53 protein-coding genes (1 of these 53 only partly in view) are annotated in these 56397 nt (G+C 72.9%); 35 read left to right on the forward strand and 18 right to left on the reverse strand.

From position 1 onward, the window contains the following. From Ade02nite_RS26660 to Ade02nite_RS26670, 3 genes are all read left to right on the forward strand, one after another. Positions 1 to 594, forward strand: a 594-nt coding sequence (locus Ade02nite_RS26660; protein ID WP_275409945.1) for a LexA family protein, incomplete at its 5' end; no start/stop codon positions are given. After that, complete coding sequence (locus Ade02nite_RS26665) at positions 594 to 1481, forward strand: PHP domain-containing protein (RefSeq protein WP_203769553.1); 888 nt, start codon at positions 594 to 596, stop codon at positions 1479 to 1481. The genes Ade02nite_RS26660 and Ade02nite_RS26665, both read left to right, overlap by 1 nt. Before the next feature lie 26 nt (positions 1482 to 1507). After that, positions 1508 to 2125 (forward strand): HAD family hydrolase, encoded by a 618-nt coding sequence (locus Ade02nite_RS26670; RefSeq protein WP_203769555.1) that lies wholly within the window; start codon positions 1508 to 1510, stop codon positions 2123 to 2125. Positions 2126 to 2127: 2 nt separating this feature from the next. Here the strand turns inward: Ade02nite_RS26670 and Ade02nite_RS26675 are convergent, their stop codons facing one another. Continuing rightward, on the reverse strand, positions 2128 to 3153 hold the full coding sequence (locus Ade02nite_RS26675; protein WP_203769557.1) for an LLM class flavin-dependent oxidoreductase: 1026 nt from the start codon (positions 3151 to 3153) through the stop codon (positions 2128 to 2130). A 101-nt stretch (positions 3154 to 3254) separates the two neighbouring features. On the opposite strand from Ade02nite_RS26675, the gene Ade02nite_RS26680 reads away from it, so the two are divergent. Next, a complete protein-coding gene (locus tag Ade02nite_RS26680) occupies positions 3255 to 3791 on the forward strand; it encodes a DUF4142 domain-containing protein (protein ID WP_203769559.1) in 537 nt (178 codons plus the stop codon). On the opposite strand, the gene Ade02nite_RS26685 is transcribed toward Ade02nite_RS26680, so the two are convergent. Together Ade02nite_RS26685 and Ade02nite_RS26690 are read right to left on the reverse strand one after the other, a co-directional pair. Further along, complete coding sequence (locus Ade02nite_RS26685) at positions 3782 to 5410, reverse strand: methyl-accepting chemotaxis protein (protein WP_203769561.1); 1629 nt, start codon at positions 5408 to 5410, stop codon at positions 3782 to 3784. The two genes, Ade02nite_RS26680 and Ade02nite_RS26685, sit on opposite strands and share 10 nt — an antisense overlap. An 11-nt stretch (positions 5411 to 5421) precedes the next feature. Then, complete coding sequence (locus Ade02nite_RS26690) at positions 5422 to 7065, reverse strand: methyl-accepting chemotaxis protein (RefSeq protein WP_203769563.1); 1644 nt, start codon at positions 7063 to 7065, stop codon at positions 5422 to 5424. A gap of 232 nt (positions 7066 to 7297) precedes the next feature. On the opposite strand from Ade02nite_RS26690, the gene glnII reads away from it, so the two are divergent. Next, positions 7298 to 8305, forward strand: a complete 1008-nt coding sequence (gene glnII, locus Ade02nite_RS26695; protein WP_203769565.1) for a glutamine synthetase — start codon at positions 7298 to 7300, stop codon at positions 8303 to 8305. A 57-nt stretch (positions 8306 to 8362) separates the two neighbouring features. Beyond that, positions 8363 to 9103, forward strand: a complete 741-nt coding sequence (locus tag Ade02nite_RS26700; RefSeq protein ID WP_203769567.1) for an N-formylglutamate amidohydrolase — start codon at positions 8363 to 8365, stop codon at positions 9101 to 9103. Positions 9104 to 9165: 62 nt separating this feature from the next. On the opposite strand, the gene Ade02nite_RS26705 is transcribed toward Ade02nite_RS26700, so the two are convergent. Together Ade02nite_RS26705 and Ade02nite_RS26710 are read right to left on the reverse strand one after the other, a co-directional pair. Then, positions 9166 to 9636, reverse strand: coding sequence for a molybdenum cofactor biosysynthesis protein (locus Ade02nite_RS26705; protein ID WP_203769569.1), 471 nt, complete (start codon positions 9634 to 9636; stop codon positions 9166 to 9168). A gap of 9 nt (positions 9637 to 9645) precedes the next feature. Then, positions 9646 to 10944, reverse strand: coding sequence for a neutral zinc metallopeptidase (locus tag Ade02nite_RS26710; RefSeq protein ID WP_203769572.1), 1299 nt, complete (start codon positions 10942 to 10944; stop codon positions 9646 to 9648). A 177-nt stretch (positions 10945 to 11121) separates the two neighbouring features. Here Ade02nite_RS26710 and Ade02nite_RS26715 point away from each other — a divergent pair, with 177 nt between their 5' ends. Next, positions 11122 to 11736, forward strand: a complete 615-nt coding sequence (locus tag Ade02nite_RS26715) for a formylglycine-generating enzyme family protein (RefSeq protein WP_203769691.1) — start codon at positions 11122 to 11124, stop codon at positions 11734 to 11736. A 4-nt stretch (positions 11737 to 11740) separates the two neighbouring features. On the opposite strand, the gene Ade02nite_RS26720 is transcribed toward Ade02nite_RS26715, so the two are convergent. Further along, positions 11741 to 13375 carry an ABC-F family ATP-binding cassette domain-containing protein gene (locus Ade02nite_RS26720; RefSeq protein WP_203769574.1) on the reverse strand — a complete coding sequence of 545 codons (1635 nt, stop codon included), beginning with the start codon at positions 13373 to 13375 and terminating at the stop codon, positions 11741 to 11743. Between the two features lie 187 nt (positions 13376 to 13562). Next, positions 13563 to 14363, reverse strand: coding sequence for a PhzF family phenazine biosynthesis protein (locus Ade02nite_RS26725; RefSeq protein WP_203769583.1), 801 nt, complete (start codon positions 14361 to 14363; stop codon positions 13563 to 13565). Positions 14364 to 14498: 135 nt separating this feature from the next. Between Ade02nite_RS26725 and Ade02nite_RS26730 the strand changes: the two genes are divergently transcribed. From Ade02nite_RS26730 to Ade02nite_RS26825, 20 genes are all read left to right on the forward strand, one after another. After that, on the forward strand, positions 14499 to 15923 hold the full coding sequence (locus Ade02nite_RS26730; protein ID WP_203769585.1) for a sigma 54-interacting transcriptional regulator: 1425 nt from the start codon (positions 14499 to 14501) through the stop codon (positions 15921 to 15923). A 1-nt stretch (position 15924) separates the two neighbouring features. Then, complete coding sequence (locus Ade02nite_RS26735) at positions 15925 to 17883, forward strand: vWA domain-containing protein (protein WP_203769586.1); 1959 nt, start codon at positions 15925 to 15927, stop codon at positions 17881 to 17883. Positions 17884 to 18169: 286 nt separating this feature from the next. Continuing rightward, positions 18170 to 18787, forward strand: coding sequence for a cardiolipin synthase ClsA (clsA, locus tag Ade02nite_RS26740; protein WP_203769587.1), 618 nt, complete (start codon positions 18170 to 18172; stop codon positions 18785 to 18787). After that, positions 18787 to 19725 carry a DUF881 domain-containing protein gene (locus tag Ade02nite_RS26745; RefSeq protein WP_203769588.1) on the forward strand — a complete coding sequence of 313 codons (939 nt, stop codon included), beginning with the start codon at positions 18787 to 18789 and terminating at the stop codon, positions 19723 to 19725. Before clsA ends, Ade02nite_RS26745 begins: the two co-directional genes overlap by 1 nt. Next, a complete protein-coding gene (locus tag Ade02nite_RS26750) occupies positions 19722 to 20054 on the forward strand; it encodes a small basic family protein (RefSeq protein ID WP_203769589.1) in 333 nt (110 codons plus the stop codon). Before Ade02nite_RS26745 ends, Ade02nite_RS26750 begins: the two co-directional genes overlap by 4 nt. Positions 20055 to 20065: 11 nt before the next feature. Next, positions 20066 to 21220: a DUF881 domain-containing protein gene (locus tag Ade02nite_RS49580; protein ID WP_239169071.1), complete on the forward strand. Its 1155-nt coding sequence runs from the start codon at positions 20066 to 20068 to the stop codon at positions 21218 to 21220. 44 nt (positions 21221 to 21264) lie between these two features. After that, entirely contained in the window at positions 21265 to 21645 is a 381-nt protein-coding gene (gcvH, locus tag Ade02nite_RS26760) for a glycine cleavage system protein GcvH (RefSeq protein ID WP_203769591.1), read from the forward strand. Between the two features lie 208 nt (positions 21646 to 21853). Further along, entirely contained in the window at positions 21854 to 22306 is a 453-nt protein-coding gene (gene odhI, locus Ade02nite_RS26765; protein WP_203769593.1) for an oxoglutarate dehydrogenase inhibitor Odhl, read from the forward strand. A gap of 68 nt (positions 22307 to 22374) precedes the next feature. Beyond that, positions 22375 to 23043: a transcriptional regulator FtsR gene (gene ftsR / locus Ade02nite_RS26770; RefSeq protein WP_203769595.1), complete on the forward strand. Its 669-nt coding sequence runs from the start codon at positions 22375 to 22377 to the stop codon at positions 23041 to 23043. 127 nt (positions 23044 to 23170) lie between these two features. Further along, positions 23171 to 23635: a bifunctional nuclease family protein gene (locus Ade02nite_RS26775; protein WP_203769597.1), complete on the forward strand. Its 465-nt coding sequence runs from the start codon at positions 23171 to 23173 to the stop codon at positions 23633 to 23635. A 149-nt stretch (positions 23636 to 23784) separates the two neighbouring features. Further along, positions 23785 to 24342 carry a MerR family transcriptional regulator gene (locus Ade02nite_RS26780; RefSeq protein WP_203769599.1) on the forward strand — a complete coding sequence of 186 codons (558 nt, stop codon included), beginning with the start codon at positions 23785 to 23787 and terminating at the stop codon, positions 24340 to 24342. Positions 24343 to 24400: 58 nt separating this feature from the next. Further along, positions 24401 to 24991, forward strand: coding sequence for a class I SAM-dependent methyltransferase (locus Ade02nite_RS26785; protein WP_203769601.1), 591 nt, complete (start codon positions 24401 to 24403; stop codon positions 24989 to 24991). Positions 24992 to 25024: 33 nt separating this feature from the next. Further along, the gene (locus Ade02nite_RS26790; RefSeq protein WP_203769603.1) at positions 25025 to 25807 is read left to right on the forward strand and encodes a transglutaminase domain-containing protein; all 783 of its coding nucleotides are present in this window, start codon (positions 25025 to 25027) and stop codon (positions 25805 to 25807) included. Positions 25808 to 25947: 140 nt separating this feature from the next. Continuing rightward, positions 25948 to 26157, forward strand: a complete 210-nt coding sequence (locus tag Ade02nite_RS26795) for a hypothetical protein (protein ID WP_203769604.1) — start codon at positions 25948 to 25950, stop codon at positions 26155 to 26157. A 78-nt stretch (positions 26158 to 26235) separates the two neighbouring features. Continuing rightward, positions 26236 to 26421: a hypothetical protein gene (locus Ade02nite_RS26800; RefSeq protein ID WP_203769606.1), complete on the forward strand. Its 186-nt coding sequence runs from the start codon at positions 26236 to 26238 to the stop codon at positions 26419 to 26421. Between the two features lie 7 nt (positions 26422 to 26428). Then, entirely contained in the window at positions 26429 to 28684 is a 2256-nt protein-coding gene (locus Ade02nite_RS26805) for an FxsB family cyclophane-forming radical SAM/SPASM peptide maturase (RefSeq protein WP_203769608.1), read from the forward strand. Positions 28685 to 28710: 26 nt separating this feature from the next. Then, positions 28711 to 29397: a TIR-like protein FxsC gene (locus Ade02nite_RS26810; RefSeq protein WP_203769610.1), complete on the forward strand. Its 687-nt coding sequence runs from the start codon at positions 28711 to 28713 to the stop codon at positions 29395 to 29397. Then, on the forward strand, positions 29394 to 30503 hold the full coding sequence (locus Ade02nite_RS26815; RefSeq protein WP_203769612.1) for a TIR domain-containing protein: 1110 nt from the start codon (positions 29394 to 29396) through the stop codon (positions 30501 to 30503). Before Ade02nite_RS26810 ends, Ade02nite_RS26815 begins: the two co-directional genes overlap by 4 nt. Further along, on the forward strand, positions 30496 to 34344 hold the full coding sequence (gene fxsT / locus Ade02nite_RS26820) for an FxSxx-COOH system tetratricopeptide repeat protein (protein WP_203769614.1): 3849 nt from the start codon (positions 30496 to 30498) through the stop codon (positions 34342 to 34344). Before Ade02nite_RS26815 ends, fxsT begins: the two co-directional genes overlap by 8 nt. Positions 34345 to 34499: 155 nt before the next feature. Beyond that, positions 34500 to 35009 (forward strand): hypothetical protein, encoded by a 510-nt coding sequence (locus Ade02nite_RS26825; RefSeq protein ID WP_203769616.1) that lies wholly within the window; start codon positions 34500 to 34502, stop codon positions 35007 to 35009. Here the strand turns inward: Ade02nite_RS26825 and Ade02nite_RS26830 are convergent. After that, complete coding sequence (locus tag Ade02nite_RS26830) at positions 35006 to 35731, reverse strand: TetR/AcrR family transcriptional regulator C-terminal domain-containing protein (protein WP_239169072.1); 726 nt, start codon at positions 35729 to 35731, stop codon at positions 35006 to 35008. The two genes, Ade02nite_RS26825 and Ade02nite_RS26830, sit on opposite strands and share 4 nt — an antisense overlap. Positions 35732 to 35761: 30 nt before the next feature. Between Ade02nite_RS26830 and Ade02nite_RS26835 the strand changes: the two genes are divergently transcribed. After that, positions 35762 to 36892 (forward strand): FAD-dependent oxidoreductase, encoded by a 1131-nt coding sequence (locus tag Ade02nite_RS26835; protein WP_203769620.1) that lies wholly within the window; start codon positions 35762 to 35764, stop codon positions 36890 to 36892. A gap of 671 nt (positions 36893 to 37563) precedes the next feature. Here the strand turns inward: Ade02nite_RS26835 and Ade02nite_RS26840 are convergent. The 7 genes from Ade02nite_RS26840 to Ade02nite_RS26870 all read right to left on the reverse strand — a co-directional run bounded on the left by Ade02nite_RS26840 (position 37564) and on the right by Ade02nite_RS26870 (position 47531). Beyond that, positions 37564 to 38844 (reverse strand): HNH endonuclease signature motif containing protein, encoded by a 1281-nt coding sequence (locus Ade02nite_RS26840; protein ID WP_203769622.1) that lies wholly within the window; start codon positions 38842 to 38844, stop codon positions 37564 to 37566. 115 nt (positions 38845 to 38959) lie between these two features. Further along, positions 38960 to 39655, reverse strand: a complete 696-nt coding sequence (locus Ade02nite_RS26845) for an SDR family NAD(P)-dependent oxidoreductase (protein ID WP_203769701.1) — start codon at positions 39653 to 39655, stop codon at positions 38960 to 38962. Positions 39656 to 39800: 145 nt separating this feature from the next. Continuing rightward, on the reverse strand, positions 39801 to 40691 hold the full coding sequence (locus Ade02nite_RS26850) for an alpha/beta fold hydrolase (RefSeq protein WP_203769624.1): 891 nt from the start codon (positions 40689 to 40691) through the stop codon (positions 39801 to 39803). A 129-nt stretch (positions 40692 to 40820) separates the two neighbouring features. Further along, positions 40821 to 41492 (reverse strand): response regulator, encoded by a 672-nt coding sequence (locus tag Ade02nite_RS26855; protein WP_203769626.1) that lies wholly within the window; start codon positions 41490 to 41492, stop codon positions 40821 to 40823. After that, entirely contained in the window at positions 41489 to 42841 is a 1353-nt protein-coding gene (locus Ade02nite_RS26860; protein WP_203769628.1) for a sensor histidine kinase, read from the reverse strand. Before Ade02nite_RS26860 ends, Ade02nite_RS26855 begins: the two co-directional genes overlap by 4 nt. Further along, positions 42841 to 45327, reverse strand: a complete 2487-nt coding sequence (locus Ade02nite_RS26865) for a DEAD/DEAH box helicase (RefSeq protein ID WP_203769631.1) — start codon at positions 45325 to 45327, stop codon at positions 42841 to 42843. Before Ade02nite_RS26865 ends, Ade02nite_RS26860 begins: the two co-directional genes overlap by 1 nt. A 23-nt stretch (positions 45328 to 45350) precedes the next feature. Next, complete coding sequence (locus tag Ade02nite_RS26870; protein WP_203769633.1) at positions 45351 to 47531, reverse strand: putative bifunctional diguanylate cyclase/phosphodiesterase; 2181 nt, start codon at positions 47529 to 47531, stop codon at positions 45351 to 45353. Positions 47532 to 47613: 82 nt separating this feature from the next. Between Ade02nite_RS26870 and Ade02nite_RS26875 the strand changes: the two genes are divergently transcribed. Both Ade02nite_RS26875 and Ade02nite_RS26880 read left to right on the forward strand, forming a co-directional pair. Further along, a complete protein-coding gene (locus tag Ade02nite_RS26875) occupies positions 47614 to 47799 on the forward strand; it encodes a hypothetical protein (protein ID WP_203769635.1) in 186 nt (61 codons plus the stop codon). Between the two features lies 1 nt (position 47800). After that, complete coding sequence (locus Ade02nite_RS26880) at positions 47801 to 48457, forward strand: nucleotidyltransferase domain-containing protein (protein ID WP_203769637.1); 657 nt, start codon at positions 47801 to 47803, stop codon at positions 48455 to 48457. Positions 48458 to 48729: 272 nt separating this feature from the next. Here the strand turns inward: Ade02nite_RS26880 and Ade02nite_RS26885 are convergent, their stop codons facing one another. Continuing rightward, complete coding sequence (locus tag Ade02nite_RS26885) at positions 48730 to 50079, reverse strand: sulfite oxidase (RefSeq protein ID WP_203769639.1); 1350 nt, start codon at positions 50077 to 50079, stop codon at positions 48730 to 48732. A gap of 47 nt (positions 50080 to 50126) precedes the next feature. On the opposite strand from Ade02nite_RS26885, the gene Ade02nite_RS26890 reads away from it, so the two are divergent. Next, on the forward strand, positions 50127 to 51272 hold the full coding sequence (locus Ade02nite_RS26890; RefSeq protein ID WP_203769642.1) for an LLM class flavin-dependent oxidoreductase: 1146 nt from the start codon (positions 50127 to 50129) through the stop codon (positions 51270 to 51272). A gap of 21 nt (positions 51273 to 51293) precedes the next feature. Here Ade02nite_RS26890 and Ade02nite_RS26895 read toward each other — a convergent pair whose 3' ends face one another. Then, on the reverse strand, positions 51294 to 53294 hold the full coding sequence (locus tag Ade02nite_RS26895; protein ID WP_203769644.1) for an MMPL family transporter: 2001 nt from the start codon (positions 53292 to 53294) through the stop codon (positions 51294 to 51296). A gap of 74 nt (positions 53295 to 53368) precedes the next feature. Between Ade02nite_RS26895 and Ade02nite_RS26900 the strand changes: the two genes are divergently transcribed. Next, positions 53369 to 53857 carry a MarR family winged helix-turn-helix transcriptional regulator gene (locus Ade02nite_RS26900; protein ID WP_239169073.1) on the forward strand — a complete coding sequence of 163 codons (489 nt, stop codon included), beginning with the start codon at positions 53369 to 53371 and terminating at the stop codon, positions 53855 to 53857. A gap of 40 nt (positions 53858 to 53897) precedes the next feature. Here the strand turns inward: Ade02nite_RS26900 and Ade02nite_RS26905 are convergent, their stop codons facing one another. Beyond that, positions 53898 to 54083 carry a hypothetical protein gene (locus Ade02nite_RS26905; RefSeq protein WP_203769646.1) on the reverse strand — a complete coding sequence of 62 codons (186 nt, stop codon included), beginning with the start codon at positions 54081 to 54083 and terminating at the stop codon, positions 53898 to 53900. Positions 54084 to 54230: 147 nt separating this feature from the next. On the opposite strand from Ade02nite_RS26905, the gene Ade02nite_RS26910 reads away from it, so the two are divergent. The 3 genes in view from Ade02nite_RS26910 to Ade02nite_RS26920 are tightly spaced (each overlapping or abutting the next) and all read left to right on the forward strand, a layout consistent with a single transcriptional unit that may run on beyond the window. Further along, positions 54231 to 54755: a PadR family transcriptional regulator gene (locus Ade02nite_RS26910; protein ID WP_203769648.1), complete on the forward strand. Its 525-nt coding sequence runs from the start codon at positions 54231 to 54233 to the stop codon at positions 54753 to 54755. Continuing rightward, entirely contained in the window at positions 54752 to 55429 is a 678-nt protein-coding gene (locus tag Ade02nite_RS26915; RefSeq protein ID WP_203769650.1) for an ABC transporter ATP-binding protein, read from the forward strand. The genes Ade02nite_RS26910 and Ade02nite_RS26915 overlap by 4 nt, the downstream gene beginning before the upstream one ends. Further along, positions 55426 to 56397 carry the 5' end (the start) of an FtsX-like permease family protein gene (locus tag Ade02nite_RS26920; RefSeq protein ID WP_203769652.1) on the forward strand. The gene runs 1221 nt beyond the window's last position, so 972 of the gene's 2193 nt are visible here — the first part of the coding sequence; the start codon lies at positions 55426 to 55428; the stop codon falls past the right edge of the window. Before Ade02nite_RS26915 ends, Ade02nite_RS26920 begins: the two co-directional genes overlap by 4 nt.

Genomic DNA, 56397 nt, shown 5'->3' on the forward strand with positions numbered 1-56397 from the left:
TCCCTGCCGACCACGCACACGGGCAACGCCAACCGCCGGCCGGCCCATCACACGGACGCGGCCGAGGGAACCCGGCCGACCCCACATCCGGGCGACGCCACGGGAGGCCGCTCGGCCCACGATCGAGCCGACCCGCGCCCCGCGACCGGTGATCCCGTTCGGAGCGGGAAGAGCCGGGTGGCCCGAAGACCCGAGGGCACCACGCAGGAGCGGCCGGCTCGGCTTCCGGGCGCGGGCGCGAAGAAGCCGTCGCGCGGCCTGCGGGCGTCGAGCCGGCGCGGGCGGGCCGTGCCGGCGTTCTCGGGCGGGCGGGCCGCGCCGGCGTTGGCCGGGGAGGACGGCGGCGAGTGGCTGGCGATGCCGCGGGCGGTGGTGGGCGAGGGTGTCCACTTCATGCTGCGGGTGCGGGACGACACGATGGCCGGTGCCGCCGTCCGGTCGGGAGATCTGGTGGTCGTGCGGCGGCAGCCGAGCGCCGAGGCCGGTGACATCGTCGCGGCGATGGTGGAGGGAGAGACAGTGGTGCGGATCGTGCAAGCGGGCGACGACGCCGTGGTCCTCGGCCGGGTGGTCGCGGTCCTGCGGCAGCTGTGATGACGCTACCGGCGGACAGCCATGTCCACAGCGAATGGTCGTGGGATGCGCCCCTCGGCGACATGGCGGCGACCTGCGAGCGCGCGGTGCGGCTCGGGCTGCCGGCGATCGCCTTCACCGAGCACCTCGACCACACGGTGTGGCAGATCGCGCTCGACGGGCCGTACGCCTCGGACCATCTCACCGCGACCGCCGGCCCGGACGGCGTGCTCACGCCGCCGCCGTTCGACGCCGCCGGCTATCTCGAGGCGATCGAGCGGTGCCGTGCCCGCTTCCCCGGTCTGCGGATCCTCAGTGGAGTGGAGATCGGCGAGCCGCACCACCATGCCGCCGCCTGCGCGCGCGTGCTCGCCGCCGGACGCTTCGAGCGGGTGCTCGGCTCGTTGCACACGCTGCCCGACCGCGGCGGCTACGCCGAGCCGTGGGGCATCTACCCTCACCGCGACCCGGCCGAGGTGATGCGCGAATACCTGGCCGCCGTCGCCACCATGGTCGCCACCGACGCGCCGTTCACGGTGCTCGCCCACATCGACTACGCCGTCCGCTCCTGGCCGGGCCGCCAAGGACCCGCGCCGTTCGAGCCCGGTGCGCCCGGAAACACGGCGGGCCACTTCGACCCTGCTGAGTTCGAGGAAGAGTTCCGCCATGCGCTGCGGGCGACCGCCGAGTCCGGCCGGGCGCTGGAGATCAATACGCGGATCCCGCTGCACGACACGATTCTGCGGTGGTGGCGCGAGGAGGGCGGCGACGCCGTCACCTTCGGCAGCGACGCCCACCTGCCCGAGCTGGTCGGCCACGGCTTCGCCGACGCGGCCCGGATGGCCGAGGCCCACGGCTTCCGGCCCGGACGCAACCCCTACGACCTGTGGGGCCGGGGCCCGAGGTGACCGCTGCGCCTTCGGAGGGTCCACGGGTGATCGACACGCTGCTGCTCGACGTCGACGGGGTTCTCCAGTTCCCGCGGCCGCGGTTCGTCGCGGACATCGAGCGGGACTACCGGTGGGCCGCCGGCTTTCTCGCGTTCCAGCGGGAGCTGCTGCGGGACCCGGCGGAGGCCCGGTCCCTCGTCGGCGACGGCGACCTGATGAGCGTCGTGGAGCGGTTGTTGCCACGGCACGTGAGCGGGTTGTCGGCGCGGGAGTTCCTCGATCGCTGGCTGGCCGAGAACATCGAGGTCAACCAGGATCTGCTCGACCTGCTTCCGGCGGTCGAGGTCGCGCAGATCTACCTGGCCACCAACCAGGAAGCGTTGCGCGGTCGGCGCGTCAAGCAGCTCTACGCGGGACGGCCGGGCGTGACCGGCGTCCTGATCTCGCACGAGCTCGGCCACCGGAAACCACACCGCACCTTCTTCGACGCCGTCCTGGCGCGCGTGGCCCGGCGCCCGCAGGAGTGCCTCTTCGTCGATGACAAGCCCGCCTATGTCGCCGGCGCGGCCGATGTCGGCATCACCGGCCTCCTTTATCGGGACAACGCGCGGTTCGTCGCGGCGCTCAAGTCCTACGGACTGCTGGGGCCGGGCCACGCCTGAGGTCAGCCCGCGGCGGTCCAGCCGAAGGCCGGGGCGATGTGCTTGGTGATGGTCTCCAGGATGCGGGCGTTGTAGGCGACCCCCAGCTGGTTCGGCACGGTGAACAGGACGGTGTCGGCCGCCTGGACGGCGGCGTCGGCGGCCAGTTCCCCGGCGATGCGGTCCGGCTCGCCGGCGTAGGTGCGGCCGAAGCGGGAGCGGACGCCCTCGAGCAGGCCGATCTGGTCCTGCTGGTCCTGGTTGCCGAAGTAGACGCGGTCGATCTCCTCGGTGATGGGCAGGACGCTGCGTGAGATCGACACGCGGGGCTCGCGGGTGTGGCCGGCTGCCTCCCACGCCTCGCGGTAGAGCCGGATCTGCTCGGCCTGGAGCTGGTCGAACGGCACGCCCGTGTCCTCCGACAGCAGGGTCGAGCTTTGCAGGTTGAGGCCGAGCTGGGCGGCCCACTGCGCGGTCGCCCGGGTGCCAGCGCCCCACCAGATGCGCTCGCGCAGGCCGGGGGACTGGGGCTGGACGGCCAGGCCGCCGCTGATGCCGCCGGTGCGGGCCGGGTCGGTGCGGGCCACCGCCTCGCCGGAGATGGCGGACAGGAAGAACTCGGTCTTCGAGCGGGCGAGATCCGCCGCGGTGGTGCCCTCGGGCGGGATGTAGCCGAACTCGTGGGCGCCGTTCAGCGCGGTCTCCGGGGATCCGCGGGAGACGCCCAGCTGGAGGCGGCCGCCGCTGATCAGGTCGGCCGCGGCGGCCTCCTCGGCCATGTAGAGCGGGTTCTCGTAGCGCATGTCGATGACGCCGGTGCCGATCTCGATGCGGGAGGTGCGGGCGCCGATCGCGGCCAGCAGCGGGAACGGGGACGCCAGCTGGCGCTCGAAGTGATGCACGCGGACGAACGCGCCGTTGACGCCGAGCTCCTCGGCGGCCTCGGCCAGTTCGATGGTCTGCAGCAGGGCGTCGGCGGCGGTGCGGGTCCGCGATCCGGCGGCGTCGCGCCAGTGCCCGAAGGACAGGAAACCGATCTTCTTGGTCACGCCCGGTGCCAACCTTGCGGGCCGTCTGGCTATTTCCGTACGCATGAAGCGCCGCGAAACGGGAATATCGGCGTGCTGTCTACACGCCCGAAAGGACCGAAATGTTCAGAACTTTGACCGCGCTGGCGGCCGTGGGTGCCCTGCTCGTACCCGCCCAGCCGGTGCACGCCGCACCGTCGTCGGCCGCGGTGGCGAGCCGCCCCAGCCTCCAGGATCAGGCCTTCCTGATCGCGGCCCACGAGTCGCACCTGTTCGAGATCGCCGGGGGCCGGATCGCCCAGCGGCGGGGCCTCACCCAGGCGGTGAACGCCCTGGGCTCCCGCTTCATCCGCGACCACACCGTGATGGACCGCGCCCTCACCGCCACCGCCGCCGAGCTGGGCGTCGCGCTGCCGAACCAGCCGAACGCCGCACAGCGTGCCCGGCTGGCCCAGTACGAGGAGTACGACGCGGACCGCTTCGACATCGTCTTCGTCCTCACCCAGCTGCTCGGCCACCAGGCCGCCGTCGCCGACGGCAAGCGCGAGGTCCGGGAGGGCTCCGACCCGCGCGTGATCAAACTCGCCCGCGACGCCGCGCCGACGATCACCGCGCACCACCACCAGCTGATCGCCGCGCGCCTGGCCCTTCAGCCCTGACGTACCGCCTTGATCTGGAACTGCTCGACGATCTCCTGAAGCTCGCGGGACATGGCCTCCAGGTGCTCCGCCGTCTGCTGGGCCTCGGCCACGCCCTCGGCGGTCACCTGGGCCGAGCCTGCGACGCCGGAGACACCCTCGGCGATCTCGCCGGAGCCGGTCGCGGCCTCGGTGATGTTGCGGCCCATCTCCGCGGTCGTCGCGGTCTGCTCCTCGACGGCCGCGGCGATGGTCGTCGAGTGCTCGTTCACCTCGCCGATGATCCCGGTGATCCGGTCGATCGCGCCGATCGCGGCGGTGGTGTCCTGCTGGATGGCCTGCACCCGGGCGGCGATCGACTCGGTCGCCTTCGCGGTCTCCTGTGCCAGGTCCTTGACCTCGGAGGCGACCACCGCGAAGCCCTTGCCCGCCTCGCCGGCGCGGGCCGCCTCGATGGTCGCGTTCAGCGCGAGCAGGTTGGTCTGCTCCGCGATCGAGGTGATCAGCTTGACCACCTCGCCGATCTCCGCGCTGGAGCGGCCGAGCTTGCCGATGGTCTCGCCGGCCTGACGGGCGCTGTCCACGCCGGTGGCCGCGACCCCGGCCGCCTGGCTGGCGCTGCCGGAGATCTCGCGGATGGCCGCGTTCATCTCCTCGGTGCCCGCGGCGACGGTCTGCACGCTGAGCGAGACCTCCTCGGCGGCCGAGGCGACCCGATCGGACTGGTCCGACGCGCCCGCCGCCGCCTCCGCGATGCGCCCGGAGGCGGCGGTGAGCTCGTGCGAGGCGCCGGCGAGCGTACGGCTGTGGTCGCTGATCCGGTTGAACGTGTCGAGCAGGACCTCCAGGGTCCGGTTCATCGCGCAGCCCATGGTGGCCAGCTCGTCGCGGCCGCCCTCCGGTGCCCGTACCGTCAGGTCCTTGCCCGCCACCGACCGCAGGGTGGCGACGGTGGCGCCGAGCGGCCGGGTGATGCTGCGGGTCACCACGAAGGCGAGCAGCGCGGCGAGGGCGAGCGCCAGGATGCCGGCCACGACCATGAAGGTGCGGGCGGTGTTCGCCGCGGCGGTCGCCTCCGCCTGCGCGTCGGCGGCCGCGGTGGTGGTCAGCGCCGTCAGTTCGTCGATCGCGGAGATGATCTCGTCCATCAGCTCCAGCGCTCTGCCCGACACCAGGTCGTTGGCCTGGTTCGCGGCGCTCGCCGTTCCCTGGCGGTAGAGCGCGATGACCTGCTCGTCGACCTCCATGAACTCGCCGAAGGCCTGCTCGGCCGCGGCCACGGCTCCCTGCTCGGGGTCGCTGAGATGGTCCGCCCGCAGCGTCGCCAGGTCCTCCTCGAAGGCCGCGGTGGACGCGAGGAAGTTCTTGCGCTGCCCGACGGTGTCCGACGTGGCGTTCTCGACCCCGCGCAGGGTGTCGAACGCGTATCCGGTCTGCCAGCCGTTGAAGTCGGCCGTGCGGAACTTCGCGGTCTGCGCGTCGGCGCGCATGTCCGCGGCCTCGGCGAGGGTCTCGGTCGCGTGCTCGGCGGAGTTCTGCCCCCACAGGCCGATCGCCAGCGCGATCACCATGCAGACGCAGACCCCGGTGAAGGCGGCGCCGAGCCGTACGCCGATCTTGATGTTGGCCAGCATGCCCATCGATGAGCCTCTCAGACGCGGAAGCGAGCAACCACCGAGCGGAGCTCGTCGGAAACGCGGGACAGCTCGGTCACCGACGCGTCGGCCTCGGTGAGCGCGCTGGTCTGTGCCTGCACCGCCTCGGCCACCACGTTGATGTTGCCCGCGATGGCGGAGCTGCCGCCTGCGGCGTCGCCGATGCTCCGGCTCATCTCGTTGGTGGTGGCCGTCTGCTCCTCGACCGCCGAGGCGATGGTGACCTGGTAGTCGTTGATCTCGGAGATGATCCGGGAGATCTCGCCGATCGCGTCGACCGCGCTGGAGGTGTCCTCCTGGATCGTCTCGACCCGGCGGGAGATGTCCTCGGTCGCCTTCGCGGTCTCCTGTGCCAGGTCCTTGACCTCGGTCGCCACCACGGCGAAGCCCTTGCCGGCCTCGCCGGCGCGGGCCGCCTCGATGGTGGCGTTGAGGGCCAGCAGGTTCGTCTGCTCGGCGATCTGGGTGATCACCTTGACCACGTTGCCGATCTCCTCGGACGAGGTGCCGAGCTTCGCGACGGTGTCGTTGGTGTTCTGCGCGACCCCGACCGCCCGGGAGGCGACCTGGGCGGCGTTGTTGGCGTTCTCGGCGATCTCGCGGATCGAGACGCCCATCTGCTCGCTGCCGGCGGCCACCGACTGCACGCTCGTCGACACGTCGCCGGCGCTGTCGGCCACGACGTTGGCCTGGTCGGCGGCGGCGCGGGCGCCCTCGGCCAGCCGGGTGCTGATGTCCGCGAGCCGCCGGGTGCCGTCGCCGAGCGTGGCCGCGCCGTGGTTGAGGGCGTCGACGGTGGTGCGCAGGCCGTCGCGGGCGCGGTTCACCGCGTACGCCATGGCGCCGAGCTCGTCGTGCGAGCGCACCTCGGCGGGGACCGTGAGGTCGCCCTCGGCCACCGCCTCCAGCGCGGACGAGACGGTCGCGAGCTGCGGCCGGATCAGGCGGATCACGCCGACGCAGACCAGGAAGGCGAGCACCAGGCCGATCGCCAGGCCGATCAGGGTCACGGTGCGGGCGCTCTTGTAGGCGGCCTCGCCGGCCGTCGCCATCGCGTCGGACTCGGCGTCCTCGGTCTCCTGGAGCTTGACGATGTCGTCGGACATCGTCTGCTCGATCTCGGCGAACGCCTTGAGGCTGTCCGCGGGGTCGGGCGTCTCGTACTGCGCGGGCAGGGCCACGCCGAACAGCGCGTAGTCGCGCAGGGCCCGGTAGTGGTCCATCGCCTCGGTGAACTCGGTGACCACGGCGGTGCGGGAGGCGGAGCCGGCGGTGATCGAGCTGTATTCGGTGAGGGCGTCGTCGACAGTGCCGTCGGCCGTCTCGATCGCCGTCCGGGCCGTGGTCCGGGCCGCGTCGGTGGTCGCGATCTCGTAGAGGACCATGCCGCGGAACATCTGCGCGATGCCGCCGCGGATGTTGGCGACCTGCTGGAGGCTGTCGACGTGCTGGGCCTTCATGAGCTTGAGGTCGTCACCGAGCGTGGCCATCCGGTTGATCGACACGATGGCCACGCCGACGGCGACGACGGCCATGCAGACGGCGGCGGCGATGGTCTTGGCGAGCAGGCTGCGGTCCGCGAAGAACGCGGTGAGCGGCTTGCGCTCGATCGTGGTCGCGAATCCGCCGCGGTCGCGCATCGCATCCCCCTTCAGGACCGGGACCGTAGGCCCAACGGTAGAACGAGGCTCACTAATAGGGGCGAACTTCGGCAAATCGCCTGCATCGGACGCCGAGCCGCGATACGCACCGTTATTACCGCACTGTTAACGCGGACGGTGTTGATCCTCTCACCGTCGGAACGCGCTCCTGGTCATCAACCGTCGGTAGCATCGCCCGTCGTTCCCCCCATGTTTCCAAGGAGAGCGACTGATGCCGTTCAAGGCTGAGTACATCTGGATCGACGGCACGGAGCCGACCGCCAAGCTCCGCTCCAAGACCAAGATCGTTGAGGACGGCGCCGAGCTGCCGATCTGGGGCTTCGACGGCTCCAGCACCAACCAGGCGCCCGGCGACAAGTCCGACTGCGTGCTCAAGCCCGTCTTCGTCTGCCCCGACCCGATCCGCGGCGGCGACAACAAGCTGGTCCTCTGCGAGGTCCTGCTGATCGACGGCACCGCGCACCCGACCAACACCCGCGCCGCCTGCGCCGAGGTCGCCGAGAAGTTCGCCGACCAGGAGCCGATCTTCGGCATCGAGCAGGAGTACACGTTCTTCCAGGACGGCCGCCCGCTCGGCTTCCCGCTCGGCGGCGGCTTCCCGGCCCCGCAGGGCGGCTACTACTGCGGCGTCGGCGCGGACGAGGTCTTCGGCCGCGACATCGTCGAGAAGCACATGGACCTGTGCCTGCAGGCGGGCCTGCACCTGTCCGGCATCAACGCCGAGGTCATGCCCGGCCAGTGGGAGTTCCAGATCGGCCCGGTCGCCGCGCCGCAGGTCGCCGACGAGCTGTGGGTGGCCCGCTGGCTGCTCTACCGCATCGCCGAGGACTTCGGCGTCAGCGCCACCCTCGACCCCAAGCCGGTCAAGGGCGACTGGAACGGCGCCGGCGCGCACACCAACTTCTCCACCAACGCCATGCGCTCCAACTACGACGCCATCATCACGGCGTGCGAGTCGCTGGGCAAGGACGGCAAGGTCGAGGAGCACATCGCCGGCTACGGCGCGGACATCCAGCACCGCCTCACCGGCATGCACGAGACCGCCCCGTGGAGCGAGTACAGCTACGGCGTCTCCGACCGCGGCGCCTCGGTGCGCATCCCGTGGCAGGTCGAGAAGGACGGCAAGGGCTACATCGAGGACCGTCGCCCGAACGCCAACTGCGACCCGTACGTCACCACCCGCCTGCTGATCAACACGATCTGCTCGGCGCTCGCCTGACGTAGCGTTGCGCCCGGGAGGCGGTGACGCTTCCCGGGCGTACGGGGGAGCAGGTAGTTGATCTTCGACATCCGCGGCGGTGACCCGGCGTCGCCGGTGGTGCTGCACGTGCCGCACGCGTCGCGCGAGCTGACGGCGGCGGCGCGCGCGTCGCTGCTGCTGGACGACGAGCAGCTCGCCGAGGAGCTCGACCACCTGACCGACCGGCACACGGACGTGATCGCCGCGCGGGCCGCGCAGCGAGCGCGCGTCACGCCGTGGGTGTTCCAGAACCGCTGGTCACGGCTGGTCGTCGATCCGGAGCGATTCCCCGACGAGCGCGAGGAGATGCGCGCGGTGGGCATGGGTGCGGTCTACACCCATGGGTACGCCGGGCGGCGCCTGCGCGACGACGATCCGGTGCGCGACGCTGCGCTCGTGCGGGAGCACTTCGAGCCGTACGCGGACGCCATGACCGCGCTCGCCGGCGAGCGGCTCGCCGCCGCGGGTCACGTGGTGATCGTGGACGTGCACTCGTACCCGGTCGCGGCGCTGCCCTATGAGCTGCACGGCAACGGCCCGAGGCCGCCGGTGTGCCTCGGTACCGACGCGTTCCACACTCCGCCGGGCCTGGTCGCCGCCGCAAAAGCCATGTTCCCCGAAACAGCGGTCAACAGCCCGTTCAGCGGCTGCTACGTCCCGCTCCAGTACTACGGCCGCGAGCCCGCCGTACAGGCGATCATGATCGAGATTCGGCGGGACGGCGACCCGCTCGCGACGGCCGACCGGCTCAGTGCTTTCGTGGACGCGATCAGCTGAGCGTCGCGGCGATCCCGGCCACGTGGCGAGCCGATCGTCGCGGCGGATCCGGCCCGCGGGGGTCAGTCGACCGTCGCGGTCACCTCGCCCACGCGCAGGATGCCGTCGTCGAGGGGCTCGCACCGGATGCCGCCCTTGCCGCGCAGCCCCTTCCACGCGCCCGGCCCCACGGTCACGTCCATCCACGCGCACGGGTGGGCCTTGCTGTGCACCCGCAACCGCACCGGCCCGTCCCCGGAGTCGAGCGTCAGCACCCGGCCGACCAGCTCGTCGACCGCCAGGCCGGCGACGAGCACGTTCCGTCGTACCGCCACCAGGCCCGCACCCGGCGGCAGGGACTCCTGGCTGATCAGCGTGACGCTCGCGTCCCGGTGCGGGGGCTTGTTGAAGTAGCGGTCGCCGACGATGCCGAGGCCCGCCCGGATTGTCACGGCCTCGGCCAGCTCCCCGGGCGGCGCGGGCGCCGGGCCGTCGGACGGCCGCCCCTCGAAACGGTGGACGGGCGACGCGAGCAGTTCCACGATCTGCGGCACCCGCGCAGTCTAGGCACGGCAGGCGGAGAGCCCTTCCAGCACTCCCGAGCGGTACGAGGCGATCCGGTCGAACGCGGTCGGCCCGCCCCCGTCGGACGCGCGGCCGAACGCCAGCAGCGCCGACACCGCCTCGTCCAGGTCGCCGGGGGACAGGCGCAGCGTGTCCTGGTCCTCGCGGGTGAGGATGTCGTTCGTCCACGAGCCGGCCAGGCAGTCGACGGCCAGCTGACCGGCCCGGTCGCGCGTCTCGGCGCCCCGCCGGTCCTGCGCCGCCCGCGCGAAGAGGTCGCCGAGCAGCATGCCCACGGCGTAGTCGCCGATCCGCTCGTGCAGCTGCGGGCCCAGCTCGGTGGTGTCGAACGCCGCGAAGTCGCCGTCCGCGCAGTAGAACGCCGCCCCGCCCGCCGACGCGTCCGGCCGCGAGCACGACGGCGGCGAGCCGGCCTCGAACGCCTGCACCGGCAGCCGCCGCCACTGCTCGCCGGTCAGCTGCGGATACGTGCGCGTCCAGTACTCCTGCGCGTCCGTCGCCAGCGCCTGGATCGCGTCGTCGTACGGCAGGTCCCCACCGCTCGCCGCCTCCTCACGCGTCGAGAACGGAACCTCGGTCACCGGCAGGTTGCTCGCCCGGTATTTGGCGCACTGGCCGACCCCGTCCTCCACGCCCTCCTGCAGGGCCCGGATCCGGTCGAACGCGTTGCCGTGCGCCCCCTCCGCGGCGGCCGGCGTCCCCGGCTGGTCGCGCAGCAGCAGCAACCCGGCGACGGTCGTGTCCAGCTGCTCGGCGGTCAGCTTCTTGAACGCCTGCGACCGGCCGGCGAGCACATCGGCCAGCCACGCCCCCGCGTAGCAGTCGGCCTGCTGCTCCAGCACCACGGTCCGCTGGTTGGCCGGCCCGATCCGCGCCTGGATCGCGTGCCCGTACTCGTGCGCCATCACCACACCGACGAGCGCCGGCCCGTAGTCGGCCTCCAGCGACGGGATGAGGGTCTGCGCGTCCCAGGCGATGAAGTCGTCACCGGGGCAGTAGAAGGCGTTCGGCTCGTAGCCCGCCTGCTGCCCGCCGCACGCCGGCGGCGGATCGTTCTCGGTGTACGGGTGGTAGCCGCCCCGCACGGGCTCGAACGCCTGCCCGTCCGCGACCTCCGGGAAATGCTCGCCCCAGAACCGCTCCACGTCCTTGAGCGCCCGCGTCACCGTCCCGGACGCGCGCCCCGTGTCCGGCTCGTCCTCCAGCGACGGGAACGAGCACGCGCCCAGCATCACCACGACCGCGACCGCGACGAGCCGCCATGCCTTCACTGACATCGATCCTCCCAGCCCGCCACCGGTATACCCCCGCCACGCGTTCCACTCACGCCACTTCAGATGTACGGGGTGGGCACAAGCGCCGATTACAGTGGGGCGGTGATCGTGAGCAGCGGCCTGGCCGGAAGCGGGCCTCGGGGCGCGCCGGACGGTCGTGCCGCTGGACGGCCGCCGGGGATGGTGCGGGCGGGGGCGGGCCGGGTCGTGCTGGCCGACCGGCGCACGCAGCGGCGGTGGCAGGTCGAGCTGGCGCCGTTCGAGATCGCGGCGCTGCCCGTGACCGAGGACGAGTACGGCGCGGTGGCGGGTTCGCGGCTGCCCGCGGCCGACGTGTCCTGGCTCGACGCGGTGCGCTTCTGCAACGAGCGCTCGGCACGGGAGGGGCTGGACCCCGCGTACCGCATCGAGGGTGAGGCCGTGTCCTGGGATCGGGCGTCGGGTGGCTATCGGCTGCCGACCGAGGCGGAATGGGAGTTCGCGTGCCGGGCGGGGACGGACGGGCCGCGGTACGGCGAGCTCGACGCCATCGCCTGGCACCGGGGCAACTCGGGCGGCCGCCCGCACGAGGTGGGCACCCGCGAGCCGAACGCGTGGGGCCTGCACGACATGCTCGGCAACGTCTGGAACTGGTGCTGGGACGTCTACGACCCCGAGGTGTACGGCGACTACCGGGTGCTGCGCGGCGGCGGCTGGTTCGACGAGCACTGGAGCTGCCGCGCCTCGGTGCGCCGCCGCAGCCACCCGTCGTTCCGCGTCGACGACGTCGGTCTCCGGCTGGCGCGCTCGATCTGACCCGTCAGCCGATCACCTTGCCGGCGGACACCTCCAGGTGCCGGGTGGTGCTGACCGCGTCGAGCATGCGGCGGTCGTGGGTGACGAGCAGGAGCGTTCCCCGGTACGAGCCGAGCGCCGACTCGAGCTGCTCGATGGCGGCCAGGTCGAGATGGTTGGTGGGCTCGTCGAGCACCAGCAGGTTGACGCCGCGCGCCTGCAGCAGCGCGAGGGCGGCCCGGGTCCGCTCGCCGGGCGACAGTGTCGCCGCGGGGCGCAGCACGTGCGCGGCGCGCAGGCCGAACTTCGCGAGCAGGGTGCGCACGTCGGCGTCGGAGAGCTCGGGGACGGCCGCGCCGAACGCCCGGGCGAGGGTCTCGTCGCCGAGGAACAGCCCGCGCGCCTGGTCGATCTCGCCGACCACCACGCCGGGGCCGAGGGCGGCGCTGCCCGAGTCGAGCGGCAGCCGCCCGAGCAGGGCCGCGAGCAGCGTCGACTTGCCGGAGCCGTTCGCGCCGGTGATGGCCACCCGGTCGGCCCAGTCGATCTGAAGGGTGACCGGCCCGAGCGTGAAGTCGCCCCGCCGCACCACCGCGTCGCGCATCGTCGCCACGACGGCACCGGCCCGCGGCGCCGCGGCGATCTCCATGCGGAGCTCCCACTCCTTGCGGGGCTCCTCGACCACCTCGAGCCGCTCGATGAGCCGCTCGGTCTGCCGCGCCTTGGCGGCCTGCTTCTCGCTCGCCTCGGCCCGGTACTTCTTGCCGATCTTGTCGTTGTCGGTGGCCTTGCGGCGCGCGTTCTTGACGCCCTTCTCCATCCAGGCCCGCTGGGTACGGGCCCGTTCGAGCAGGTCCTCCTTCTTGTCGGCGTATTCCTCGTACTGTTCGCGCGCGTGCTCGCGGGCCCGCTCACGCTCGTCGAGGTACGCCGCGTAGCCGCCGCCGTAGAGGCTGATCCGCTGCTGCGCCAGGTCGAGCTCGAGCACCTTGGTGACGGTCCGCGTCAGGAACTCGCGGTCGTGGCTGACCAGCACGGTCCCGGCCCGCAGCCCGCCGACGAACTCCTCGAGCCGGCGCAGCCCGTCCAGGTCGAGATCGTTGGTGGGCTCGTCGAGCAGGAAGATGTCGTAGCGGCTGAGCAGCAGCGAGGCCATGCCGGCCCGGGCGGCCTGCCCGCCGGAGAGCGCGGTCATCGGATGGTCGAGCGCCACGTCGAGCCCCAGCTCGGCGGCCACCTGCGCGGCACGCTCGTCGAGGTCGGCCCCGCCGAGGTCGAGCCACCGCTCCAGCGCGACCGCGTAGGCGTCGTCGGCCCCCGCACGCCCCTCGGTGAGATCCTCGGTGGCCGCGTCGAGCGCCCGCTGCGCGGGACCCACACCGGTGCGCCGGGCGAGAAAGTCCCGCACGGTCTCGCCGGCCCGCCGCTCCCGCTCCTGAGGCAGGTAGCCCACGTTGGCCGTCGGCGGGCTGAGCGACACGGTCCCGCTCTCCACCGGCAGGATCCCCGCGAGCGTCCGCAGCAGCGTCGTCTTGCCGGCCCCGTTGACCCCGACCAGCCCGATCACGTCCCCCGGCGCGACCACCAGGTCGAGCCCACTGAACAGCGTCCGGTCCCCGTGCCCCGCGGCGAGCTCGCGGGCAATCATCGTCGCACTCATCTCAGCGCCGATCCTATGCGCCCGCCGGCACCCGGCCACCGCCGCGCCGCCGCGCCGCCGCCCCCCGGCCGCCGCCGCGCCGCCGCGCCGCCGCCCGTCGCCCCCCGGCCGCCGCCGCGCCGCCGCCCGTCGCCCGCCCGGCCGCCGCCGCGCCGCCACCGCCCGGCCGCCTGCCCGGCCCCGCTCGTCAGGCTGTCATCGGCACCGCCTTGCCGCGGACGCGCACGCCGGGCACGCCGGAGCGCAGCTCGACGGTGATCCGGCTGGGCCGGCCCAGGTCGTCGCCCTGCCGGAGGTCGATGGTGGCGTCGTCCGGCACCAGGCCGAGGGCGCGCAGGTAGCCGCCCAGGGCCGCGGCGGCCGCGCCGGTGGCCGGGTCCTCGTAGACGCCGCCGACGGGGAACGGGTCGCGGACGTCGAAGCTGCCGTCGGCGGCCCGGTGGACGAGCTGCACGGTGGTCCAGCCGCGCGACTCCATCAGGGCCTTGAGGGCGGGGACGTCGTAGTCGAGGTCGGCCAGGCGCTCGCGGCTGCCCGCGGCGATGACCGGGTGGTGGGCGCCGGCGTAGGCGACCCGGGGCGGCAGCGCCGCGTCCAGGTCGGCGGGGCTCCAGCGCAGGGCGGCCAGCAGGGCCGTGAGGTCGTCCGCGGGCAGCTCGGCCACGGACGGGGCGACGCTGGTCAGGGTGGCGACGCCGTCGCTGACGCTGACCGGCACCTCGCCGGCGTTGGTCACGAAGACGTGGTGGCCGGGACCCAGCGCGACGGCCGTGGCGACCGTGGCGTGGCCGCAGAAGGGCACCTCGGCGAGCGGGCTGAAGTAGCGGATGCGGTCTCCGGTGACGAAGGCCGTCTCCGAATAGCCCACCTCGGCCGCTATGCGCAGCATGGCCTCGTCGTCGAGCCCGGCGGCGTCGAGCACGACACCGGCCGGGTTGCCGCCCTTCGGGTCGTCGCTGAAGGCCACCCATCGTTCGATTCGCGTCATGGGGCAAGCCTTGCGCCCGGGGCGTCGCGGGCACCAGCGCCAAAAGTAGGGGTGCGGCTGTGGCGGCCGTCACATGCGCGATTCCGGATCTTTCGTCACATCAACTTGTCACACCGCCGGAGTAGCGTCGTTGCCGTGACAGATGCACCAGTTGCGATCACGCCCGAGATTCCCTCCGACCTTCCGCGCACCCTGGGTGAGCTGCGGGCCTCCGGCCACGCCTACCGCAGCGTGAAGCAGGAGCTGCGCGACAACCTGCTCGAGCGGCTGCGCGCCGGCGCGCCGCGCTTCCCGGGCATCGTGGGCTATGACGACACGGTGCTGCCCGAGGTGGAGCGCGCCCTGCTCGCGGGGCACGACATGGTGCTGCTCGGCGAGCGCGGGCAGGGCAAGACCCGGCTCATCCGCGGCCTGATCGGCCTGCTCGACGAGTGGACGCCGGTGATCGCCGGCTCCGAGCTGCACGAGCACCCCTACCATCCGCTGACGCCCGCCTCGCGGCGGCTGGCCGGCGAGACCGGTGACCTGCTGCCGATCTCCTGGCTGCACCGCTCCGAGCGATACGGCGAAAAGCTGGCCACCCCCGACACGAGCGTCGGCGACCTGATCGGCGACGTCGATCCGATCAAGGTGGCCGAGGGCCGCGCCCTGGGCGACCCCGAGACGATCCACTTCGGTCTCGTGCCGCGCACCAACCGCGGCATCTTCGCGGTCAACGAGCTGCCCGACCTGGCCGAGCGCATCCAGGTGTCGCTGCTCAACGTGCTCGAGGAGCGCGACATCCAGGTCCGCGGCTACCAGTTGCGGCTGCCGCTCGACCTGCTGCTCGTGGCCTCCGCCAACCCGGAGGACTACACCAACCGCGGCCGCATCATCACGCCGCTCAAGGACCGGTTCGGCGCCGAGATCCGCACGCACTACCCGGTCGACCTGACGCTCGAGACCGAGCTGATCCGGCAGGAGGCGGCGCTGGTCGCGTCCGTGCCCGACCACCTGATCGACGTGCTCGCGCGCTACACGCGGGCGGTCCGCGAGTCGCCGGCCGTCGACGCCCGGTCGGGCATCTCGGCGCGGTTCGCGATCGCGGCGGCCGAGACGGTGGCGGCGTCCGCGCTGCGCCGGGCCGGCCTGCGCGGCGAGGCCGAGGCGGTCGCGCGCATCGGCGACACGCCGTCGGTGACGTCGACGCTGCGCGGCAAGGTCGAGTTCGAGAGCGGTGAGGAGGGCCGCGAGACCGAGGTGCTGGCCCACCTGCTGCGGGTGGCGACGGCCGAGACGTTCCGCGACCGGCTGGGCGGGCTCGACCTGTCCGGCTTCACGTCGCTGGTCGCCGAGGGCGCGATCATCGAGACCGGCGACCTGGTCAGCGCCGACGAGCTGCTCGGCCAGATCGGCCCGGTGCCGGGGCTGGCCAAGGTGCTCGACCGGCTCGGGCTCGGCGACGCGCCGTCGCCGGGGCAGGCCGCCTCGGGCATCGAGTTCGTCCTCGAGGGCCTGCACCTCACCCGCCGGCTGGCCAAGGAGCTCACCGACGACGGCCGCACCCTCTACGGGAGCTGACATGGCGGGCAACAGATTTCGCTACGGGGCGTGGCGCGACGGGCCTGATCCGCTCGCGCCGCCCTACGACGTGCGCGCGGCCGTCGACGAGGTGGGCGAGCGGGTGCTCGCCGGCGACAGCCTGCGCGACGTGCTCCGCGACCTGATCCGCCGCGGGCCACGGTCCGGGCGGGGGCTCGACGAGCTGCGCGACCGGGCCCGGCGCCTGCGCCGCGACGCGCTGCGCCGGGGCAACCTCGACGGTGCCGTCACCCGGGCGCAGCAGCTGCTCGACCAGGCGCTCGCGACCGAGCGCGACGCGTTGCGGGCCCGGCCCGACGATCCCGAGGCGCGCTTCTCCGAGGCCGTCCTGGACAATCTGCCCCGGTCGACCTCGCGCGCCGTCGAGGAGCTCTCCGAGTACAACTGGGCCTCCGACGAGGCCCGGGGGCTTTATCAGCAGATCCTCGACGGGCTCCGGCGCGAGGTGGTCGAGCAGCGCTTCGCGGGCATGAAGCAGGCGCTCGAGAACGGCGACTTCGCCGGCGTCGAGGAGATGGTGGCCGACCTCAACCAGCTGCTCGAGAAGCATGCCCGCGGCGAGGACACGTCCGACGCGTTCCAGCAGTTCATGGACAAGCACGGGCAGTTCTTCCCGGAGAATCCGAAGGACATCGACGAGCTGATCGACTCGCTGGCCCGGCGCGCCGCGGCGGCGGAGCGGCTGATGCGGTCGTTGTCGCCGCAGCAGCAGGAGGAGCTGTCGCGCCTGATGGACCAGGCGCTCGGCGACGGCCCGCTGCGCGGCCGGCTGGCGGAGCTCACCGACAACCTGCGGGCGCTGCGGCCCCAGCTCAACTGGGGCCGGGGCGAGCGCATGCGCGGGCCCGACGACCTCGGCTACGGCGACGCGGCCGCCGCGCTGGGCGAGATCGGCGAGCTCGACGAGCTGCTCGACCAGCTGGGCCAGGAGCATCCGGGCGCGACCCTCGACGACGTCGACGTCGAGATGGTGGAGCGCCAGCTGGGCCGCTCGGCCGCCGACGACGTGCGGCGGCTGCGCGAGCTCGAGCGGGAGCTGTCGCGGCAGGGCTGGGTGACCCGCGACGCCGAGGGGCTCACCCTCTCGCCCAAGGCGCTGCGCCGGCTGGGCCGCACGGCCCTGGCCAAGGTCTTCGACGACCTGTCCGGCCGCAAGCAGGGCCAGCACGACCTGCGCGACGCCGGCGCGGCGGGCGACCTGATCGGGTCGTCGCGCCGGTGGGAGTTCGGCGACGAGCAGCCGCTCGACGTGGTCCGCACGATCGGCAACGCGGTCCGTCGCCGAGCCGCCGGCGGCAACGTGGGGGTGCTGCCGGTGCGGCTGGAGCCGGACGACTTCGAGGTGGCCGAGACCGAGCGGCGCGCGTCGGCGGCCGTCGCGCTGCTGGTCGACCTGTCCTATTCGATGTATGCGGACGGCCGCTGGGGGCCGATGAAGCAGACGGCGCTCGCGCTGTCCCACCTGGTCGCGACCCAGTTCCCGCAGGACTCGCTCCAGATCATCGGTTTCGGCCTGCACGCCGCCGCGCTGTCGCAGGGCGAGCTCGCCGCGATCGACCCCACGGCCGAGAAGGGCACCAACCTCCAGCACGCGCTCAAGCTCGCCGGGCGTCACCTGCGCCGCCACCCGGGCGCCGAGCCGGTGGTGCTGGTGGTCACCGACGGCGAGCCGACGGCCCACCTGGAGCCGGACGGCGAGGCGGTGTTCTGGTGGCCGCCGCTGCCCGAGACGGTGCGGGCGACCATCCACGAGGTCGACCATCTGACGCGGTTCGGGGCCACGCTCAACGTCTTCATGCTGGGCGAGGACCCGGGGTTGCAGCGCTTCGTGGCCGCGGTCGCCGAGCGCAACGGCGGGCGGGTCTTCAGCCCCGACGCCGAGGAGCTGGGGCGTTACGTGGTGGACGACTATGTGAGGGCGCGCCGAGGGCGCCGCTGACACGCAGCGGACCGGCCGTCGAGAGGCGGCCGGTTTTCTGTGCCCGACCCCGGAAGACTAGGTTCCTAGGATGCCGGACACGCTGTGCGACGCGCTACGGGTCCGTGAGCGGGAACCTGGGGCTGGTTATAGTTGCTCGGCGAGTGGCCGGGCAGGGGGTCCGGACGTTCGAGGGACACAGCCGCCCGGCTGGGTGCATGGTCGAGTCAGTCGATGGGGTCGGCTGGGCGCCGTGTGTGGCCGGGACGAGGCCGTGCCCCGCGCCGGAGGGGGAGAGGAAACCGCGATGTCGCAGCAGCCTGCGCCGTCCATCGCCGCCTCCGATCGGATCTGGACGATCCCCAACGTGATCAGCTTCATCCGGCTGCTCGGGGTGCCGCTCTTCCTCTATCTGCTGCTCGGGCCGCACCACGACGTGGCCGCGGTGATCGTGATCGCGATCGGCGGCACGACCGACTGGGTCGACGGCTACGTGGCGCGCCGGATGAACTCGGTGAGCCGCCTCGGCACGCTGCTCGACCCGTTCGCGGACCGGCTCTACATCCTGGCCACGCTGATCGGGTTCACGATCCGGGGCGTGGTGCCCTACTGGCTGACCGGCGCGCTGCTGCTGCGCGAGGTGGTGCTCGGCATCGCGCTGCTGGTGCTGCGCCGCCACGGGTACGGCCCGCCGCCGGTGCACTATCTCGGCAAGACGGGCACGTTCGTGCTGCTCTTCGCGTTCCCGGTGATCCTGCTCGGCCGGGCCGTGCCGTCGCTGGACTGGTGGGCCGGTCCGGTCGGCTGGGGCCTCGCCTGGTGGGCGCTGGCGCTGTACTGGGCGGCCGGCGTGCTCTATCTGATCCAGGTGGCCCGGCTGCTGCGCGCCGACCGGGTGGCCGCCGGAGCGCGGACGGCGTCCTGATGACCGACCCGAACACCGCCGGCGACGACGACACGCCGCCGAAGCGGGTCTACGCGCCGGACTTCCTCACCGAGCTCTTCCGGAACCCGCTCGATCCCGGGTACGCCGACGCGGCCGCGCGCAAGGCCGTGGAGGGCGAGCCCACCGGGGCGCGCAAGTGGGTCACCAGCGGGGTGTCGGCGCTGACCCTGGTGGCGCTCGGGTTCCTGCTCGTCGTGGCCTACCAGCAGACGGTGGCGGACGAGCCGGCGCGGACCACCGCCCGCGCGGAGCTGGTCGAGCAGGTGCAGAAGCGCCGCGAGGACACCACGCGGCTGCAGGACCGTGCCGAGGCGCTCGGCGACGAGGTCGCGGAGCTGCGCGAGCGGGAGCTGAGCAGCACCACCGTGCAGCGGCTGCGCGACCTGGAGGCGGCCACGGGGCTGGCCCGGGTGACCGGCTCGGGCGCGCGGATCACCGTGGCGGACGGCCCTACGCCGATCAACCCGGTGACGGGGGAGCGCAACACCGTCGCGCGGGTCAAGGACAGTGATCTTCAACTCGCCACGAACGCGCTCTGGTCGCTCGGGGCCGAGGCCATCGCGATCAACGGGCAGCGGCTGACGGCGACCTCGACGATCCGGCAGGCCGGCGAGGCGATCCTGGTCGACTTCCGGCCGGTCACCACGCCGTACGAGGTGGTCGCGATCGGGCCGGACGATCTCGCGAAGGACTTCCGGAACGGCTACGCCGGCAAGTTCTTCGAGCAGCTGGGCGCCAAGTACGGCATGTCGTTCCGGTCGGAGGACGTGGACGACGTGACGCTGGAGGCGGCGACCGAGCTGAAGCTGCGGGTGGCCGAGCCGTCGGCGCCACCGCCCGCGCCCTCCACCCAGATGTCACCCCCCATGTCGTCCGCGGTGCCGGACGAGAGCTCCTCGTCGGAAGGCGGCCGATGATCGCCGTACTCGCCCTGATCGCCGGTGTCGTGCTGGGCATCGTGTTCAACCCCACGGTGCCGGCCGCGTTGCAGCCGTACCTGCCGATCGCGGTGGTGGCCGCGCTCGACGCGGTGTTCGGCGGGGTGCGCGCGAAGCTCGACGGCATCTTCGACGACAAGCAGTTCGTGATCTCGTTCATCTCGAACGTGCTCGTCGCCGCGCTGATCGTCTATCTGGGCGACCAGCTCGGCGTGGGCGGTCAGCTCTCGACCGGTGTGGTGGTCGTCCTCGGCGTGCGCATCTTCGGCAATGTGGCGGCGATTCGCCGGCACCTGTTCCGGGCATGATCGGCCGCGACATGGGTGAGCGGGACATGAGCGACGAGAACGAGCCCGAGCGGCGCTCCAAGGCGGCCGACAAGCCCGAGCAGGCCAGTCGGCCCGAGCAGGCCAGTCGGCCCGAGCAGGCCAGTCGGCCCGAGCAGGCCGGCAGGCCCGAGCAAGCAGGGGAGCCCGAGCAGGGCGGCGAGCTGCCCACCGCGGGCCGCAAGCCGGCGCACACCGGCGAGCTGCCGCGCTACGGCACGATCGAGATGGCGCCCGCCGACGAGGGCCCGACCGTCGAGACGGCCAGGCCCGCGCCGCCGCCACCCCCGGGCCCGGACGGCAGCCCGGCGCTGCCGCCGGGACCCGCGACGGCGTCGGTGGACGCGACGGAGACCGAGTCGGGCGGCGCGGGGTCACCCGATCAGGTGAGCGGTGCTCACGGCGCACCGCCGAAGGAACCGGAAGCGGACGACGGCGCGCCACCGCCCGGCGCGGAGCAGCGCAAGCGCCCGTCGAGTGCCGCGGCGCTGATCGCGTTGCTGCTGGCGCTGTTCGGCTTCACGCTCGTGGTGCAACTGCGCAGCAACAACACCGACGACGGGCTGGCCGGCGCGCGGCAGGAGGACCTGGTGCGCATCCTGTCGGACCTGGAGGCGCGGGACAGCCGGCTGCAGTCCGAGATCAGCGCCCTGGAGAACAGCCAGCGGCAGCTCACCTCGGGTGTGGCCGGCCGGCAGGCGGCGCTCGAGGAGGCCGACAAGCGGGCCGACGAGCTCGGTCTGCTGGCGGGCACGTTGCCGGGGCGCGGGCCGGGGCTGGTGATCAATATCGACAAGGTGAAGGCGTCGGCGATCCTCAACGCCGTGCAGGAGCTGCGCGGCGCAGGCGGTGAGGTGATGCAGATCGCCGGTGCCGGTGGCGGCACCGTGAGAATCGTCGCGTCCAGCTATTTCGTGGACGCCGAAGGCGGCGGGATCATCGCCGACGGACAGCGGCTCACCGGCCCGTACGTGCTGACCGTCATCGGTGTGCCACAGACGATGCAAACCGCGCTGCAAATCCCCGGCGGGGTGGTCGCGTCGGTGAACAGCGGCGGCGGTAGCGTGACGATGGAACAACGGACCATGGTCGAGGTGACCGCGATCCGGGACGCCACGACATTGCGATACGCGCGGCCGGCTTCATAGTTGTCCGCGCGACAAACGGGGATTCGTGAAACGGGAGAGATTGCGTGATTCCTGAGGACCTGCGGTACACGGCTGAGCACGAGTGGGTGGCCGGAGACGGCAGCGGGCCCGTGCGTGTGGGCATCACCCACTTCGCGCAGGATGCGCTGGGCGACATCGTCTTCGTCGACCTGCCGGAGGAGGGCACCGAGTTGTCGGCGGGCGACTCCCTCGGCGAGATCGAGTCGACGAAGAGCGTTTCGGAGATCTACGCGCCCATCTCGGGCACGGTGGTCGCCAAGAACGCGTCGCTCACCGACGAGCCGGAGCTCATCAACGCCGAGCCGTACGCGGCCGGCTGGCTCGTCGAGATCGCTCCGTCGGATCCGTCGCAGCTGGCGGGTCTGCTCGACGCGAGCGCTTATCAGGCGATCACCGAGAGCTGAACGGCTTCTGTTGTAGTACAGCTTTTGCGGCGTGTGAACGTTGCGTCCGCGCGTCCGGTTGCCCCGCGATATTGGCCTTCACTAGGCTCGCGGGGCACAACAAATGTTATGCCTTTGAAACCGATAGTCGTGTGTCCGGGCCATATGGCCGCGGCGGGGGTGATCCCATGCCGCATGGCGGCGACCAACTGATCCGTGAGGTGGTCCGATGACGCGCCCAGACGACGAGTTCCCCCCACTCGACGTCACGTCCACGCTGAACCTCGGTGCGCTCGACGAGGTGCTCGAGGGACCCGATACCGACGTGGTGCCGAGCCGCATGTCCGGCTCGCTCCCGCCCGGCATGGCGCTGCTCGTGGTGCGCCGCGGCCCCAACGCGGGCGCGCGGTTCCTGCTCGATCACGACGTGACGACCAGCGGCCGGCACCCCGACAGTGACATCTTCCTCGACGACGTGACGGTGTCCCGCCGGCACGCCGAGTTCCACCGCGACGGCGGTACCTTCACGGTGCGCGACGTCGGCTCGCTCAACGGCACGTACGTGAACCGGGAGCGGGTCGAGGCGGCGACGCTGAGCAACGGCGACGAGGTGCAGATCGGCAAGTTCCGTCTGGTGTTCATCGCCGGCCCGCGGCCGGAGGGCGAGGGTAGCGGGGCGTGAGCTCGTCGGGGGCGGCCGCGCGCGACCCGGGGGCCTCGCGTCCCCAGGGCGGGCGCGAGCCTGCGCTGATGAGCATCGGGGAGGTGCTGGCCCATCTGCGCACCGAGTTCCCCGACACCACGATCTCCAAGTTGCGGTTCCTGGAGGCGGAGGGGCTGGTCGATCCCCAGCGCACCGCCTCCGGGTACCGCAAGTACTCGTGGAACGACGTCGCGCGGCTGCGGTTCGTGCTGACCGCGCAGCGCGACCAGTACCTTCCGCTGCGGGTGATCCGTGAGCAGCTCGACCGGATGGAGGCCGAGCCGGCGCCGCCGGCCCGGCCCAACCTGGTCGCGGTGGGCGCCGAGAAGGCGGCCGATCCGTCCGACACCCGGGTCCCCCGGGAGGATGTGATCGAACGCACGGGCGCGCCCGCGGAGCTGCTCGACGAGCTCGAGGCGATGGGCCTGGTGAGCGCGCGCCCGCCGGGGTGGTACGACGGCGACGCGGTGGTCATCGTGGAGGCCGTGGTGGGCCTGACGAAGTACGGCCTGGAGGTGCGCCATCTGCGCGGGTTCCGGGCCGCGGCCGACCGCGAGGTGGGCCTGTTCACGCAGCTCCTGGCGCCCCTGGTGCGCCAGAGCGACCCGGCGGCGCGTGCTCGTGCCGCCGAGACCGCCCGGGACCTGCAGGCGCTGTCGCAGCGGCTGCACGCGGCGCTGGTGCGGGCGGGGCTGCGGGGAGAGCTGGGGCGCTGAGGCCGGTTCGGCGTTCGCGAGGTGGGTATGCCGCACTCGTGGGATCCGGACGAGGGGCGTGTACCGTGCAGGTTAGGGGCAGCCGTTGCGGGGGCGGCGCGACAAAAAGACGACACGGAGGCGGGCGGTGCGCGAGCTGAGCGTGGTCGGAGTTCGGGTGGAGCTCCCCAGCAACCAGCCGATCGTCCTGCTGCGGGAGGTCGACGGCGATCGGTATCTTCCGATCTGGATCGGCGCTGTCGAGGCGACGGCCATCGCGTACGAGCAGCAGGGCGTCAAGCCCGCTCGCCCGCTGACCCACGACCTCCTGCGCGACATCCTGGCGGCGCTCGAGGCGCCGCTGACCGCCGTGGAGATCACGGAGCTGAAGGACAACGTCTTCTACGCCGATCTGCTGATCGGTGACGGCCTGCGGGTGTCGGCCCGGCCGAGCGACTCGATCGCCCTGGCGTTGCGGGTGGGCGCGCCGATCCGCTGTGCGGATCAGGTGCTGACCGAGGCGGGCATCGTCATCCCGGACGAGCAGGAGGACGAGGTCGAGAAGTTCCGCGAGTTCCTCGACCAGGTGCGGCCGGAGGACTTCGCGGGCTGACATCGGTCCCCGAAGAGGTTGAAGATCGATACTTGCCTCGCTCGTGCGCGGCGTGTCGTGGCGTTACCTAGCTGTTTCCGCGTCGCCTGAGATATACGCTCGTGAAGTCCAGGTGAAGCGGCGGCACCGCGCAGCGGGGAGGTGGTCGCGTGCACGAGCAGCCTCTTGAACATCAAGATGGCCCTCTCGTCGGCGAGGACGGCTCGGTAGGGTATCGCGGGGTGACGGCGTGCCAGGCGGTCGGCATCAGTTACCGTCAGCTCGACTACTGGGCGCGCACGACGCTCGTGGTGCCGAGCATCCGGGACGCGTCGGGTTCCGGCACGCAGCGGCTCTACTCGTTCCGCGACCTGGTCGTTCTCAAGGTGGTCAAGCGCCTGCTGGACGCCGGTGTGTCGCTGCAGAACATCCGCCGGGCGATCGAGACGCTGCGCTCGCGCGGCGTGGAGGATCTGGCGGGCATCACGCTGATCTCCGACGGCACGACCGTGTACGAGTGCCGGTCGCCGGAGGAGGTCGTCGACCTGTTGCAGGGCGGCCAGGGCGTGTTCGGCATCGCGATCGGCGGCGCCTTCAAGGAGATCCAGGGTTCTCTGCTCAACCTGCCCGCCGAGCCGGCCGCCGGCCCGCAGCCGGTGGGTCCCGCGCCGGAGCCGGCCGCGGGTGACGAGCTGGCCGCGCGCCGGGCCCGCCGCCGCGCGGGCTGATTTGCCGTTCCGGCAAGTTCCCTTGCCGGCTCGCGCCGGTTGATCGCAGGCTGTGCGCATGAGCATCGAAGCTGAATGGGATGCCCGGTACGCGGAGAGCGACCGGGTGTGGAGCGGCAACCCGAACGTGGTGTTCGTGCGGGAGGTCGCCGATCTGCCGCCGGGCCGTGCCCTCGATCTGGGGTGCGGCGAGGGCGCCGACTCGATCTGGCTGGCGCGGCGAGGCTGGCGGGTCACCGGTACCGACGTCTCCGGGGTGGCCCTGGCGCGGGCCGCGTCGCACGCCGCCGAGGCGGGGGTGACCGTCGACTGGCAGCGCCACGACCTGTCCACGGAGTTCCCCGACGGCGAGTACGACCTGGTCAGCGCGCAGTTTCTCTATTCCTGGGGCGGCTTCGACCGTGCGGCGGTGCTGCGCCGCGCGGCCGCCGCGGTCGCGCCCGGCGGCGTCCTGCTGATCGAGGGGCACATGGACGCGGGCCCGTTCGCCCACCAGCACGGCGACCTGACGTTCGAGACCCCCGCCGAGACCATCGCGTCGCTGGGTCTCGGCGAGGGCTGGGAGACGCTGCTCGCCGAGGAGCATCCGCGCGAGCACAACGGCCACCAGCGCACCGACAGCACGGTGAAGCTGCGCCGGCGGGGTTGACCCTCACACGGTGTCAGGCTGTCGGATGGGCGCATGACGATGACCGATCTCGGCCGGCACGCCCCGGCCGTCGCCGCCCTTGCGGGCGATGTCGCCTCCCTCACCCGAGTCGTGCAGGGCCTGTTCCTGCACGAGCGGTGGGCGCAGAGGTACGGAGTCGAGCACAGTCCCGAGGAGCTCGAGGCCGTGCATCTGCGCCGCGCCGAGGACCTGCTCGACGCGGCGCTGCAACGGGACGGCCGCCCGCTGGACGTCGCCCGGGAGCCGGCCGGGCGGTTGCCGGCGATGTGCCGCAACCTCTCGGTCGTGCTGGTCGCGATGCTGCGCGCGCACGGGATCGAGGCGCGGGCCCGGGCCGGTTTCGCCACGTACTTCATCCCCGGCTGGTACGAGGACCACTGGGTGGTCGAGCTCGGCGACGGCCGGTGGGTGGACCCGCAGATCGACGACGTGCAGCGCGCGGCGCTGGGTATCACGTTCGACCCGCTGGACATGCCGGCGGGTGCGTTCGTGCCCGGTCCCGACGCGTGGCGGCTGCTGCGCGGCGGCGCCGACCCGGCGTCGTTCGGCCTCAGCGGCTCGGGCCTGGCCGGCGAGTGGTTCGTGGCCGGGGACGTGCTGTACGACCTCGCCGCCGTCGGCGGGGTCGAGACGCTGCCGTGGGACACCTGGGATCCAATGCCGGGCCCGGACGACGAGGTCGACGTGGCCCTGTTCGACGCGTACGCGGAGGGCCGTGCCGCACCGCCGCCCGTGCCCGCCAAGGTCCTCAACACCCGCCGGGGACGGGTGGAGGAGCTGCACCAGATCGCTTAACCCTGTGCTCACCCGGCGCGCGCAGACTGCGGGGATGGACGTGATCGGGTCGCTGCACTCCAGCGGCCTGGTCACGCTGGAGCGTGCGCCGCAGCCGGTAATCGCCACAAGCCGGGCATCCGTCGCGTACCGTCAGCACCATGATCCCGCAGCACTACCCGCTCTACCTTCGCGAGGTCGGCGAGACGCCCGGCAGTGACAAGATCTGGCTGGTCGTGGGCTGGCTGCCGGACAAGGTCTCGCAGCTGCCCCGGCAGCCGGTGGCCCTGCTCTGCGACAACGACGTGGAGGAGCCGCGGGTGCTCGAGCTGACCGGGGTCTTCCGCGTGATCGGCACCAACCGGCTCTGACAGTGATCACGTGACGTGCCCGTGACATGACGTCCAGTGTTGTCTATGCTTCCAGGTGGCTACCTGGGGGAGGCGCGCGTGACACAGCAGGCTCTGGCATCTCAAGCTTTGGCAGGTCAGGCATCCGCGGAGGCACCGCTCGACGAGGTCCGCCGGACGCCGATCGACCGCATCGACCATGCCGTGTCCGCGACGATCGTGCGGCGGATCGTGCGCCGCGAGGCCGAGAGGGCCGAGGTGACTCCCTTCTCCTCGGGGATCTGACCCGCCGGTGTCGACCCCGTGGCGCCCGCTGCGCCACTTCGTGCTGAAGGTTCACAGCCGCTGCGACCTGGCCTGCGACCACTGCTACGTGTTCGAGCACGCCGACCAGTCGTGGCGCGGCCGCCCGCCGGCGATGTCGGCGGCGACGGCCGCGCGGGCCGCCGAGCGCATCGCCGAGCACGCCGCCCGCCATCACCTGCCCCGCGTCGGGGTCGTCGTGCACGGCGGCGAGCCGCTGCTGCTGGGCGCGGCGCGGCTCGACGAGATCCTCACGATCCTGCGCGCCACGATCGGCGCGGTCTGCGAGCTCGACCTGCGGATGCAGACCAACGGGGTACGCCTGACGGCCGCGACCTGCGCGATGCTGCTGCGCCACGAGGTGCGGGTCGGGGTGTCGCTCGACGGTGGCCGCGCGGCCAACGACCGGCACCGCCGGTTCCGCAACGGCGCCACCAGCCATCCCCAGACCTTGCGCGCGCTCGCCCTGCTCCGCGAGCACCGCCCCCTTTATGCGGGGATCCTGTGCACTGTGGACGTGGCCAACGATCCGGTCGGCGTCTACCGAGCCCTGCTCGCCGAGCGCCCGCCCGCCGTCGATCTCCTGCTGCCGCATGCCACCTGGGACGATCCGCCGTCGCCGGGCAGCGCGGGCGCATGGCTCCGAGCGTTTCACGAACGATGGAACGACGACGGCCGGCCCGTGCCGGTCCGGCTGTTCGACTCGATCCGCTCGCTCGGCCGGGGCGGGCCCACCTTCACCGAGGCGGTCGGCGTCGACGCGGGCGACGTCGTGGTCATCGAGACCGACGGCGCCTGGGAGGAGCCGGACTCGATGAAGACCACCCGCGACGGCGGCGGCGCCACCGGCCTGACCGTGCACACGGCGAGCGCCGACGAGGTGGCCGGCACCCCCGCGATGCGCCGCCGGCGCGGCGGCCTCGCCGTGCTCAGCGCCACCTGCCGCGCCTGCGCCGTCGTCCACCAGTGCGGCGGCGGCCTCGTCGCGCACCGCTACCGGTCCGCGAACGGCTTCGACAACCCCTCGGTGTACTGCGACGACCTGAAGGAGCTGATCACCGTGATCAACGAGCACCCCGGTCCGGTCGGCGGTGACCTCGGCGCGCTCCCGGACGACGCCTTCGAGCGGCTCGCCCACGGCTACGGCGACGCCGCCGCGGTCGCGCTGCTCGCCGAGGCCGAGCTGGCCGTCAACCGGGCCCTGGTCAGCGAGATCCTCGGCGAGACCGCGTCCGGCGGCGAACTGCTCGCCGAGCTCGAGCGCGCGGCGCCGGCCGACTTCGACGCCGTGCTCGGCCACCCGTTCGTCCGGGCGTGGGCGGTGTCCTGCCTGGACGGCAAGGACGCCGAGCCGGACCGCACCGCGGCGATCGCGGCGGCCGTGGCCGTGCGCGCCGGGGTGCGCGCCGACGTGCAGGTGCACACCCACGACGGCCTGCTGCACCTGCCCACCGTCGGGGTGTTCGAGGCCCCCGCCGAGCAGGTGCACGTCACCACCGGCCCGGCGTGGTGCGTGCTGCGCTGGCCCGGCGGGCGCGCCGAGGTCCCGGCCGGTGGCGGCGCCGGGCACGTGCCCGGCTGGCATCCGGCGCGCTGGGTGCTGCTCGACGGCGTACGCGTGCAGCTGGAGGACGCCGACCCGTACCGCGACCGCCTGGAGTTCGCGGCCGCGGGCCGCCTCGGCGCCGCCGCCGAACGGGACTGGGCCGACCTGCTCGCCGGGGCGTGGGAGCAGGTCGGCCTCGACGCGCCCGAGCAGGCCGCCGGGATGCGCCGCGGGTTGCGGGCGATCGTGCCGCTGGCCCCGGCGCGGGACGGCACGCTGCGCAGCGCCACCTCGCGGCACGCGTTCGGCGCGCTCGGCGTGGCGCACACCCCCGACCCGGCCGCGGCCGCCGTGCTGCTGGTGCACGAGTTTCAGCACACCAAGCTCGGCGCGGTGCTCGACCTGATCGACCTGGTGCCCGAGGAGGCCGCGGGCGACCGGCTCACCGTCGGATGGCGGCCCGACCCGCGCCCCGTCGAGGCGGCGCTGCAGGGCGCGTACGCGCATCTCGGGGTGGCCGACGTGTGGCGGCACCGGGCCGAGCGCGACGGCGACCCGGCCGGGCGCACCCTGTTCCGCAAATATCGCGACTGGACCGCCGAGGCGATCGACGACCTGCTCACCGGCGACCGGCTCACCCCGGCCGGCACGCGCTTCGTCGCTCACATGGCCGCCACGGTGCACGGATGGCCCGGCTGACCGTCCGCAGTAGATATTGTGCCGACATGATTCACTGGGGTGTGTCGATGCCGGAACAACCGGGCGTGCCCGACGACCCGGCCGCCCCGGTCTTCTTCCTGAGCTACTGGCGGCCCAAGCCCGCCACCGTCGGCGTGCCGCGCGAGGCCAACCGCGACGTCATGCGCTTCTTCGACGACCTCACCGAGGACGTCAACAACCTGATCGGGTACGTTCCCGGCCGCGACCCGGGCTTCATGGACGTCGCCGGCGACGGGGGCGAGCTGTGGCGCCGCCGCATCCTGCGCGCCGCGGGCACCTGCCAGGTCTTCGTCTGCCTGATCTCCGAGCCCTACCTGACCAGCAGCAAGTGGTGCGCCCGCGAATGGCACCTGTTCGCCAAGCGGCGGGTGATCGCCCGGCACCCGGACGCCGACCCGGCCGAGAGCGCCATCGTGCCGGTGCTGTGGACCCCGGTCACCTGGCCGCTGCCGCCGGTGGTCGCCGAGGTCAACCTGTTCATGCCGACCCGGCTGCGCGACGACTTCCGCGCCGGCTACCAGGCCGAGGGCATGCTCGGCCTGCTGCGCACCGGGCAGGAGAACGTCTACCAGGCGATCGTCTGGCGGCTGGCGCAGCACGTGGTGCGCATCCACCGGTCCTACCGGGTCGAGCCGCTGCACGTCACGGACACCAGCGAGCTGGGCACCTCCTTCGAGGGGAGCGGGTCATGACGCCGCGCTACTACTTCTATCTGTCGTACGGGCATTCGGCGCGGCTGCGCGCCGACGACCGGCCGGACACCGACTACTGGGCCGGTCATCTGTTCAGCGAGCTGTCCGCCGAGGTGGCCCGGCAGGTGGGCGCCGACCGGCGCACCCCGGTCGGCTACTACGACGACCTGGTCGAGCCGATGACCGACTGGAAGACCGCGCTGGCCGGGGTGCTCAGCAGCAGCGACGTGTTCGTGGCGCTCTACTCGCCGGGCTACTTCAACAAGTCGTGGCCGCTGCGCGAGCGCGCGTCGTTCGCCAGCCGCTACGCCGACCCGGCGATGGCCGAGCGGTTCCTGCTGCCCGTGCTGTGGGTGCCGTGGCCGTCCTACGAGCACGAGGACGAGCGGGAGGCGGCGCTGCGCCTGGCCCGCGACATCCCCGAGTACGGCGACGAGGGACTGCAGGCGATGTCGCGGCTGTCGCTGTACCGGCGTGAGTACCGCACCATCGTGCGCCGGCTCGCGCGCGAGATCGTCGCCCGGGCCGCCGAGGCGCCGCGGCCCGCCCCGCTGGCCGTCGCGATCGACGAGGTCACCGCCGAGCCGACCGGCCGCGCCGAGATCCTGTTCACCGTCGCGGTGCTCGCCCCCGCCGGGCGCGGCTGGAACCCGTACCGCGAGCGGTTCCCCATCGCCGAGTACGTGGCCAACGTGGCCGAACGGCTCGGCCAGCCCGCCCGCGTCGTCGACCGTGACCAGGGCCTCGCCGACGGGGCCGCGCTGGTGCTGGTCGACCCGGCGCTGGCCGCCACCGCCGCCGGCACCGACCGGCTGCGCGGCCTCGCCCGGCGGCTGCCCGAGTGGGCGAGCGTGCTGCTGGTCGCCGACGACGAGCCGGGGCGCGGCGCGCGCCTGCACGCCGCCGTGGCCGATACCCTGGTCGCCGCCGGGGTCGAGCGGGGCCGCATCACGCTGATCGGCGACTCCGCGCGCCTGGTCGAGCGGATGCCGTCCATCATCGACCAGGCCTGCACCGCGTACCGCAAGAGCGCCCCGGTGTTCCTGCCCAAGGGTCCCGACCCGACGTTGCCCAACATCTCCGGGGGAGAGTCAAGCGATGACTGACGGCGGCGGCAAAGTCGTCACGTTCTACTCGTACAAGGGCGGCACCGGCCGCACGATGGCGCTGGCCAACGTCGCCTGGATCCTCGCCGCCAACGGCAAGCGGGTGCTCGTCGCCGACTGGGACCTCGAGTCGCCCGGCCTGCACCGCTTCTACCGGCCGTTCATCGACCCGGCCGCGCTGGCCAACAGCGGCGGAGTGATCGACCTGGTCCGCGAGTACGAGGCGGCCACCCTGCTCGACGTGCCCCGCGACGAGAACTGGCACCGCGACCTCGCCCGGGTCAGCCGGCACGCCTTCACCATCTCGTGGGACCACTTCCCGGACGGCGGCACGCTGGACTTCCTCGGCGCCGGCAGCGAGAACCGGCACTACGCGCGCAGCGTCTACGAGCGCGACTGGGACGAGTTCTACGAGCGGCTCGGCGGCGGCAAGCTGTTCGACGCGCTGCGCGCCGACATGAAGGACCACTACGACTACGCCCTGATCGACAGCCGTACGGGGTGGAGCGACGTGGCCGGCATCTGCACCGTGCAGATGCCCGACGTGCTGGTCGACTGCTTCACCTTCAGCGAGCAGGGCATCGACGGCGCCGCCACGATCGCCGCGAACATCACCCGCGAGAAGGGCCCCCGGCCGCTGCGCATCCTGCCCGTGCCGATGCGCGTCGACCTGGCCGAGAAGAACCGCGCCGAGGCCGGCCGGCTCGCCGCCAAGCAGCGCTTCGCCGGTCTGCCCGCCGGACTCAGCCCCGCCGAGCGTGACCTCTACTGGGCCACCGTCGAGGTGCCGTACCTGCCGTTCTACGCCTACGAGGAGACCCTGGCGACCTTCGGCGACCGGCCCGGCTCGCGCACCTCCATGCTGGCCGCCTACGAGACGCTCACCTCGTACATCACCGAGGGTGAGATCACCCGCCTGCCGGCCATGGACGAGCCGCTGCGCGAGCGCACCGCCGCCCGTTTCGTCCGCCCGATGCTGCTGCCCGAGTCGGCCGTCGCCCTGCGCTACGCCCCCGACGACCGGCTCTGGGCCGAGTGGGTCGCCAAGGTCCTCGAGGCGGCCGGCATCACCGTCGGCCTCGACGGCGCCGAGCCCGCCCCCGGCGCCCGCCCGATGACCCTGATCTCGTCGTCGAACGTCGCCGACGAGCGCGCCCGCACCTCCCGCGACCGCGGCGACGCGCGCGGCGCCCTGATCGTCTACGTGACCGACGAGCGGCCGCTGCGCGGGGTGGCCGACGCCGACTCCGCGTTCCTCGCCGGGCAGACCGAGGAGGTGGCGATCACCCGGCTGCTGCGGCTGGTCGGCCACGCGGTCGACGACTTCGACCGCGGCCGCGTCGGCCTGCGCTACCCGGGCCGCTCCACCGTGCTGTTCAACGCGCCGATCCGCAACGTGCAGTTCACCGGCCGCGAGGACGACCTGCTCAACCTGCGCGAACGGCTGCTGCGCGCCAGCACCCCGGTGGTGCTGTCGGGCGCCTCCCCGGTCGCGCTGCAGGGCATGGGCGGCATCGGCAAGACCCAGGTGGCGATGGAGTACGCGCACCGGTTCCGCAACGCGTACGACGTCGTCTGGTGGGTCAACGCCGACCCGGTCGCCTTCGTCGACACCGCCCTCGCCGAGCTCGGCAAGGAGCTCGGGCTGCCCAGCGCCGGCGGCATCGCCGACCAGGCGCAGGCCGTGCTGACCGCGTTGCGCCAGGGCACCGTCCTGCCCCGCTGGCTGATCATCTTCGACAACGCGGAGGACGTCGCCACCGTCAGCCGGTTCCTGCCCAGCGGCCCCGGCGGCCACGTCATCGTCACCTCCCGCGACGCGGCCTGGGGCGAGCGGGCGCAGACCGTGCAGGTGGACGTCTTCGACCGCCGCGAGAGCGTCGCCCACCTGCGACGGCGGGTGCGGGACCTGCGCGCCGAGGACGCCTCCCGGCTGGCCGAGGTGCTCGGCGACCTGCCGATCGCGGTGGCCGCCGCCGGGGCGTGGCTGGCCGACACCGGCAAGCCGGTGGGGGAGTACCTCGACTACATCGACCGGTACGGCATGGAGAACCTCGCCTCGGTGTGGGAGCTGTCGCTGACCCGGCTCCAGCAGCGCTCGGCGGCCGCGCACCGGCTGCTGCAGCTGTGCTCGGTGATGGGCCCGCAGATCGCCCTCGACCTCGTCTACGGCGACCGGATGGCCGAGCTGCTGCGCCCCTTCGACGGCCGGGTCGCCGACTCCATGTACCGCGGCGCCCTCGTCCAGCAGATCAACAAGCTGGCCCTGCTCAAGGTCGACGTCGGCAGCGGGCAGCTGCACGTGCACCGCATGGTGCAACACGTCGTACGCCAGCGGATGAGCGCCGAGGAGCAGGACGAGGCCCGCCGCCAGGTGCACCTGGTGCTCGCCGCGGCCCGGCCGCCCGGCGAGGTCGACGACCCGGCCACCTGGCCCGTCTTCGGCCAGATCTGGCCGCACCTGGAGGTGTCACGCGCCTACGACAGCCGCGAGGAGGCCGTCCGGCGGCTGATCATCGACCGGTTGCGGTACGTCTGGTTCAGCGGCGGCTTCAACGACGGCCGGGCGATGGGCACCCTGTTCGTGGAGCGCTGGGAGCGGCTGCGCCCCACGCTCGCCGACGACGCGGAACGCGACGCGCTCGACCGGCAGTTGCTGCACCTGAAGTTCAACCTCGCCAACATCCTGTGCGACCAGGCCGCGTTCGCCGAGGCGCGGGCCCTCGACGAGGCGGTGCTGGCCCGCCAGCGCGACCTGCTCGGCGAGACCCACCCGCACACCCTGACCACCGCGAACGGGCTCGGCCGCGACCTGCGCGCGCTCGGGCTCTACGGCGAGGCGCTCGCCAACGACGAGCGCACGTACGCGGCCTGGCTGGAGAACTTCGGCCCCGACCACCCGCGCACCCTGTCGGCGATGAACAACCTGGCCAGCTCCGAACGGCTCGCCGGGCGGGTGCTCGACGCCCGCGACCGCGAACGGCTCGCCTTCGAACGCTGCGAGCTGGTGCTCGGCCCGCTGCACACGCTCACCCTGATCGCCGGCAACAACTACGGCCGCGACCTGCGCGAGGCCGGCGAGTACGAGGAGTCGATCACCACGCTGACCGACATCCTCAACCGGCACCGCGAGGCGCACGGCGACAACGCGCCCAAGACGTACAGCACGATGGCGAACCTGGCCGTCTCCGAGCGCAGCGCCGGCCGCGCCCGGCAGGCCGCCGCGCGCCTCGAGCGGGCGTACGAGAACCTGAACCGGCTCCTCGGCCCGGACGGCCCCGAGACGCTGGCGTGCCGGCTGAGCCGCGCGGTGAACTCGCTGGCCGTCGGCGAGCTCGACAGCGCCGCCGACGAACTGGGCCGCGTCGAGAGCGCGTACCGCCGCAGCCTCGGCGACACCCACCCGCACACCATCACCTGCCGCAACAACCGCTCGGCCGTGGCCCGCGCCGCCGGCGACCTGCCCACCGCCCTGCGCCTGGCGACGCAGGCCGCCGACGAGTTCACCGCGCGGCTGGGCGCCGCCCACCCGTACACCCTGGCCGCCCGCATGAACGTGGCCATCTTCACCGCCGAGTCCGGCCCCGTGCGCGAAGCCCACGACCTGATCGAGCCGGTCGTGGCCCGCCTCGACGCCCTGCTCGGCCCCGACCACCCCGACGCCGCCCGCGCCAGCGCCAACCTGGTCCTGATGCGCGACGACCTGCTGGGCCGCTCCGCCGCCGACGAACAGGCCGCCCTGCGCCGCCTCACCACCACCCTCGGCGACGCCCACCCGGCCGCGCAGGCCTTCCGCGAGGGCCGCTACCTGCACCGCACCCTCGACCCGCACCCGTACTGATCCGGAGGCGCCGTGAAGCAGCGACGGGGGTGTCCGACTCGTTGGGCAACCGGACCACCTGTAGGCCGCTCCGCAGGCCACTCTCGACCGCTGTCAGCAGTGCGAGGCGGCCGGCACACCGACCGCGGCTCGCCCGCGGCCGTTACCTTGGGGCCGTGCGAACAGTGGAGGTCACCGCGCCCGGCGGCACGCGGTGGAGCGTACGAGTGGTGTGGGAACCGCGGTGGCGGGTGCTGGCCCGGCGGTTCGGCGGCTGGCGTGCCCAGCGCCGCAAGGACGTCGGGCCCGGCGACGTGCTGGGCGGCGGCGCCGAGGCGAGCAGCGAGATCGGCGGCCACCGGCTCGGTTCGAGCATCAGCGACGAGCTCGTGATCATCGGGATCGTGCTGTTCGCGCTGGTGCTGGCCGCCGTGCTGTTCTGGTGGGTCCTGCTGCCGCTTCTGCTGATCATTGTGGACGCTCTGATCGTGTTGATCCTGCTGGCCGTCTCGCTGACCGCCCGCGTCCTGTTCCGCCGGCCGTGGATCGTCCGGGCGGCCGCCACGACCGGCGAGACGACCGAGGTCGAGGTGGTCGGCTGGCGCGCCGCGCTGCGCCGCCGCGACGCGATCGCCGACTCCCTGCGGCACGGCCTGAGCCCCGCACCCGAGGTGATCGGCCGCTAGGCACCCTCCCGCTCGGTGATGCCGTCCAGGACGGTGGTCAGGTTGTGGCGGAAGGTCTCGTCGGCGTCGAGATGGGCGCCGTCGACGACGAGGCGGGCGACGGTGGGGTAGCGGCCCGTCGCCAGCATGCGCTGCAGGTAGGGGCCGTGGGCCGCCTGCCAGGCGGACAGGTCGGTGCCGGTCGCGCGGGCGGTGCGGCGCTCGGTGATCTCCCGGCGGAGCGCGCCGGCGAGGAACGCGTTGAGGGCGCCCAGCGTGCGCTGGAGATCGTCGATGTCGCGTACGGCCGGGGCCTGGCTGAGCGCCGCGGCGGTGGCCTCGCCGACGGCGAGCGCGTGCGGCCCGAGATGGGGCCGGGCGCCGAGCAGGTCGGCGAACCACTCGTGGTCGAGGGCGGCCGCGCGGGTCCGGTGCATGATGTCCAGCACCGTCGCGCGCCAGCCGGGCTGCGGGCCGGCCTCGGCGATCCGGGCGTAGACGGCGTCGACCATCAGGTCGAGCAGCTCCGACCTGTTGACGACGTAGTCGTACAGCCGCATCGGGCCGACGCCCAGCTCCTTGGCGATCTTGCGGACGGACAATCCGTCGAGGCCGTGCTCGTCGGCGACCCGGATCGCGGCGGCGGCGATCTTCGCGCGGTTCAGCGGCACCGGCGCGGCCCGGGGCTGAGGCTCCGGCCGTTCCCAGACGGGCAACGCTGCGCTACCGTACGGCGTATCCATGGGGTACATCGTACGGTAAGGGTGTTGATGATGCGTATCGCGATCGCCGGTGGCGGCCTCGGCGGCCTGACGCTGGCACGAGTGCTGCACCGGCACGGCATCGGAGCGGTGGTGTACGAGCGGGAGGCGAGCCGCACCGCGCGGTCGCAGGGCGGCATGCTCGACCTGCACCCGGAGTCCGGGCAGCACGCTCTGGCCGAGGCGGGTCTCACCGCCGGCTTCCGCTCCGAGGCGCGGCCCGAAGGGGAGGAGCTGCGCATCCTCGACCCGTCCGGGCACACCCTCGTGCACCACACGCCCCGGCCGGGCTCGTTCGCCGGCCGTCCCGAGATCGACCGGCGCGTCCTGCGCGACCTGCTGCTCGACTCCCTCCCGGGCGACACGGTCAGGTGGCAGCACCGGCTCGTCGCCGCGGCGCCACGGCCACACGGCGGTTACCAGCTGACGTTCGACAACGGCGAGACGGCCGGCTGCGACATCCTCATCGGCGCGGACGGCGCGCGCTCGGCCGTCCGGCGGCTGCTGACCACCGCGGAACTGTCCCCCGTGGCCACCCTGGTGGAGCTGACGATCAGCGACGCCGACCGGCGCCACCCGGCCCTCGCCGAGCTGGTCGGCCCCGGCAACCTGTGGTGCGTCGGCGTCAGCCGGATCCTCGCGGCGCAACGCCTCGGCGACGGCAGCATCCGCGTGGGGATCTCCCTCCGCGCGGACCAGATCGACAGCGACATCGACACCTACCGCGGCAAACACGCTGTCCTGTCGCTGTTCGACGGCTGGGACGCCCGCCTCACCGCGCTCATCGAGGCCGGCGACAGCGCCCCGGTGCCACGCCGGATCGAGGCGATGCCCACCGGCACACGCTGGGAGAGCCGGCCCGGCATCACCCTCCTCGGCGACGCCGCCCACCTCATGCCGCCGGTCGGCGAGGGCGCCAACCAGGCCATGCTGGACGGCGCCGAGCTGGCCGCCGCACTGGCCGCCAACCCCGCCGACCCCGACACGGCCATCCGGGCGTACGAGGAGGGCATGTTCGCCAGGATCCAGCCGATCGCCGAGATGTCGGCACGAGTCCAGGCGATGATGCTGTCCCCGACGGCGGCGGAGGACATCACCCGCTTCTTCACGCGAAAATCGGCCGAGCGCTTGTCCGCCGGATGAGTGTTATCGGCGCCGTTCTCCGTGGGGAAATATTCGGCCTGCGCGATTTGAGTCAAGCCGCGTCGTCCCGGTGGGGGAGTATCCGGACGATCATGCGCGGCGGCTGTGCGGGGCTCGGGGCGCGCAAAGAATTGGCGCCGGCACGACGCGGTGTGGCTCTGCTCGGCCCGGTTGCGCTCCGTCGGTTGCGCTCGGCTCGGCCTCGGTTCGCTTCGGCGCCGAGGCCATCACCCGTCGATATTCGAGCCGAGACAGCGGCTTTCGCCGAGCCTCGCCACACGTGCGAAACCTTCGCTGACCTGCGTCGTCGTGCGCCGCCTTAAAGCTCAACCTGAGCTTTAGCCTCAACCTCAACCCCAGCTTTACCCCCGGACCCGGAAGCCGGTGATGCCGCCAGGTCGTCGACTGAGCTCGAAGCCGGTCAACGCCTCCGGCGACCCGTTACCGGTGGCCGAGCCGATCGCCGCAATGGCTGGCCGGGCGGCCGGCAGTCCGAGCAACAGCGAAATTCCGGTCCGCGGCCTCAATGGCGAGGGAACGCGACGTCCAGCGTGCGCGCGCCGGTGCGAGGCCCAAGGGCGTCGTGCTGCGGCAGTACGGTGCCGCGGTCGAGCTGGTGAGGCGGCATGCGCCAGCTCGTGGCCGGCTTCCCCCTGCTGGGGTAGCCGGCCTCAGAGCCGCAGGTGGTAGAGGTTGCGCCGAGGGCGCCGGTCACGGTCGACGTGCGGCGGGGGAAGGAACTCGGGCTGCCGGTCGGCGCCGAGGCGGATCTGCCAGCCCGCGGCCGGGTCGTGGACGATGCGGTGGTGGTGGCGGCAGAGCAGCACCAGGTTGTCGAGCGACGTGGTGCCGCCGGCCGTCCAGGCGATGATGTGGTGTGCGTCGGTCCAGCGGGGTGGCCGGTCGCAGTCGGGGAAGGCGCAGCCGCCGTCGCGGAGGTGCAGGGCTCGGCGTAGCGGGCCGGTGGCCAGGCGGCGGGTGCGGCCGACGTCGAGGACCTGGCCGGCGCTGCCGAGCACGACCGGGAGGAGGCGGGCGTCGCAGGCCATCCGGCGCGCTGCCGTGGCCGACAGGCGGCTGCCGGTGTCGGTGGTGGCCGTGCCCAGCGACTGGGTCAGCTGGTCGTAGCCGACGGTGACCGCCAGCTGGGCCGGCTCCCCGCCGGTGTCGGGGAGCTCGCCGGTGCGCAGGGCCAGCCGGCACACCTCGGTCAGGGCGTCGGCGCGCCGCTGCGCCGGCGAACGGTCGTCGCCGGGGTGGGGTGCGCACAGCGGTTGCAGGGCGGCCTGCACGATCGCGGCGTCCTCCGCGCCGAGGCGCCCGGTCAGCCGGACCAGCCCTTCGGCCGGGGCGGACAGGGTGAACCCGCGGGCGCGCTGGGCTCGGGCCTCCTGCCGGGCCAGCGCCAACTCGTCGGCCCGCTCGGCCAGGTGGGGGGCGACGTGGGCCAGGATGCGCTCGCCGATGCGGCGCAGCTGGTGAGCGGAGAGCCGGGCGGCCATGTCGATCATCGTGGTTTCGGCGTTGCGGAGGATGTCCTCGGCGGTGGCCGGGCCGAGGTCGCCGAGCTCGGCGAGCCCTGTGGTGAGGTTGTCGAGGGCGTCGGCGATCTCCGTGGCCTGGCGGATGTCGGCGTGGCCGTCGAGCAGGGCCTCCTGGAGGGCCGCGTGCCGGTCGAGCGTGGCGGCGCGTGCGCTCAGCTCCCTGGCCGGGTGGGGATCGAGGCGCAGCTGCGAGCGCAGCCACCCGGCGGTGGTGCGGTGGCCGTGGGCAGTGGGCAGGCCCCGGGACTCGGCCTCCCGCACGAGCCTGGCCTGCATGACCGCGACGGTCTGCGCGAGGTGATGGGTGGCCCGCAGGCAGGCGGTGAGGTCGTCGTCGCTCAGCGGCCACGTCGAGGACGCGGCGAGCTTGGCCGCGTCCTCGTTGAGCTCTCGCACATCTGCCAACATGAGAGCCATCGTCGAACACACGTACGACACTTCTCGGGGCCGAAAGGCGACCACAGAGATCGACATTCACCATCTGCAAAGCCGGACCGGCGGGCCCGCAGGGCGCGAGACCCGCTCAGGGCCGGTATCGGCCGGCCAGCTCGGGCGACTGGCCGCCGAAGGCCGCCAGGTCCGCGTCGAAGACGCGGTGCAGCAGGCCATAGTCCTCCACGCCGGGGGCGATGACGGTCTCGCCGAGGCGGATGCCGGCCAGGGTGGCCGTGACGACGTCGGCGGCGGTCATGCGAGGCAGCGCCGACAGGTCCATGCCCTGCACCTCGTGGAACTCGGTGGCGACGATGCCGGGGCAGACCACGTGGACGCGCACGCCGGTGTCCGCCAGCTCCGCGTGCAGGGTCTGGGTCATCGCCACCGTGTACGCGAGCGTGCCGGTGTAGACGGCGCGCTGCCCGGGCGCCGGGGCGGCGGGAGCGGGGCCGGAGAAGGCCAGCATGCCGGCGACGTTGACGATCGTGCCGGCGCCGCGCTCGAGCATGCCGGGCAGGGCGGCACGGGTCAGCAGCGTCGGGGCCGTGACCTTGACGTGCATCAGCTCGCGGGCCTTCCGCGGCGGTAGGTCGGCCAGCGGCATGTAGTGGGCCACGCCGGCATTGTTGACCAGCATGCTCAAAGGGCGGCCCGCGGCGATCTCGGCGACGGCCTCGACTCCGGCCTCGGTGGCCAGGTCGGCGGCGACGACCTGCACGCCGGTGCCGGGCAGGGACTCGGCGAGGGCTTCGAGGCGGTCCTTGCGGCGGCCGGCGATGACCAGTCATAGCCGTCGGCGGCGAGGCGCTCGGCGAAGGCCCTGCCGATGCCGGAGGACGCGCCGGTGACGAGGGCGAGTGGTGAGGTGCTCATGATCTGACTGTCGCCCGATAAAGCGGGGAGAGCCAGGGCCACGCTCGTCCTGGGACTCAGGGGGCCACCAAAGCGGGCTCGGCGAGCCACGACAGGATCTCGGGCAGGATCTCCATGGCGCCGAAGTGGGCCGAGCCGGACTCGACCTCGACCTCGGCGTGCGGGATGCGCGAGGCGAGCCAGCGGGTGTGTGCGGCCGGGACGCAGTTGTCCTCGGCGCCGTGCCACAGGCGGATGGGCTGGGTGATCTCCTCGAGGCGGAAACCCCAGTCGCGGCGGGTCGCCAGGACGTCGTCGATCCAGCCGTACGGGCCGCCGCGGGTGGCCTCCGCGTACGACTCCAGGAGCAGCTTCTGGATCGCGTGATCGCGGACGACCAGCACGTCGGGCAGGGCGATCTCGGCGCGCAACATGTCGAGCAGGCTCACCGGGCTGCGGCGGGTGCGGTCGGCCTGCAGCCGCAGGCTCTCGACCAGGCGGGACTCGTCCTGCCCGGCGGTGGTGAACTCGTCGACGTTGGACGGCATCATCCCGCCGTACCAGTCGATCTCGGCGTCGTGCGGGGCGAGGCTGACCAGCACGGCGGCGCGGGCGACCCGGCCGGGCAGGCGGGCCGCGCAGGCCAGCGCGTGCGGGCCGCCGCCGGAACGGCCGACCACGGTGAACGCGTCGAGGCCCAGGTCGTCGGCGATGGCGGCCACGTCGGCGGCGCAGTCGGCCACGGACCGGCCACGGTGCCGGTCGGAGCCGCCGTAGCCGGGACGGTCGTAGCTGATCAGCCGGACGCCCAGGCGGTAGAGCACGCTCGCGCGGGGCCGGGGGCCGAGGCGGCTGCCGGGGGTGCCGTGCAGCAGGACCACGGGGACACCGTCGGGTGCGCCCGCCTCCTCGTAGCGCAGCCGCCGCCCGTCGGCCGTGCGCACGTCCCGAAACGTCGTCGTTCCCACGGCCTCTCCCGGGAGTCGGCAACCTCACGCAGTTGACTGGCAACCCTACTGACGTCTACCCGTCCCCACCAGTATCGAACGGTCACACCAGCCGGGAGTCGCAATTGGTGAACACCCGACAGAGTGATGTCACGGTTGGTAGCGGTAGCCCATACCCGGTTCCGTGATCAGGTGTCGCGGGCGGGTGGGGTCGTCCTCGAGTTTGCGCCGCAGGCGGGCCATGTACTGGCGCAGGTAGTTCGTCTCCGTACCGTATTGAGGTCCCCACACGTCGTGCAGGAGGCTGCGCTGGGTGATCAGCTTGCCGGGGTTGCGCAGCAGCCGTTCGAGCAGCTGCCACTCGGTGGGGGTGAGGCGCTGCTCGGGCGTGATGGTGTGGTCGGTGAGGTCGATCGTGTACTGCCCGAGGGTGACCGTGGCGGGAGCGGACCCGTCGGTCGTGTGCGCGCGGCGGGTCACGGCGCGGATGCGGGCGAGCAGCTCGTCGACGCCGAACGGCTTGGTCACGTAGTCGTCGGCGCCCGCGTCGAGCGCGCCGACCTTGTCGGTGCCCTCGGCCCGGCCGGAGAGCACGATGATCGGCACGGTGGTCCAGCCGCGCAGGCCGCGGATCACGTCGGCGCCGTCCATGTCGGGCAGGCCCAGGTCGAGCACGACGAGGTCGGGCGGGTGCGCGGCGGCGGTCCTCAGCGCGGCGGCGCCGTCGGGGGCGACGTCGACCTCGTACTGCCGGGCGCGCAGGTTGATGCGCAGCGCCCGCACGATCTGCGGGTCGTCGTCCACGACCAGGATGCGGGTCATGAGCCGCTCATCGGCAGCGTGAGGACCATGGTGAGGCCGCCTCCGGGTGTGTCCTCGGGTGTCAGGGTGCCGCCCATCGCCTCGGCCAGGCCGCGCGACAGGGCGAGGCCGAGGCCGACGCCGGTGTGGTTGTCCCGGTCGCCGAGCCGCTGGAACGGCAGGAACACCCGTTCGCGGTCGGCCGCCGGGATGCCCGGGCCGTGATCGACCACGCGCAGCTCGACCCACGTGCCGGCGGCCCGTCCGATGATCTTCGGCGGGCGCCCGTCCGGAGAATAGCGCAGGGCGTTGCCGACGACGTTCACCAGCACCCGGTCGAGCAGACCGGGGTCCACCCGCACCGCCTCAAGATCATCAGGCAGCTGTACGGTGACACGCCGGCCCGCCGGGCCCAGCTCGTCCAGGGCCCGCGGCACCACGTCCTCCAGCCCCACGTCGGCCAGGGTCATGCCCAGCGTGCCGGCCTGCAGGCGGCTCATGTCGAGCAGGTTGGCCACCAGCCCGCCGAGCCGGTCGAGCGACTCGTCCGCGGTCTCCAGCAGCTCGCGCCGGTCGGCGGCGTCGAACTCGACCTCGTCGCTGAGCAGCCCGGCCACCGCCGCCTTCGCCGACGCCAGCGGCGTACGCAGGTCGTGCCCGACCGCCGCGAGCAGCGCCGTGCGCACCTTGTCGCCCTCCGCGGCGATCGCCAGCCGCTGCTGGCGCAGGGCGACCGCGGCCTGCGCGGCGAAGGCCCGCACCACCTGGCGCTCGTCCGGCGACGGCACGCGCCCGCGCAGCACCAGCGTGAGCGAGCCGTCCACCGGGATGGCAGCGGTGCCGCCGGTGGACGGCTTGTCGCCGGCGGCCGCGACCGGCCGGCCGTCCTCCAGCAGCGCCACCGAGTCGAGGCCGAGACTCTCGCGCAACTCCGTCAGCAGGCCGCGCAGCGGATCGGGCCCGGTCAGCACGCCCCCGGCGACCGCGGCGAGCGTGCGCGCCTCGGCGGCGGCCCGGTCGGCCTGCCGGGTGCGGCGGGCGGCGAGATCCACGACCCAGGAGACGCTGAACGCGACGCCGGCGAAGACCAGCAGCGCCAGCAGCCCCTCGCCGGTGTTGACCTCCAGCGAGTAGAGCGGCGCGGTGAAGAAGAAGTTGAGCAGCAGGAACCCGCCGACCGCCGCGAGCAGCGCCGGCCACAGCCCGCCCAGCAGGGCCACCGCCACCACCGCGGCGAGCAGCAGCAGCACGACGTCGGGCAGGGCCAGCTCGGTGCCGTACGCGAGGAGGGTCAGCAGGGGCACCCCGGCCGCCGCCGTCGCGAAACCGGCGATCTGCCGGCGCCGGGACAGCGGCGGCCCCGTCAGCATCAATGCGGGCCGACGGCCGTGACCACGATCGCCGCCGCGCCGGCCTCGTCCGAGGCGGCCAGGTCGACCGTCGCGTCGATGCCCCAGTCGTGGTCGCCCTCGGGGTCCTCGAAGACCTGGCGGACGTGCCACGCGGTCGGGGACTGCTCGATGTGCAGGAACGCCGGGCCGCGCGCGGACGCGCCGGTGCCGATCTCGTCGTACTCGTCGAAGTAGTCCTCGATGGCGTCCTGCCAGCGCTGCGCGGTCCAGCCGTGCTCGCCGTCCATCTCGCCGAGCACGTCCCAGCGGCGCAGCGCGGCCAGCTCGACGCGGCGGAACATGGCGTTGCGCACCAGCACCCGGAACGCGCGGGTGTTGCGGGTGACCGCGGGCGGCTTGTCGTCGAGGCGTACCTCCTCGGCCTCGAACGTGGGATTGCGCAGCCGCTCCCACTCGTCGAGGAGGCTGGAGTCGACCTGGCGGACCAGCTCGCCGAGCCACTCGATCAGGTCGGTGAGCTCCTCGGTGCGGCGGTCCTCGGGCACCGTCTGGCGCAGCGCCCGGTACGCGTCGGCGAGGTAGCGCAGCACGAGACCCTCGGAGCGGGACAGGCCGTAGAAGGACACGTACTCGGTGAAGGTCATCGCCCGCTCGTACATGTCCCGCACGACGCTCTTGGGCTTGAGCTCGTAGTCGGCGACCCACGGGTGACCGCGCCGGTAGGTCTCGTACGCGGCCTCCAGCAGCTCCAGCAGCGGCCGTGGGTGGGTGACCTCCTCGAGCAGCGCCATCCGCTCCTCGTACTCGATGCCCTCGGCCTTCATCGCGTTGACGGCCTCGCCGCGGGCCTTCTGCCGCTGCGCGGAGAGCACCTGCCGCGGGTCCTCCAGGGTCGACTCGATCACCGAGACGACGTCGAGCGCGTACGCCGGGTCCTCGGGGTCCAGCAACTCCAGGCTGGCCAGCGCGAACGGCGACAGGGCCTGGTTGAGCGCGAAGTCGAGCTGCAGGTCCTCGGTCAGCCGGTACGTGCCGTCGGGGGTGCGCTCGATGACCCCGCCGGCCAGCAGCGCCCGCGCGATCGCGATGGCCCGCCGGATGTGCCTGCGCTGCGCGGCCGGCTCCTCGTGGTTCTCGGTGAGCAGATGCCGCATCGCGGCGAACGGGTCGCCGCCGCGCGAGATGACGTTCAGCAGCATCGCGTGCGACACCTGGAACGAGCTGTTCAGCGGCTCCGGCTCGGCGGCCACGAGGCGGTCGAAGGTGGGCTGGCCCCAGCCGATCGTGCCCTCCGGCGGCTTCTTCCGGACGACCTTGCGGCGCTTCTTCGGGTCGTCGCCGGCCTTGGCGAGCGCGCGCTCGTTGTCGATCACGTGCTCGGGCGCCTGCACGATGACCGTGCCCAGCGTGTCGAACCCGGCCCGGCCGGCGCGCCCGGCGATCTGGTGGAACTCGCGGGCCTTGAGCAGCCGCGTCTTGACCCCGTCGTACTTCGACAGACCGGTGAACAGCACGGTGCGGATGGGCACGTTGATGCCGACGCCGAGGGTGTCCGTACCGCAGATGACCTTGAGCAGGCCGGCCTGCGCGAGGGTCTCCACGAGCCGGCGGTACTTCGGCAGCATGCCCGCGTGGTGCACGCCGATGCCGTGCCGGACCAGCCGCGACAGGGTGCGCCCGAAGCCCGCGGTGAACCGGAAGTTGCCGATCGCGGCGGCGATCCTGTCCTTCTCCTCGCGGGTCGCCATGTTGATGCTGGTCAGCGACTGGGCGCGCTCGAGGGCGGCGGCCTGGGTGAAGTGCACGATATAGACCGGGGCCTGCTTGGTCTGCAGCAGTTCCTCGATCGTCTCGTGCAGGGGCGTCATGGCGTACGAGAAAAGCAGTGGCACCGGGCGCTCGACGCTGCTGACCACCGCGGTCGGCCGGCCGGTCCGCTGGGTCAGGTCGTCGACGAAGCGCGTGGTGTCGCCCAGCGTGGCGGACATCAGGATGAACTGGGCCTGCGGCAGCTCGATGAGCGGCACCTGCCAGGCCCACCCGCGGTCGGGCTCGCTGTAGAAGTGGAACTCGTCCATCACGACCTGGCCGACGTCGGCGTCCGCCCCCTCGCGCAGCGCCAGGTTGGCCAGCACCTCGGCCGTGCAGCAGATGATCGGCGCGTCCGCGTTCACGCTGGCGTCCCCGGTGAGCATGCCCACGTTGTGCGCCCCGAAGACCGCGCAGAGCGCGAAGAACTTCTCACTGACCAGCGCCTTGATCGGCGCGGTGTAGAAGGTGGTGCGGTTGTCGGCCAGCGCGACGAAGTGCGCACCGGTGGCGACGAGGCTCTTGCCGGACCCGGTCGGGGTGTTCAGGATGACGTTCGCCCCCGTGGCGACCTCGATGAGCGCCTCTTCCTGATGGGTGTAGAGGGCGAGGCCCTGCTCGGTGGCCCATTTCTGGAAGGCGTCGAAGACGGCGTCGGGCTCATTGGTGCCGGGAAGGCGATCGGTCAGAGTCATGATCTGCCAACTATAGATTCCGCCTATGGGCGGAGCGCCCGCATGTGGTCCTGCGTGGCCACGGCCGTGGAGAGAGCGAAATTCGGGTCCGCCACCGGGCGGCCGAAGTAGTAGCCCTGGAGCAGGCGGTAGCCGAGGCGGTGCAGGGCCTCGGCCTGCGCGGCGGTCTCCACGCCCTCGGCGACGGCGGCCAGGCCCAGGCCGTGGCTGACCTGGATGAGGGCCTCGGCGATGACGGCGTGGCGGCCGGCCTCGGTGATGGTGTCGACGAAGGACTTGTCGACCTTGAGGATGTCGACGGGGACCGTCTGGAGCAGGTTGAGCGAGCTGTGGCCGGTGCCGAAGTCGTCGAGGGCGATGCGGACGCCCAGGTCGCGCAGCTCGTTGAGGGTGACCACCGCCTGGCCGCCCTCGAAGACGGCGGTCTCGGTGACCTCGACGGCCAGGCACGGGGCGGGCAGGCCGGCCTCGGCGATGACGGCGGCGACCGTGGCCGCGAAGCCGTGCCGGGCCAGCTGCCGCGCCGAGACGTTGACACTGATCCGGTCGGGGGCCTGCTCGCCCAGCTCGCGCCGCCAGGTGGCCATCTGGTGGCAGGCGGTGCGCAGGATCCATTCGCCGAGCTCGACGATGAGGCCGTTGCGCTCGGCGACGGGCACGAAGTCGACGGGGCTGACCAGGCCGCGCTGCGGGTGCTCCCAGCGGACCAGGGCCTCGACGGCGGCCACCCGGCCGCTGGGCAGCTCGACGATGGGCTGGTAGACGACGCGGAACTGGCCGTGGTCCAGGGCCAGGCGGATCTCCCCGCCGAGGCGGGTGTGCTCGCCGGCGCGCTCGTCCAGGGCGGGGCTCCACCGGCGGGCGGTGTCGCCGGCCTGCTTCGCGGCGTACATGGCCGCCTCCGCCTGGCGCAGCAGCTCCTCGGCGTCGACGCCGGTGCCGCCGGCCAGGCCGATCGCGACGCCGACGTACAGCTCGTGGCCGCCGGCGTTGACCGGGCTGCGCAGCGCGGCCGACAGCCGGTCGGCGAGGACGCGGAGGTCGTCGGCGCAGGCGTGCGCGAGCAGCACGGCGAACTCGTCGCCGCCGACGCGGGCGATGACGGCGCCGGCGGGCACCTGATCGCGCAGCCGGGCGCCGAGGGTGGCCAGGACGGCGTCGCCGACCGGGCGGCCCAGCTCGTCGTTGACGTTCTTGAAGGCGTTCAGGCCCAGCAGGGCCAGCTGCGGGCGGGGCGCGACGCTCAGCGCGTGCACCAGGCGGCGGCGGCTGGCGAGGCCGGTCAGGTCGTCGGTGAGCACGGACCGGTCGACCTGCGTCACGAAGCCGGCCATCCGCGCGATGACGAGCAGGAACACCACGCCGTCGCCGATCGCCACGGCGATCAGATCGTGCGGGCTGGAGCGGATCGACGGCAGGAACAGCATCGCCGGGCAGAGCAGGGAGCACGCGCCGAACACCAGCACCCGCGCCCGGCCGACCCCGGTGGGCGCGCCGGCCTGGTACGGGCGCGTCATGGACGGGTGCAGCGCCGCCGCGGCCCACAACACGTACGAGAGAAGGAAGATGGGGTCCACGAAGTGTGCCTCGGGCAGCAGCGCGAAGCCGGTGTCGGCGGCGAACAGCAGCGTCACCGCCAGGCCGAGCATCCAGGTGCTGGGCGTTCCCGCGCGGGGGCCGGTCACGATGCGGGCGATCAGCGCCAGCAGCAGCATGTCGGCGGCGGGATAGGCGGTGCTGGTGAGGCGTTCCAGCGTCGAGCCCGCGTCGCCGACGACGACCGGGTAGATGACGAAGATCCAGTAGACGAGGCCCAGGCTGAGCGAGACGATCGCCGCGTCGATCAGGTTGCCGCCGCGGCCCCGCACCAGCAGCAACAATCCGGTCACGAGCATGGGGTACGAGGCGAGGTAGAACACGTCCGCGAACGACGGGTACGGCTCCTGGCGCAGCACGAGCTGATAGAGCTCGTAGGTCAGGTCGCCGAGCACGAAGGTCAGCTGCCCCGCCGCGAACCAGTACCACATCGCGGGGCGTTCGGGCCGGTGCAGCCGTACGGCGGCGAGCACCGCCAGCCCCGACGAGAGCCCGATGACGTTGTACGCGATCGTCGCGAGGAGCCCGTCCTCCGGCAGCGCGTACTGCAGGAGGATCGCGACCGCTCCGGCCGCGAGCCACCAGCGCCACACCCGTTCCCGGCTCACTCCCTCGGTGTTCGGCCGCGCCTGCCCGAAGTTGAGGCCCGGCGGTGGACCTCACAAGATCGGATGCAGTACGGTGCCGCACGTGTACCGGATCGGGACTGTGCTCCTGTTGATCGCGGCCGTGCAGGTGGCCATCCTCGCGGGGCTGGGTGTGATCTGGCCGGTGTGCTGGGCGGCCGTCCCGGTGCTGGTGGCGCTCGCGGTGCGGCTGGTGGTCAGGAGCGTGCCCGCCGAGAAGGCGCCCGCCGAGAAGACCTCCGTCCCCTGACATGGAGCCGCTGGACGCCGCCCGCGAGCTGGTCGCCGAGCGTTTCCCGGACGCGTCCTGGGCGCTGCTGACCGGCAGTGTCGTCAACGCGTACCGCACGGCGGGCTCGGACCTGGACATCGTGGTCGTCCGGGAGGCCGGCGACGCGTACCGGGAAAGCCTGCGGTTCCGCGGCTGGCCGGTGGAGCTGTTCGTGCACACGCCGGCGCGGCTGGCCGAGTTCCTGAGCCGCGAGCTGGCCGACCGCAAGCCGAGCACGCACCGCATGCTGGCGCACGGCGTGGTGCTCACCGGCGACCCCGGCGACCTGCCGCAACGCTGCGCGCGGGTGCTCGCCGACGGGCCGCCCCCGCTGTCGGCGGCGGAACGCGACCGGCTGCGGTACGGGCTCACGGACCTGCTCGACGACCTGCGGCACGCCACCGACCCGGGCGAGCACGCCGTCATCGCGGCGACGCTGTGGATGGCCGCGGCGCGGGCGGCGACGGCGTTCGCGGGGCGGTGGGTCAGCTCCGGCAAGTGGGCGCTGCGCGACCTGCGCGAGCTCGACCCGGCGCTGGCGGAGCGCTGGCTGGCGTCGCGCGACGACCCGGCGCAGGTCGCGGCCGAGATCCTGGCGCGCGGGGGAGGGCCGCTCTTCGAGGGCTACCGCGCGTAGGAGCGGCCCTGTGGCCCCCGGCTCAGCCGGCGGGCCGGTTCGCGACATGCGCCGCCACGAGGGATCACCGTGGCCCGTGCGCGCCGGGGTGACGTCCCGCTAGGACGGACCGGCCGATCTCCGATATCCTCTCCGGCGTGGCTGATGCGGCCCACAACGCCGCCGGTCCGGTCTCCGGCCCGGCGGCGCCAGACTCTCTCCGCCCGGCCGCGCCGCAGTGAATTCGCGTTCCCGGCCGACCCGGCGTTCCCGGCCGAGGCGCCGCGGGCCCCTCAGACTGCGGTGACCGGGACCCGCACGGCGGCGTCGAAGAGGTAGCCCAGCGTGTTGAAGCGTGCCACCTGCGGCTGCGTGGTGCCGCGCACGTCGGTGGCGCGGGCCAGCAGGACGTGGTCGCCCGCCTCGGGCCGCCAGTCGATCTCCCAGCGTTGCCAGGCGGCGTCGGCGGAACGGCCGGTGAAGCGGGCTCGCCGCCACGTGGCGCCGCCGTCGGTGGAGACCTCGACCCGCTTGATCCGGCCCGCCGCCGACCAGGAGCGGCCGGTGAGCCGCGAGACGGCGCCCGCGGGGAAGGTCGCGCCGGGGTCGAGCTCGAACGCGCTCTTGATCGACTGCCGGTCGAACGGCAGGCCCTCGGCCGGGAACCCGGGGCCGAACAACCGATAGAACTGCGTGTTCCACGGCGAGAACAGCGGCTCGTCGGAGACCTCGATGCGCCCCACCCACTTGATCGACGCGATCCCGATCCAGGAGGGCACCACCAGCCGCACGGGATGACCGTGGTCCGCCGGCAAGGGTTGACCGTTCAGCTCGTACGCGAGGATGACGTCCGCCAGCGCCTTGCTCACCGGCAACGGCCGGCGCACCGGCCCGAGGTCGACGCCGCCGCTCACGAAGTTCGGGTCGAGACCCGATGCCTGTACGTCGACCGCGCGCGAGCTGATGCCGGCCGCGCGCAGCACGGTCGACAGGCGGACGCCCCGCCAGCGGCCCACGCCGACCGCGCCCAGACCCCACGCCGTGCCCGAGACCGTCTGCCCCTGCTGCGAGGCGAAGTAGCCGCGCCCGTTCCCGGCGCACTCGACGGCGACCGACCGGGTGACCGACGGCAGCCGGCGCAGGTCGGCGAGCGAGAACGACCGGGGCGCGCCGCGTAGCCCGGCGCCGAAGACTTCAAGCGCCCAGGTGGCACTGTCAATCACCGGTGTACTTGTGTGGTTGCGCACGAAGAACCGGTCGACGGGAACGTGGTAGCCGACGCCCTTCAGCGCCGACCACCGGGTCTCCGCGTTGGTGCCGAACACCTTGAACAGCTCGGCCGGCAACGGCTTGACGATCGGCCCGGCTGCGGCGCTCACCCTCGTCGCGTCTGCTCCCGCCGCGTCGCTCGCCGCGGCGCCGCCGGGCGCCGCGCCGGCCCTCGCCGCGCCGCCGGCCGTGGCGCCGCCGGGCGCCGCGCCCAGTGCAGTGCCGGGGACGCTCAGCGCGCCCGCCACCCCCAAGGCGCCGCCGGCCGCGCCCAGGGCGGCGCCGAGTCGCAGAAGATCGCGGCGGGAGAATCCGCGCGCCTCCCCGGACAGCCATTGCCGGAGCCGAAGCGCGTCATATTCGAGCTCGTCCATGCCGCGAACTCTATCGGACCTATAGGAGATACGGATAGTGTGAGGACATGGACTTCCACTGGTTCCTGCCGACCAACGGCGACAGCCGGGACATCGTCGGTGGCGGCCACGGCGTGCCCGTCGGCGCGGCCGGTGGCGTGCGCCCGCTCACCATCGGCTATCTCGGCCAGATCGCGCGCAGCGCCGAGCAGCTGGGCTTCACCGGAGCGCTGACCCCGACCGGCGCGTGGTGCGAGGACGCCTGGATCACCACGGCGATGCTCACCGAGGTGACCGAGCGGCTGAAGTTCCTCGTCGCGTTCCGGCCGGGACTCGTCTCGCCGACGCTGGCCGCGCAGATGTCGTCGAGCTTCCAGCGCCTCTCCGGCGGCCGGCTGCTGCTCAACGTCGTGACCGGCGGCGAGTCGCACGAGCAGCGCCAGTTCGGCGACTTCCTCGACAAGGACGCGCGGTACGCGAGAACCGCCGAATTCCTCTCGATCGTGCGCGCGCTGTTGCGGGGCGAGACCGTCGACTTCGCCGGCGAGCACCTGCGGGTCGAGGGCGCCAAGCTGACCAAGCTGCCCGATCCGCCGCCCGCCATCTACTTCGGCGGCTCGTCGCGGGCCGCGGGCCCGGTCGCAGCCGATCATGCGGATGTCTACTTGACCTGGGGCGAGCCCCCGGAGCAAGTCAAACAGAAGCTTGACTGGATCAGGCAGCTCAAGCCCGACATGCGCTTCGGCATCCGCCTGCACGTGATCAGCCGCGACACGTCCGACGCCGCGTGGCGCGAGGCCGACCGCCTGCTCCAGGGCGTCGACGAGTCCGCGATCGCCGCCGTGCAGGCCGGTCTGCGGCGCAGCGAGTCCGAGGGCCAGCGCCGCATGCTCGACCTGCACGGCGGCAACCGCGACGGCCTGGTCGTCGCACCCAACCTGTGGGCGGGCGTGGGTCTCGTGCGAGGCGGCGCCGGCACCGCGCTCGTCGGCAGTCACCTAGAGGTGGCCGGCCGCATCCAGGAGTACGCGGCCCTCGGCATCGACGAGTTCATCCTGTCCGGCTACCCCCACCTCGAGGAGGCCTACTGGTTCGGCGAGGGCGTCCTCCCCGAGCTGTCCCGCCGCGGCGTCTGGCACCACCCCGCCGGCAGCACCGTCACCGCGACAACGGCAATCCCGTTCGCCGGCGTGCCCACCGCAACCCCGTCCTGAACGGCGAAGCCGAGCGGTGCGTCAGGCGGGGGAGGGCGCCTTCTCCTCCTTCTTCGCCGGCACCCCGGGGCGGCCCGGCCACCAGAAGCGGTCGCCGCACATGGTTGCCAGGGCCGGGACCAGGACGGTGCGGACCAGCAGCGTGTCCAGGAGGACGCCGATGCCGACGATGATGCCGATCTGGGTCAGGGTGATGACCGGCAGCACGCCGAGCACCGCGAAGACCGCGGCCAGCAGGATGCCGGCGCTGGTGATGACGCCGCCGGTCACGGCCAGGGCGTGGACCATGCCGTCCCGGGTGCCCTTCGACGGGACCTCCTCGCGGGCCCGGGTGACCAGGAAGATGTTGTAGTCGACGCCCAGCGCCACCAGGAACAGGAACGACAGCAGGGGCACGCCCGTGTCCAGGGCGCCGTAGTCGAGCACGTTGCGGAACAGCCACGAGCCCGCGCCCAGCGCCGCCGCGAAGCTGCCGATCACCGTGACCAGCAGGAGCAGCGGGGCCACCAGCGCGCGGAGCAGGCCGATCAGCACCAGCAGGACCACGATGAGCACCGCCGGCACGATCACCGTCAGGTCGCGGCGGGCCGCGTCCCGGTCGTCCAGGTTGGCGGCCACGCTGCCGCCGACCAGGGCATCCTCGCTGTGCACGCGGTCACGCAGCGCTTCGATCGTCTCGTACGCGGCGGGGGTGTCCGGCGCCGCCTCCAGGACCGCCGAGATGCTGGTCAGGTCGGCGGTCTGCTCGCCGATGCGGGCCTGTGCCACCCCGGGCGTCTTGCTGACCAGGGCGAGGACCTCCTCGGCGCGGGCCGGGGTGGTGATGATGGTCGCCGGGTCCGTGGCGCCGGCGGGGAAGTACTTGCTCACCGTCTCGAGGCCGTCGACCGACTCGGCCTCCACCCGGAACTGCTCGGTCTGCGACAGGCCCAGCCGCGTACCGAGAAGACCCGAGGCGAGCGCGCCGAGAATGACCACCGAGGCCAGGGTGACCGCGACGGGGCGGCGCGAGACGGCGCGGCCGACGCGGGCCCAGGCGCCCTTGCCCGCCTCGACGCCGGCGTCGCCGACGTGCGGGACGAACGGCCAGAACAGGCCGCGGCCGCAGATGAGCAGGGCGGGCGGCAGCACGAGCAGCGCGAAGACGGCGGCGATCGCGATGCCCGCGGCGCCGGCCACGCCGAGCGCGACGTTGTTGCCGAGGCTGGCGAGCAGCAGCGTGAGCAGGGAGAGCACCACCGTGCCGGAGCTGGCGAGCACGGCCGGCCCGGCGCCGCGCAGCGCCTGGCGCATCGCCTCGAAGCGGTCCTCGTGCTTGTGCAGCTCCTCGCGGTAGCGCGAGATGATCAGCAGCGCGTAGTCGGTGCCGGCGCCGAAGACCAGCACCGTGATGATGCCGTTGGTGGACGCGTCGATCGCCAGGCTGGTGTGCTGCGACAGCAGGGCGACCACCGAGCTGCTCAGCCGGTCGGCGAGGCCCACGACCGCGAGCGGCACGAGCCACAGCAGGGGGCTGCGGTACGTGACGAGCAGCAGCAGCGCCACGACGACGACCGTGACGACCAGCAGCCGGGTGTTGGCGCCGGAGAAGCTGTCGGCGAGGTCGGCCGTGAAGCCCGCGCCGCCGGTCACCTGCGCCGTCACGCCCGGTGGGACCTCCGCGCGTACTTGCTCACGCAGTTGGGTGACTGCGTCAACCGTCTGCTCGGCGGAGTAGCCGGCGGGCAGCGGCTTGGCGACGATGGCCGCGTCCTTGCCGGGCGCCAGGATCGGCGTACCGAAGCTCTCGATGCTCTTGATCTCGTCAGCGGTGAACGCCCCCGACTCCTTGGCGAAGACGATCAGCGCGGGGTTGACCTGGCCGGACGGGAGCTGTTTCTCCAGCTCGGCGACCTTCGTGGACTCGGCGGAGGACGGCAGGGTGGCGGTGGGGTCGTTCGCCGTCTCGAGCGGGCCGGCGAACCCGAGGACGGCACCTCCCAACAAGACCGCCACCACGAGCGTCAGCCAGGCGCGTCGCATTGATCCCTCCACGGTTAAGTATCTCGACAATCGAGAGTCTTACCCAGCCGGAGGGAATCTGCAACACTGGCACGGTGGAAGATCGGAACAAGTTGCAGGCCGACCTGGTGGATCTGCTGCGCCTCTACAGCATCGAGGCCCAGCACGTCGCGAACTCGTTCGCGCACCTTCAGGGCCTGCATCACACCGATCTGCAGGCGCTGGCCGCCGTCATGCACGCCGAGCGCCGCGGCGACCCGCTCACCCCGGGCCGGCTCGGCCAGCAGCTGGGGCTCTCGTCGGGGGCGACCACGGCGGTCATCGACCGCCTTGAGAGGGCGGGGCATCTGCGGCGTACGAGGGAGAGCGCCGACCGCCGCGTCGTGCACCTGCGCTACGCGGAGCCCGCGATGGCGCTGGCCCGGGAGTTCTTCGAGCCGCTCGGCGCCCGCAGCCACGCCGTGATGGACGAGTTCAGCGTCGAGGACCTGTCGATGGTCCGGCAGTTCCTCACCGGGATGCTCGAGGCGATCACCGAGCATCACCGGGAGGTTCGCACCCGAACGCCTACCGCCGAGGCCTGACCTGCACCCCGGCGGCGGCCGATCCTTCACACGGTCCCGCTCACACGGTCACGTCGAGGTGATTGCGCAGCGCCCGGCGGCTGTCCATGACGGCGGCCCGGTCCGCGGCGATGACCTTCTTGTCGGCGCCCGCCACGACGTCCGTGGTCAGTTGCAGGCAGTCCTTGCGCAGGTGAACCAGCGTGGTGTGCGTGGCCCAGGGGGAGGGGCCGATGCGCATGCTCATGGCGATTCCTTTCGCTCCACATTTGCAACCGCCTAGATCGGCCGCCCCGATCCGCGGTTGAGCCCCCGTTCCGTGGTCTGTGCCACTTCTCCGCCGGTACGTCGTAACTATGTACCCGGTGTATACCTCCGGTGTATGGTCCTCCGTATGAGTGTCCCCCTCACCCTGCTGGGTCTGCTCGAACGCGAGCCGAGCCACGGCTACGACCTCAAACGCGACTACGACACCTACTTCGGGCGCGGCAAGTCCCTGCCGTTCGGCCAGGTCTACTCGACGCTGGCCCGGCTCGCCCGCGACGGCAAGGTGGTGATGGACGAGGTCGCGGCCGGCGCCGGTCCCGACCGCAAGCGGTACGTCATCACCGACGCCGGCGCCACCGAGGTGAACACCTGGCTCACCGAGCCGGTGCCCGCCGAGCCCCACCTGCAGAGCGTCCTGTTCGCCAAGGTGGTGCTGGCCCTCATGCTCGACCGGCCCGCCGAGGAGTACCTCGACACCCAGCGCCGCGCCCACCTGGCCCGCATGCGCGAGCTCACCGAGATCAAGCGCACCGGCGGGCTCGTCGACGGGCTGCTCGCCGACCACGGCCTGTTCCACCTCGAGGCCGACCTGCGCTGGATCGACACGACGGCGGCGCGCCTCGACGCGCTGCGGGAGCAGGTGCGGTCATGACCGCGATGCTTCGGGCCGCCGGCGTGTCCCTGTCGTTCGGCGACACCCCGGCCCTGCGCGGCGCCGACGTGGCCGTCGACGAGGGCGAGATCGTCGCGGTGATGGGCCCGAGCGGGTCGGGCAAGTCGACGCTGCTGCACTGCCTCGCCGGCATCCTGGTGCCCGACTCCGGCGAGATCCACGTGGACGGTCACCGCATCGACACGCTCGGCGAGGCGGCGCGCAGCGCGCTGCGGCGCGAGCGCTTCGGCTTCGTCTTCCAGTTCGGCCAGCTCGTGCCCGAGCTGACGGCGGCCGAGAACATCGCGCTTCCCCTGCTGCTCTCCGGGGTGCGCCGTGCGCCCGCCCTGTCGCGCGCCGAGGGCTGGCTGTCCCGGCTCGGCCTCGACGGGCTCGGCGGCCGCCGCTCCGGCGAGCTGTCCGGCGGCCAGGCCCAGCGGGTCGCCCTGGCCCGCGCGCTCGCCGGCTCGCCGCGCGTGGTCTTCGCCGACGAGCCGACCGGGTCGCTCGACTCGCTGGCCGGCGAGCAGGTCATGGACCTGCTGGTCGGTGCGGCCCGCGAGCAGGGCACCACGGTGGTCGTGGTCACCCACGACGCGCGCGTGGCGGCGTACGCGGATCGCGAGATCATGGTGCGCGACGGGCGCGTGACCACGCCGGTGGGCACCTCGTGATCCGGCTGGGGCTGCGGATGGCGCTCGGGCGCGACGGCCTGGGCCGGCTCGCTCTGATCGGCGGCGCGGTCGCGCTCGGCGTCGCCCTGCTGCTCGGCGTGCTCGCGGGGGTCAACGCCGTGCAGGCGCAAAATCTGCGGTACGCGTGGCTCAACAGCGCGGTGACCGCGGCGGCCACCGGCCCACCGGTCGCCGATCCGGCCTGGTGGGCGCCGCGGCAGGACTACTTCCACGGGCGCTCGATCATCCGGATCGACGTGGGCGTGACCGGGCCGTCCGGGCCGGTGCCGCCGGGCCTGCCGGAGCTGCCCGCGGCCGGGTCCTTCTCCGTGTCACCCGCTCTCGCGCGGCTGCTCGACGCCACGCCGGCCGATCAGCTGGGCGACCGATTTCCCGGACGGCGGGTGGGCGTGCTCGGCGCGAGCGCGCTGCCGGGACCCGATGCCCTGATCGCGGTCGTCGGGCGTACCCCCGCTGAGGTCTCTGTCCTGGACGGCGCGGTGCGCGTCGAGCGGATCGTGTCGGTCTCGCCGTCGGAGTGCGACGGCTGCTACATCGGCATCGGCGGGGACGGGCTGACGCTGATCCTCGGGGTCGTCGGTGTGGCGCTGCTGTTTCCGCTGCTGATGTTCGTGGGCACGGCGACGCGGCTGGCGGCGGCCCGGCGCGAGCAGCGGTTCGCGGCGATGCGGCTGATCGGGGCCACGCCGCGGCAGGTGGCCACGCTGGCGACGGTCGAGTCCACTGTGGCCGCCGCGCTGGGGGCGGCGGCGGGCTTCGCGCTGTACCCGTTGGTGCGCCTGGGGTTGACGCGGATCCCGTTCACGGGGGAGCGGTTCTTCCCGGCGCAGCTGTCGCTGTCGTGGGTGCAGATCGCCGCGGTGGCCGTGGGTGTGCCGCTCGGCGCCGCGGTCGCGGCCCGGCTGGCGCTGCGCCGGGTGCGGATCTCGCCGCTCGGCGTCACCCGC

Source organism: Paractinoplanes deccanensis (genome assembly GCF_016862115.1).
GTDB lineage: Bacteria > Actinomycetota > Actinomycetes > Mycobacteriales > Micromonosporaceae > Actinoplanes > Actinoplanes deccanensis.

What these genes read in the sequence shown, in the direction of transcription:
- Ade02nite_RS26715 (WP_203769691.1), top strand. Translation starts at nt 11,122, where the DNA reads ATGGTGCGGGCGGGGGCGGGCCGGGTCGTGCTGGCCGACCGGCGCACG.
- Ade02nite_RS26895 (WP_203769644.1), bottom strand. Translation starts at nt 53,294, where the DNA reads ATGCGACGCGCCTGGCTGACGCTCGTGGTGGCGGTCTTGTTGGGAGGT.
- Ade02nite_RS26795 (WP_203769604.1), top strand. Translation starts at nt 25,948, where the DNA reads ATGATCCCGCAGCACTACCCGCTCTACCTTCGCGAGGTCGGCGAGACG.
- Ade02nite_RS26810 (WP_203769610.1), top strand. Translation starts at nt 28,711, where the DNA reads ATGATTCACTGGGGTGTGTCGATGCCGGAACAACCGGGCGTGCCCGAC.
- odhI (WP_203769593.1), top strand. Translation starts at nt 21,854, where the DNA reads ATGACGCGCCCAGACGACGAGTTCCCCCCACTCGACGTCACGTCCACG.
- clsA (WP_203769587.1), top strand. Translation starts at nt 18,170, where the DNA reads ATGTCGCAGCAGCCTGCGCCGTCCATCGCCGCCTCCGATCGGATCTGG.
- ftsR (WP_203769595.1), top strand. Translation starts at nt 22,375, where the DNA reads ATGAGCATCGGGGAGGTGCTGGCCCATCTGCGCACCGAGTTCCCCGAC.
- Ade02nite_RS26815 (WP_203769612.1), top strand. Translation starts at nt 29,394, where the DNA reads ATGACGCCGCGCTACTACTTCTATCTGTCGTACGGGCATTCGGCGCGG.
- Ade02nite_RS26690 (WP_203769563.1), bottom strand. Translation starts at nt 7,065, where the DNA reads ATGCGCGACCGCGGCGGATTCGCGACCACGATCGAGCGCAAGCCGCTC.
- glnII (WP_203769565.1), top strand. Translation starts at nt 7,298, where the DNA reads ATGCCGTTCAAGGCTGAGTACATCTGGATCGACGGCACGGAGCCGACC.
- Ade02nite_RS26835 (WP_203769620.1), top strand. Translation starts at nt 35,762, where the DNA reads ATGCGTATCGCGATCGCCGGTGGCGGCCTCGGCGGCCTGACGCTGGCA.
- Ade02nite_RS26880 (WP_203769637.1), top strand. Translation starts at nt 47,801, where the DNA reads ATGGAGCCGCTGGACGCCGCCCGCGAGCTGGTCGCCGAGCGTTTCCCG.
- Ade02nite_RS26830 (WP_239169072.1), bottom strand. Translation starts at nt 35,731, where the DNA reads ATGGATACGCCGTACGGTAGCGCAGCGTTGCCCGTCTGGGAACGGCCG.
- Ade02nite_RS26905 (WP_203769646.1), bottom strand. Translation starts at nt 54,083, where the DNA reads ATGAGCATGCGCATCGGCCCCTCCCCCTGGGCCACGCACACCACGCTG.
- Ade02nite_RS26915 (WP_203769650.1), top strand. Translation starts at nt 54,752, where the DNA reads ATGACCGCGATGCTTCGGGCCGCCGGCGTGTCCCTGTCGTTCGGCGAC.
- Ade02nite_RS26885 (WP_203769639.1), bottom strand. Translation starts at nt 50,079, where the DNA reads ATGGACGAGCTCGAATATGACGCGCTTCGGCTCCGGCAATGGCTGTCC.
- Ade02nite_RS26720 (WP_203769574.1), bottom strand. Translation starts at nt 13,375, where the DNA reads ATGAGTGCGACGATGATTGCCCGCGAGCTCGCCGCGGGGCACGGGGAC.
- Ade02nite_RS26665 (WP_203769553.1), top strand. Translation starts at nt 594, where the DNA reads ATGACGCTACCGGCGGACAGCCATGTCCACAGCGAATGGTCGTGGGAT.
- Ade02nite_RS26890 (WP_203769642.1), top strand. Translation starts at nt 50,127, where the DNA reads ATGGACTTCCACTGGTTCCTGCCGACCAACGGCGACAGCCGGGACATC.
- Ade02nite_RS26735 (WP_203769586.1), top strand. Translation starts at nt 15,925, where the DNA reads ATGGCGGGCAACAGATTTCGCTACGGGGCGTGGCGCGACGGGCCTGAT.
- Ade02nite_RS26785 (WP_203769601.1), top strand. Translation starts at nt 24,401, where the DNA reads ATGAGCATCGAAGCTGAATGGGATGCCCGGTACGCGGAGAGCGACCGG.
- Ade02nite_RS26910 (WP_203769648.1), top strand. Translation starts at nt 54,231, where the DNA reads ATGAGTGTCCCCCTCACCCTGCTGGGTCTGCTCGAACGCGAGCCGAGC.
- fxsT (WP_203769614.1), top strand. Translation starts at nt 30,496, where the DNA reads ATGACTGACGGCGGCGGCAAAGTCGTCACGTTCTACTCGTACAAGGGC.
- Ade02nite_RS26855 (WP_203769626.1), bottom strand. Translation starts at nt 41,492, where the DNA reads ATGACCCGCATCCTGGTCGTGGACGACGACCCGCAGATCGTGCGGGCG.
- Ade02nite_RS26725 (WP_203769583.1), bottom strand. Translation starts at nt 14,363, where the DNA reads ATGACGCGAATCGAACGATGGGTGGCCTTCAGCGACGACCCGAAGGGC.
- Ade02nite_RS26750 (WP_203769589.1), top strand. Translation starts at nt 19,722, where the DNA reads ATGATCGCCGTACTCGCCCTGATCGCCGGTGTCGTGCTGGGCATCGTG.
- Ade02nite_RS26790 (WP_203769603.1), top strand. Translation starts at nt 25,025, where the DNA reads ATGACGATGACCGATCTCGGCCGGCACGCCCCGGCCGTCGCCGCCCTT.
- Ade02nite_RS26680 (WP_203769559.1), top strand. Translation starts at nt 3,255, where the DNA reads ATGTTCAGAACTTTGACCGCGCTGGCGGCCGTGGGTGCCCTGCTCGTA.
- Ade02nite_RS26745 (WP_203769588.1), top strand. Translation starts at nt 18,787, where the DNA reads ATGACCGACCCGAACACCGCCGGCGACGACGACACGCCGCCGAAGCGG.
- Ade02nite_RS26685 (WP_203769561.1), bottom strand. Translation starts at nt 5,410, where the DNA reads ATGGGCATGCTGGCCAACATCAAGATCGGCGTACGGCTCGGCGCCGCC.
- Ade02nite_RS49580 (WP_239169071.1), top strand. Translation starts at nt 20,066, where the DNA reads ATGGGTGAGCGGGACATGAGCGACGAGAACGAGCCCGAGCGGCGCTCC.
- Ade02nite_RS26710 (WP_203769572.1), bottom strand. Translation starts at nt 10,944, where the DNA reads ATGTCAGTGAAGGCATGGCGGCTCGTCGCGGTCGCGGTCGTGGTGATG.
- Ade02nite_RS26860 (WP_203769628.1), bottom strand. Translation starts at nt 42,841, where the DNA reads ATGCTGACGGGGCCGCCGCTGTCCCGGCGCCGGCAGATCGCCGGTTTC.
- Ade02nite_RS26865 (WP_203769631.1), bottom strand. Translation starts at nt 45,327, where the DNA reads ATGACTCTGACCGATCGCCTTCCCGGCACCAATGAGCCCGACGCCGTC.
- Ade02nite_RS26840 (WP_203769622.1), bottom strand. Translation starts at nt 38,844, where the DNA reads ATGTTGGCAGATGTGCGAGAGCTCAACGAGGACGCGGCCAAGCTCGCC.